At 54.7% G+C, this 55,619-nt stretch carries 56 protein-coding genes, 2 pseudogenes and 1 other annotated feature (1 of these 59 only partly in view); of the genes and pseudogenes, 38 read left to right on the top strand and 20 right to left on the bottom strand.

Features of this window, described 5'->3' with window-relative positions; translation table 11 throughout:
* Positions 1–680: 680 nt before the first annotated feature.
* The 5 genes from ACUTSW_RS05390 to htpX all read left to right on the top strand — a co-directional run bounded on the left by ACUTSW_RS05390 (position 681) and on the right by htpX (position 4,045).
* Positions 681–1,439, top strand: coding sequence for a DUF6602 domain-containing protein (locus tag ACUTSW_RS05390; RefSeq protein WP_445583871.1), 759 nt, complete (start codon positions 681–683; stop codon positions 1,437–1,439).
* Positions 1,440–1,455: 16 nt separating this feature from the next.
* Positions 1,456–2,136: a phage integrase gene (locus tag ACUTSW_RS05385; RefSeq protein ID WP_445584447.1), complete on the top strand. Its 681-nt coding sequence runs from the start codon at positions 1,456–1,458 to the stop codon at positions 2,134–2,136.
* A gap of 52 nt (positions 2,137–2,188) precedes the next feature.
* Complete coding sequence (locus ACUTSW_RS05380) at positions 2,189–2,407, top strand: tyrosine-type recombinase/integrase (protein WP_445583870.1); 219 nt, start codon at positions 2,189–2,191, stop codon at positions 2,405–2,407.
* 179 nt (positions 2,408–2,586) lie between these two features.
* Positions 2,587–2,970 carry a DUF4260 domain-containing protein gene (locus ACUTSW_RS05375; RefSeq protein WP_445583869.1) on the top strand — a complete coding sequence of 128 codons (384 nt, stop codon included), beginning with the start codon at positions 2,587–2,589 and terminating at the stop codon, positions 2,968–2,970.
* Positions 2,971–3,166: 196 nt separating this feature from the next.
* Entirely contained in the window at positions 3,167–4,045 is an 879-nt protein-coding gene (htpX, locus tag ACUTSW_RS05370) for a protease HtpX (RefSeq protein WP_004943526.1), read from the top strand.
* A gap of 48 nt (positions 4,046–4,093) precedes the next feature.
* Here the strand turns inward: htpX and ACUTSW_RS05365 are convergent, their stop codons facing one another.
* A complete protein-coding gene (locus tag ACUTSW_RS05365) occupies positions 4,094–5,488 on the bottom strand; it encodes an MFS transporter (protein WP_062871331.1) in 1,395 nt (464 codons plus the stop codon).
* Between the two features lie 230 nt (positions 5,489–5,718).
* Here ACUTSW_RS05365 and kdgR point away from each other — a divergent pair, with 230 nt between their 5' ends.
* Positions 5,719–6,510: a DNA-binding transcriptional regulator KdgR gene (gene kdgR / locus ACUTSW_RS05360; RefSeq protein WP_445583868.1), complete on the top strand. Its 792-nt coding sequence runs from the start codon at positions 5,719–5,721 to the stop codon at positions 6,508–6,510.
* 127 nt (positions 6,511–6,637) lie between these two features.
* Here kdgR and ACUTSW_RS05355 read toward each other — a convergent pair whose 3' ends face one another.
* The 4 genes from ACUTSW_RS05355 to ACUTSW_RS05340 all read right to left on the bottom strand — a co-directional run bounded on the left by ACUTSW_RS05355 (position 6,638) and on the right by ACUTSW_RS05340 (position 11,230).
* Positions 6,638–8,029, bottom strand: coding sequence for an L-cystine transporter (locus ACUTSW_RS05355; protein WP_445583867.1), 1,392 nt, complete (start codon positions 8,027–8,029; stop codon positions 6,638–6,640).
* A 181-nt stretch (positions 8,030–8,210) separates the two neighbouring features.
* Positions 8,211–8,759, bottom strand: coding sequence for a metal-dependent hydrolase (locus tag ACUTSW_RS05350; protein WP_004943534.1), 549 nt, complete (start codon positions 8,757–8,759; stop codon positions 8,211–8,213).
* A 449-nt stretch (positions 8,760–9,208) separates the two neighbouring features.
* On the bottom strand, positions 9,209–9,874 hold the full coding sequence (gene hxpB, locus ACUTSW_RS05345; RefSeq protein WP_445583866.1) for a hexitol phosphatase HxpB: 666 nt from the start codon (positions 9,872–9,874) through the stop codon (positions 9,209–9,211).
* A gap of 63 nt (positions 9,875–9,937) precedes the next feature.
* Positions 9,938–11,230 carry an HdeD family acid-resistance protein gene (locus tag ACUTSW_RS05340; protein WP_062870615.1) on the bottom strand — a complete coding sequence of 431 codons (1,293 nt, stop codon included), beginning with the start codon at positions 11,228–11,230 and terminating at the stop codon, positions 9,938–9,940.
* Positions 11,231–11,425: 195 nt separating this feature from the next.
* Here ACUTSW_RS05340 and ACUTSW_RS05335 point away from each other — a divergent pair, with 195 nt between their 5' ends.
* Complete coding sequence (locus tag ACUTSW_RS05335) at positions 11,426–11,986, top strand: YniB family protein (protein ID WP_004943543.1); 561 nt, start codon at positions 11,426–11,428, stop codon at positions 11,984–11,986.
* Between the two features lie 40 nt (positions 11,987–12,026).
* Here the strand turns inward: ACUTSW_RS05335 and ACUTSW_RS05330 are convergent, their stop codons facing one another.
* Positions 12,027–12,896, bottom strand: coding sequence for a fructosamine kinase family protein (locus ACUTSW_RS05330; protein ID WP_004943546.1), 870 nt, complete (start codon positions 12,894–12,896; stop codon positions 12,027–12,029).
* Positions 12,897–13,151: 255 nt separating this feature from the next.
* Between ACUTSW_RS05330 and ACUTSW_RS05325 the strand changes: the two genes are divergently transcribed.
* Positions 13,152–13,601, top strand: a complete 450-nt coding sequence (locus ACUTSW_RS05325) for a GNAT family N-acetyltransferase (protein ID WP_445583865.1) — start codon at positions 13,152–13,154, stop codon at positions 13,599–13,601.
* A 37-nt stretch (positions 13,602–13,638) separates the two neighbouring features.
* Here ACUTSW_RS05325 and ACUTSW_RS05320 read toward each other — a convergent pair whose 3' ends face one another.
* The 5 genes from ACUTSW_RS05320 to ghoS all read right to left on the bottom strand — a co-directional run bounded on the left by ACUTSW_RS05320 (position 13,639) and on the right by ghoS (position 17,620).
* Complete coding sequence (locus ACUTSW_RS05320; protein ID WP_445583864.1) at positions 13,639–14,499, bottom strand: metal ABC transporter permease; 861 nt, start codon at positions 14,497–14,499, stop codon at positions 13,639–13,641.
* Positions 14,499–15,359 (bottom strand): metal ABC transporter permease, encoded by an 861-nt coding sequence (locus ACUTSW_RS05315; protein ID WP_445583863.1) that lies wholly within the window; start codon positions 15,357–15,359, stop codon positions 14,499–14,501. Before ACUTSW_RS05315 ends, ACUTSW_RS05320 begins: the two co-directional genes overlap by 1 nt.
* Positions 15,359–16,249 (bottom strand): manganese/iron ABC transporter ATP-binding protein, encoded by an 891-nt coding sequence (locus ACUTSW_RS05310; RefSeq protein ID WP_013812621.1) that lies wholly within the window; start codon positions 16,247–16,249, stop codon positions 15,359–15,361. Before ACUTSW_RS05310 ends, ACUTSW_RS05315 begins: the two co-directional genes overlap by 1 nt.
* Positions 16,246–17,190 carry a metal ABC transporter substrate-binding protein gene (locus ACUTSW_RS05305; protein ID WP_445583862.1) on the bottom strand — a complete coding sequence of 315 codons (945 nt, stop codon included), beginning with the start codon at positions 17,188–17,190 and terminating at the stop codon, positions 16,246–16,248. Before ACUTSW_RS05305 ends, ACUTSW_RS05310 begins: the two co-directional genes overlap by 4 nt.
* Before the next feature lie 130 nt (positions 17,191–17,320).
* Positions 17,321–17,620 carry a type V toxin-antitoxin system endoribonuclease antitoxin GhoS gene (gene ghoS, locus ACUTSW_RS05300; protein ID WP_062870619.1) on the bottom strand — a complete coding sequence of 100 codons (300 nt, stop codon included), beginning with the start codon at positions 17,618–17,620 and terminating at the stop codon, positions 17,321–17,323.
* 109 nt (positions 17,621–17,729) lie between these two features.
* Here ghoS and ACUTSW_RS05295 point away from each other — a divergent pair, with 109 nt between their 5' ends.
* The 6 genes from ACUTSW_RS05295 to ACUTSW_RS05270 all read left to right on the top strand — a co-directional run bounded on the left by ACUTSW_RS05295 (position 17,730) and on the right by ACUTSW_RS05270 (position 25,382).
* Complete coding sequence (locus tag ACUTSW_RS05295) at positions 17,730–18,395, top strand: transglycosylase SLT domain-containing protein (protein WP_004943568.1); 666 nt, start codon at positions 17,730–17,732, stop codon at positions 18,393–18,395.
* Positions 18,396–18,704: 309 nt separating this feature from the next.
* Complete coding sequence (locus tag ACUTSW_RS05290) at positions 18,705–19,424, top strand: gluconate 2-dehydrogenase subunit 3 family protein (RefSeq protein ID WP_006324895.1); 720 nt, start codon at positions 18,705–18,707, stop codon at positions 19,422–19,424.
* Between the two features lie 2 nt (positions 19,425–19,426).
* The gene (locus tag ACUTSW_RS05285) at positions 19,427–21,208 is read left to right on the top strand and encodes a GMC family oxidoreductase (RefSeq protein WP_062791963.1); all 1,782 of its coding nucleotides are present in this window, start codon (positions 19,427–19,429) and stop codon (positions 21,206–21,208) included.
* A gap of 12 nt (positions 21,209–21,220) precedes the next feature.
* Positions 21,221–22,558, top strand: coding sequence for a c-type cytochrome (locus ACUTSW_RS05280; protein WP_063197644.1), 1,338 nt, complete (start codon positions 21,221–21,223; stop codon positions 22,556–22,558).
* A 255-nt stretch (positions 22,559–22,813) separates the two neighbouring features.
* Positions 22,814–24,097: a hypothetical protein gene (locus tag ACUTSW_RS05275; protein WP_006324897.1), complete on the top strand. Its 1,284-nt coding sequence runs from the start codon at positions 22,814–22,816 to the stop codon at positions 24,095–24,097.
* 151 nt (positions 24,098–24,248) lie between these two features.
* Positions 24,249–25,382, top strand: a complete 1,134-nt coding sequence (locus tag ACUTSW_RS05270) for an ABC transporter substrate-binding protein (protein WP_062870622.1) — start codon at positions 24,249–24,251, stop codon at positions 25,380–25,382.
* 38 nt (positions 25,383–25,420) lie between these two features.
* Here the strand turns inward: ACUTSW_RS05270 and ACUTSW_RS05265 are convergent, their stop codons facing one another.
* The 4 genes and pseudogenes from ACUTSW_RS05265 to ACUTSW_RS05250 form a co-directional block, all read right to left on the bottom strand.
* A complete protein-coding gene (locus ACUTSW_RS05265; RefSeq protein WP_062870623.1) occupies positions 25,421–26,107 on the bottom strand; it encodes a MarC family NAAT transporter in 687 nt (228 codons plus the stop codon).
* Between the two features lie 136 nt (positions 26,108–26,243).
* Complete coding sequence (locus ACUTSW_RS05260; RefSeq protein WP_062870624.1) at positions 26,244–26,465, bottom strand: hypothetical protein; 222 nt, start codon at positions 26,463–26,465, stop codon at positions 26,244–26,246.
* A gap of 285 nt (positions 26,466–26,750) precedes the next feature.
* A pseudogene (locus tag ACUTSW_RS05255) lies at positions 26,751–26,922 on the bottom strand (integrase core domain-containing protein); the annotation flags it as partial.
* Positions 26,923–26,937: 15 nt separating this feature from the next.
* Positions 26,938–27,039: pseudogene (locus tag ACUTSW_RS05250) on the bottom strand (transposase); the annotation flags it as partial.
* Between the two features lie 220 nt (positions 27,040–27,259).
* On the opposite strand from ACUTSW_RS05250, the gene ACUTSW_RS05245 reads away from it, so the two are divergent.
* From ACUTSW_RS05245 to ihfA, 9 genes are all read left to right on the top strand, one after another.
* On the top strand, positions 27,260–28,219 hold the full coding sequence (locus tag ACUTSW_RS05245) for a hypothetical protein (RefSeq protein ID WP_445583861.1): 960 nt from the start codon (positions 27,260–27,262) through the stop codon (positions 28,217–28,219).
* Between the two features lie 296 nt (positions 28,220–28,515).
* Positions 28,516–30,444 carry a threonine--tRNA ligase gene (gene thrS / locus ACUTSW_RS05240; RefSeq protein ID WP_006324903.1) on the top strand — a complete coding sequence of 643 codons (1,929 nt, stop codon included), beginning with the start codon at positions 28,516–28,518 and terminating at the stop codon, positions 30,442–30,444.
* Positions 30,445–30,447: 3 nt separating this feature from the next.
* A complete protein-coding gene (gene infC, locus ACUTSW_RS05235; RefSeq protein ID WP_013812633.1) occupies positions 30,448–30,999 on the top strand; it encodes a translation initiation factor IF-3 in 552 nt (183 codons plus the stop codon).
* A gap of 98 nt (positions 31,000–31,097) precedes the next feature.
* Entirely contained in the window at positions 31,098–31,295 is a 198-nt protein-coding gene (gene rpmI, locus ACUTSW_RS05230; protein ID WP_004943591.1) for a 50S ribosomal protein L35, read from the top strand.
* Between the two features lie 43 nt (positions 31,296–31,338).
* Positions 31,339–31,695, top strand: a complete 357-nt coding sequence (gene rplT, locus ACUTSW_RS05225; RefSeq protein ID WP_004943595.1) for a 50S ribosomal protein L20 — start codon at positions 31,339–31,341, stop codon at positions 31,693–31,695.
* 113 nt (positions 31,696–31,808) lie between these two features.
* Positions 31,809–31,931 (top strand) — a sequence feature (Phe leader region).
* Entirely contained in the window at positions 31,813–31,857 is a 45-nt protein-coding gene (gene pheM, locus ACUTSW_RS05220; RefSeq protein ID WP_120978403.1) for a pheST operon leader peptide PheM, read from the top strand. (Overlaps the previous feature by 45 nt.)
* A 203-nt stretch (positions 31,932–32,134) precedes the next feature.
* Positions 32,135–33,118 carry a phenylalanine--tRNA ligase subunit alpha gene (gene pheS, locus ACUTSW_RS05215; RefSeq protein WP_004943598.1) on the top strand — a complete coding sequence of 328 codons (984 nt, stop codon included), beginning with the start codon at positions 32,135–32,137 and terminating at the stop codon, positions 33,116–33,118.
* A 14-nt stretch (positions 33,119–33,132) separates the two neighbouring features.
* Complete coding sequence (gene pheT, locus ACUTSW_RS05210; protein ID WP_434462945.1) at positions 33,133–35,520, top strand: phenylalanine--tRNA ligase subunit beta; 2,388 nt, start codon at positions 33,133–33,135, stop codon at positions 35,518–35,520.
* Positions 35,521–35,524: 4 nt separating this feature from the next.
* On the top strand, positions 35,525–35,821 hold the full coding sequence (gene ihfA / locus ACUTSW_RS05205) for an integration host factor subunit alpha (protein WP_004943604.1): 297 nt from the start codon (positions 35,525–35,527) through the stop codon (positions 35,819–35,821).
* A 216-nt stretch (positions 35,822–36,037) separates the two neighbouring features.
* Here the strand turns inward: ihfA and ACUTSW_RS05200 are convergent, their stop codons facing one another.
* Positions 36,038–36,166: a hypothetical protein gene (locus ACUTSW_RS05200; RefSeq protein WP_013812635.1), complete on the bottom strand. Its 129-nt coding sequence runs from the start codon at positions 36,164–36,166 to the stop codon at positions 36,038–36,040.
* 232 nt (positions 36,167–36,398) lie between these two features.
* On the opposite strand from ACUTSW_RS05200, the gene ACUTSW_RS05195 reads away from it, so the two are divergent.
* The 15 genes from ACUTSW_RS05195 (at position 36,399) to ACUTSW_RS05125 (ending at position 51,894) form a co-directional block, all read left to right on the top strand.
* On the top strand, positions 36,399–36,875 hold the full coding sequence (locus ACUTSW_RS05195) for a DUF2502 domain-containing protein (protein WP_445583860.1): 477 nt from the start codon (positions 36,399–36,401) through the stop codon (positions 36,873–36,875).
* Positions 36,876–37,050: 175 nt separating this feature from the next.
* A complete protein-coding gene (btuC, locus tag ACUTSW_RS05190; RefSeq protein ID WP_004943610.1) occupies positions 37,051–38,058 on the top strand; it encodes a vitamin B12 ABC transporter permease BtuC in 1,008 nt (335 codons plus the stop codon).
* Between the two features lie 41 nt (positions 38,059–38,099).
* Positions 38,100–38,651, top strand: a complete 552-nt coding sequence (locus ACUTSW_RS05185; protein WP_445583859.1) for a glutathione peroxidase — start codon at positions 38,100–38,102, stop codon at positions 38,649–38,651.
* Positions 38,652–38,670: 19 nt separating this feature from the next.
* A complete protein-coding gene (gene btuD / locus ACUTSW_RS05180) occupies positions 38,671–39,426 on the top strand; it encodes a vitamin B12 ABC transporter ATP-binding protein BtuD (protein WP_062870626.1) in 756 nt (251 codons plus the stop codon).
* A gap of 388 nt (positions 39,427–39,814) precedes the next feature.
* Complete coding sequence (arnB, locus tag ACUTSW_RS05175; protein ID WP_062870627.1) at positions 39,815–40,969, top strand: UDP-4-amino-4-deoxy-L-arabinose aminotransferase; 1,155 nt, start codon at positions 39,815–39,817, stop codon at positions 40,967–40,969.
* Complete coding sequence (gene arnC, locus ACUTSW_RS05170) at positions 40,956–41,936, top strand: undecaprenyl-phosphate 4-deoxy-4-formamido-L-arabinose transferase (protein WP_006324910.1); 981 nt, start codon at positions 40,956–40,958, stop codon at positions 41,934–41,936. Before arnB ends, arnC begins: the two co-directional genes overlap by 14 nt.
* On the top strand, positions 41,936–43,918 hold the full coding sequence (arnA, locus tag ACUTSW_RS05165) for a bifunctional UDP-4-amino-4-deoxy-L-arabinose formyltransferase/UDP-glucuronic acid oxidase ArnA (RefSeq protein WP_445584446.1): 1,983 nt from the start codon (positions 41,936–41,938) through the stop codon (positions 43,916–43,918). Before arnC ends, arnA begins: the two co-directional genes overlap by 1 nt.
* Positions 43,915–44,820, top strand: coding sequence for a 4-deoxy-4-formamido-L-arabinose-phosphoundecaprenol deformylase (arnD, locus tag ACUTSW_RS05160; RefSeq protein WP_004943624.1), 906 nt, complete (start codon positions 43,915–43,917; stop codon positions 44,818–44,820). The genes arnA and arnD overlap by 4 nt, the downstream gene beginning before the upstream one ends.
* Positions 44,817–46,481 carry a lipid IV(A) 4-amino-4-deoxy-L-arabinosyltransferase gene (gene arnT, locus ACUTSW_RS05155; RefSeq protein ID WP_445583858.1) on the top strand — a complete coding sequence of 555 codons (1,665 nt, stop codon included), beginning with the start codon at positions 44,817–44,819 and terminating at the stop codon, positions 46,479–46,481. The genes arnD and arnT overlap by 4 nt, the downstream gene beginning before the upstream one ends.
* Positions 46,478–46,825, top strand: coding sequence for a 4-amino-4-deoxy-L-arabinose-phosphoundecaprenol flippase subunit ArnE (gene arnE / locus ACUTSW_RS05150; RefSeq protein WP_062870629.1), 348 nt, complete (start codon positions 46,478–46,480; stop codon positions 46,823–46,825). The genes arnT and arnE overlap by 4 nt, the downstream gene beginning before the upstream one ends.
* Entirely contained in the window at positions 46,822–47,214 is a 393-nt protein-coding gene (gene arnF / locus ACUTSW_RS05145; protein ID WP_004943631.1) for a 4-amino-4-deoxy-L-arabinose-phosphoundecaprenol flippase subunit ArnF, read from the top strand. The genes arnE and arnF overlap by 4 nt, the downstream gene beginning before the upstream one ends.
* 173 nt (positions 47,215–47,387) lie before the next feature.
* On the top strand, positions 47,388–47,852 hold the full coding sequence (locus ACUTSW_RS05140; RefSeq protein ID WP_004943635.1) for an NlpC/P60 family protein: 465 nt from the start codon (positions 47,388–47,390) through the stop codon (positions 47,850–47,852).
* A gap of 57 nt (positions 47,853–47,909) precedes the next feature.
* Positions 47,910–48,923, top strand: a complete 1,014-nt coding sequence (locus ACUTSW_RS05135; protein WP_445583857.1) for a lipoate--protein ligase A — start codon at positions 47,910–47,912, stop codon at positions 48,921–48,923.
* A 543-nt stretch (positions 48,924–49,466) separates the two neighbouring features.
* Positions 49,467–50,207, top strand: a complete 741-nt coding sequence (locus ACUTSW_RS05130; RefSeq protein ID WP_063197626.1) for an EAL domain-containing protein — start codon at positions 49,467–49,469, stop codon at positions 50,205–50,207.
* 244 nt (positions 50,208–50,451) lie between these two features.
* The gene (locus ACUTSW_RS05125) at positions 50,452–51,894 is read left to right on the top strand and encodes a protein adenylyltransferase SelO (RefSeq protein ID WP_445583856.1); all 1,443 of its coding nucleotides are present in this window, start codon (positions 50,452–50,454) and stop codon (positions 51,892–51,894) included.
* Positions 51,895–51,994: 100 nt separating this feature from the next.
* Here ACUTSW_RS05125 and ACUTSW_RS05120 read toward each other — a convergent pair whose 3' ends face one another.
* The 4 genes in view from ACUTSW_RS05120 to ACUTSW_RS05105 are tightly spaced (each overlapping or abutting the next) and all read right to left on the bottom strand, a layout consistent with a single transcriptional unit that may run on beyond the window.
* Positions 51,995–52,780: a heme ABC transporter ATP-binding protein gene (locus tag ACUTSW_RS05120; RefSeq protein WP_197927363.1), complete on the bottom strand. Its 786-nt coding sequence runs from the start codon at positions 52,778–52,780 to the stop codon at positions 51,995–51,997.
* Positions 52,773–53,777 carry a FecCD family ABC transporter permease gene (locus ACUTSW_RS05115; protein ID WP_445583855.1) on the bottom strand — a complete coding sequence of 335 codons (1,005 nt, stop codon included), beginning with the start codon at positions 53,775–53,777 and terminating at the stop codon, positions 52,773–52,775. Before ACUTSW_RS05115 ends, ACUTSW_RS05120 begins: the two co-directional genes overlap by 8 nt.
* Positions 53,777–54,607, bottom strand: coding sequence for a heme/hemin ABC transporter substrate-binding protein (locus ACUTSW_RS05110; RefSeq protein WP_445583854.1), 831 nt, complete (start codon positions 54,605–54,607; stop codon positions 53,777–53,779). The genes ACUTSW_RS05115 and ACUTSW_RS05110 overlap by 1 nt, the downstream gene beginning before the upstream one ends.
* Positions 54,604–55,619, bottom strand: the 3' portion of a protein-coding gene (locus tag ACUTSW_RS05105) for a hemin-degrading factor (RefSeq protein ID WP_445583853.1). 19 nt of this gene lie beyond the right edge of the window; only the last 1,016 of its 1,035 coding nucleotides appear in the window; its start codon lies off the right edge, out of view; it ends in the stop codon at positions 54,604–54,606. The genes ACUTSW_RS05110 and ACUTSW_RS05105 overlap by 4 nt, the downstream gene beginning before the upstream one ends.

Raw genomic sequence — 55,619 nt, 5'->3', positions numbered from 1 at the left:
ATGCAACGTATATACTCGACTCATAAGCGAGCTACGATTTATTTCATAAATGGTTATGATGGGGCGTATCGAACCATCATGATGTCCCCTCCAGCGCTTACCGTTTAGCGTTAAATCATCGCCATTGGCCAATTTTTCAGCTTCCAGCTCGGTAAGCGTCTGGCCAATGGATGCCGCAAAGTCAGATATTTTGTCGGCCAGCTGTGCTGATTTTTGGGTATGGTCGCGTGCCGCCGGGCGTTTGCCCCGTGTTTTTCTTGCTTCTGCTATCAGATATTCATTGAAGGCCCGCCTTTCTCGTCGCGTCATAACCTCAAAATCGCCATCAGATTGCTAACAACTGGCACAGTCTTTTGCATCTATGCCACCAGGAGAAAGGCCGGGATTACTATCCTGTCTGTCTTCTTCCTGCTGCGCACCGTGTCCAGTTATTGACAGAACTCCAAGATCAAAAGTAGTGCGAACCCGCGGCAGTACTGGCGTAGGTTCGAACTAGGGGAGATCTAATTATTGTGCAAAATTGCGTAGTTGCTCACATGCGATATAACCGATAAGAATAGTAGCTTTGCTACAATCTAGCTAGTCACTGCTCAATGGAAAAAAGGATTTACTGTGGCTAATCATGAATTGATAAAGTTAGACAGTTCAAATATAAAAATTTATCTTGGCGGAGAATTTGCATGATAAATAAAATTTTGTATCAAAGGCTCGAGGCTGTGCTAGATATGCTTAATGCAAACTATCGGTCAGTAATAAACTCCCCCTCAGCTGTAAAAGGCGTTTCTAGGAGTGATTTTATTAATAATTATTTGAAAAATTCAGTTCCTCAAGGGCTTAGAATTAGTACTTCTGGCGAGGTTGTTGATAATCAAAATAATTGTACTGGTGAGTTGGATATAATTCTTGAAAATGGACATTTCCCAAATGTTCCCATTGTTAATGTTGATTCGGCTAGACTCTTCTTTGCTGAGGGGGTTGCTGCTGTGATTGAGGTTAAATCTAATTTACAAGGCCAATGGAACGAGGCTGTATCAACAGGAATTAAGTTGAAAGAGATTACTCGTGACTTTGGGAACACTTCCGTTTCAAGTCATGGTGGTGGCCAAATGATTATATTAAACACAGTTTTTGATAATCCAAACCTCCCTGTGGTTAAAATGCCTCCAGAGGCAAGATTACTAAAAAAGATCCCATATTTCGTAGTTGGCTATACTGGTTGGGAAAAGGCTGAGACTTTGAAGGCTAAACTTTCTGAAAATTATGGGGTGATATCAGGGATCTTGCAACTTGATAAAGGTATTTTTGTTGGTGATGACAGTTTTAAACATCTTGAAGCCCATGGACCACTTAGTCTATTAGCATTTATAAATGTAATATATGAATCATTTAATTATATAAAAAGTACGAATGCAGATATTCTTTCGTATGGAAGAAATTAAGTAAGCCGGGCAATATCTGGTCGATGTCCGCCCGCAAGGGCGGCATGGCAAGCGCATACGCAAACGCTTTGGAACTAAGTCGGAGGCCCAGCAGTATGAGCGCTGGGTAGTCGCCACCCAGAATAGTAAGGATTGGAAAGAGAAACCGGCTGACCGAAGCCCCCTTACTGAGCTGATAGATCTATGGTGGAAACACTACGGCTGCACGCAGAAATCAGGCGAAAACAATAAGCAGGAATTGCTAAATATTTCGTCTGACATGGGAAGTCCGCGGGCTGACCAGGTGTCGATCACAGCGTTCTCGAATTACCGAGCTGCTCGCTTGGAATCGGGTTTAAAAGTCGGTTCGATCAACCGACGGCATATGATGCTTAGCGGTGTTTTTACCAAGTTGATTACATTGGGACATTACCATAACCCCCATCCGCTGAAAGGGTTGACGAAACTTAAAGACAATGTGAAAGAGATGGCGTACCTGGAAAAACATCAGATCGCTGATTTTCTTGGGCACTTGTCCGGTGATGGTTTGAAAGTTTCATTACTGTGCTTGGCTACTGGCGCTCGCTGGGGTGAGGCTGCAGACCTTACGCGTGAGAAGGTACTCAAATTTAAATGCACGTTTACTGATACTAAAAACGGGCGGGACAGAACCGTCCCGATTTCGGAATCGCTCTACAAGCAGATAGCAGATAACTGAAGGTAAGGGTAGGCGGTTATTCCCAGACGTTGATTACAGCCTGGTGCGAACCTTGCTTAAGACGCTTATTCCTGAGCTGCCGGACGGACAGGCAACGCACGTCATGCGACATACTTTCGCCAGTCATTTTATGATGAATGGGGGGAACATCCTGACACTGCAGAAAATACTCGGCCATGCGACGATAAACCAAACTATGGTCTATGCGCATTTTGCCCCCGACTATCTCAATGATGCGGTGTGTTTGAATCCTCTGGCAGATGGCTTATGATCCACATTTTGCCCAAAACGCCGGGATTATTTTGGATTTGTGTGGATGCGTTTTGCATTTACATTACTGATAAATAACGTAAATTTTTGTTTTGTATAGGTCATCGATCGCACCTTCGGGTGCGTTTTTTGTTAAGCGCAGCTGAAGGCGCATTTAGGCGTCAAACATCCTGTGAGGCAATGATGAGCGAACTAACGCCCCCGATGCGCGTTATTCTGCGGCTTGAGTCGCTGCTGGTTCTGTTGGTGTCCGTAGCGCTGTATCAGCACCAGGAATACAGCTGGTGGCTGTTCGCTGGCTGTTTCCTGATACCGGACATTTCGTTCCTGGGTTATGCGTTTGGCAAAAAGGTGGGGGCGATCGGTTATAACCTTGCTCATTCCTATATCGGCCCGGCGCTGTGCGCCTTACTGTTTGTCCTTTTCCCGCAGCCGTTCTGGCTGATAACGGCGCTGATTTGGTGTGCCCATATCGGTTTTGACCGCACCTTGGGCTACGGGTTGAAATATGCCCAAGGTTTCGCCTATACCCACCTTGGGCGTTTGAACGACAAACACCGCTGATTTGCCGCAGAAAAACCACCGCATTACGCAACAATCGTTTACAATTTGAAAAGCCATGCTGGAACGCCGATTTTGTAAAGTTTCGTATTTTTAGTAGGTTAATGGCGTGCAACTCTTGAAACTGTGACGAATGCCCATACGATCTAGGGTATCCGAGACAGCGTTTTGTTAACATTTATGAGGAAGTAAACATTTTATGATGCGTATAGCTCTGTTCCTGCTCACCAACCTGGCGGTGATGTTGGTTTTCGGGCTGGTGCTCAGCCTGACAGGAATCCAATCCAGTAGCGTTCAGGGCCTGATGATTATGGCCGGTCTGTTTGGTTTCGGCGGTTCGTTTGTCTCCTTGCTGATGTCCAAATGGATGGCGCTGCGCTCCGTAGGCGGGGAAGTGATTGAACAGCCGCGTAACGAAACCGAAAACTGGTTGCTGGAAACGGTGCGCCGCCAGTCGCAGCAGGCGGGCATTGCCATGCCGCAGGTCGCTATTTATCACGCACCGGACATTAACGCTTTCGCCACCGGCGCACGCCGCGATGCCTCGCTGGTTGCCGTCAGTACCGGCCTGTTGCAGAGCATGAGTCGGGATGAAGCGGAAGCGGTTATCGCGCACGAAATCAGCCACGTCGCCAACGGCGACATGGTCACCATGACGCTGATTCAGGGCATTGTGAACACCTTCGTGATCTTTATCTCACGCCTGATTGCGCAAGTGGCCGCCGGTTTCCTCGGCAACCGCGATGGTGAAGGCGAAAGCAACGGCAACCCGATGATTTACTTCGGCGTGTCGATGGTGCTGGAATTGGTGTTCGGCATTCTGGCCAGCATCATCACCATGTGGTTCTCACGCCACCGTGAGTTCTACGCCGATGCAGGTTCCGCCAAATTGGTGGGCCGCGAGAAGATGATTGCTGCGCTGCAGCGTCTGAAAACCAGCTACGAGCCGCAGGAAGCGGGCAGCATGATGGCGTTTTGCATCAACGGCAAATCCAAGTCGTTCAGCGAACTGTTCATGTCGCACCCACCGCTCGACAAGCGTATCGAAGCGCTGCGTTCAGGTCAGTACCTGAAGTAACGCTGAGAAGGTTAAAAACCCCGGCTTGCCGGGGTTTTTTTATGTCTGCTATTTGGCTTGCGGGCTGTGTTCCACCGGCTCCGCGCGCGGTTGGGTGATTCGCAGGCTGCTGACCGCTGCCGCCAGCGTGGCGAAGGTGCCGGCGAGGATCAGCGAGGCGTGCGTACCGGAGGTGGGAAACAGATTGAACATCAGCGCCACCAGAGCGGCACCGGAGGTTTGTCCCAACAGGCGGGCGGTGCCGAGCATGCCGCTGGCGCCGCCGCTGCGGTTGCGGGGCGCGGCAGAAATAATGGTGTGGTTATTGGGTGACTGGAACAGCCCGAATCCGGCGCCGCACAACACCATACGCCAGATGATATCCAGGTCCGACGGGTTATGCGGCAGCATCGCCAGCAGGAACAGCCCTAGCGCAAACACTCCCAACCCGATACAGCCCAACAGCCCGGCGTGAACGCGCTCCACCAGCCGCCCGGCGATCGGCGCCATAACGATAATCGCCAGCGGCCAGGGTGTCAGCAACAGCCCGGTAGCTACCTCATCGCGGCCTAACGTGCTTTGCAGAAAGAACGGCAGCGAAACCATCGCCAGCATTTGCGCAGCGAAGGAACAGATCGAGGTGCCCATCGACAGGGCGAAAATCGGGATGCGCAGCAGGTCGACCGGCAGCAGCGGAAACTCTTGCCGCAGTTGGCGACGGACGAAGAAGAAGCCGATCACCATCAGTACGGCGATCTCGCTGAATATCAGCGTCAGGCTCTGACCCTGGGCAAAGCCGCTGATGGCAGTGATCAGCAGCCCGAAAGTCAGGGCGTTCATCACGGCGCTGGTCGGGTCAAAACGCTGATTGCTGCTTTTCTGGCTGTTGGCGGGCAGGTACTTCATCCCCAGCGCCAGCGCCACAATGCCAATCGGCAGATTAATGGCGAACAGCCATTGCCAGGATGCCACGGACAGTATCGCCGCCGCTACCGTGGGGCCCGCCGCCGAGGAAAAAGCGACAATCAGTGAGTTGATGCCCATGCCGCGCCCGAGAAAGCGCTGCGGATAGATAATGCGGATAAGCGCGGTGTTGACGCTCATGATGGCGGCGGCGCCAAACCCCTGCAGCACGCGGGCTATGGTCAATGTCACCAGCGAATCGGACAGCGCGCAAAACAGCGAGGTAATGCTGAAGACCAACAAGCCGGCCTGATAGATACGGCGATAACCAATCAGGTCACCGAGCGAGGCCAGCGACAGCAGCGAAATGGTGATGGCCAACTGATAGGCGTTAACCACCCAGATCGAACTGGCCGGGCTGGCGTTCAGATCGCGTGCGATGGTGGGCAGCGCCACATTGGCGATCGCACCGTCAAGCACGGAAACGGTAATGCCCAGGGCGATGGCGAGGATGGCCCCATAGCGTTGTGGGACGGGGAGGCCGTCAGTACAAGAACGCATGTTGATCTCGAAGGTATTAATACGGGGGAGTATTAACATGCTAATCATATTCGTCGGTAATTGCACCTTCAGTGGCCGGCTCAATTGTAATAACCGATGAGAGCTAGAGTCTAATTCATTCATCTTCAAGCATTTTTTCTTGGTTTCATTGCAGGGTATCAAGGCTTGCGAGTATACTGAAACCCGTGTTCAAATTTCTTAAAACAGAAAAGCTGAGTAGGGCATTTACTATGGCTAACGCAGATTTAGATAAACAACCGGATTCTGTTTCATCAGTGCTGAAAGTGTTTGGTCTCTTGCAAGCACTGGGCGATGAACGCGAAATCGGCATTACTGAGCTTTCCCAACGGGTGATGATGTCCAAAAGCACCGTCTATCGTTTTCTGCAGACCATGAAGTCGCTGGGCTATGTGTCGCAGGAAGGGGAATCGGAAAAATATGCGCTTACTCTCAAGCTGTTTGAACTCGGTGCCAAGTCGCTGCAGAACGTCGATCTGGTCCGCAGCGCCGATCTTCAGATGCGCGAGTTGTCGAATCACACCCGTGAAACCATTCACCTCGGGGCGCTGGATGAAGACAGTATTGTCTACATCCATAAAATCGACTCGATGTACAACCTGCAGATGTATTCACGCATCGGCCGCCGTAATCCGCTGCACAGCACCGCCATCGGTAAAGTGCTGCTGGCCTGGCGCGAGCGGGCGGAAGTGGAAGCAATTCTGTCGCAGATTGAGTTTACCCGCAGTACTCCGAATACCCTTACCAGCGCCGCTACGCTGCTGTCAGTATTGGAACAGGTGCGAGAGCATGGAGTGGGTGAAGACATTGAAGAACAGGAAGAGGGGCTGCGTTGCATTGCGGTGCCGGTATTCGATCGCTTTGGCGTGGTGATCGCCGGGCTTAGCATTTCGTTCCCCACTATCCGTTTCTCCGAGGAGGCCAAGGCGGATTACGTTAAACGCCTGCATGCTGCCGCACGTAACATTTCCGATCAAATGGGCTACCACGATTATCCCTTTTGATCCTGCCGGTGGTTGATGCCTTAAGGTGTGCCGTTCACGGGAGCGCCTTTATCCTTTAAATGAACCGCTATCGCAGACATAAAAAAACCGGAGCATCGCAGCTCCGGTTTTTTATTGCGGACGACATTTACTGGTGAGCCAGTTCCACTTCGTCTTCGCTGTCCATGATGCTTTTATCCGTCTGCTTCATCAACTGGCTGGTGACGGTGCCGGCGGTCATTGAGCCGCTGACGTTCAGTGCGGTACGCCCCATGTCGATCAAGGGTTCGACCGAAATCAGCAAGGCAACCAGCGTGACCGGCAGGCCCAGCGCAGGCAGTACAATCAGCGCAGCGAAGGTGGCACCGCCGCCCACACCGGCAACGCCGGCAGAGCTGATGGTGACGATACCCACCAACGTGGCGATCCACACCGGATCCAGCGGGTTGATGCCAACGGTTGGGGCAACCATAACCGCCAACATCGCCGGATACAGGCCTGCACACCCGTTCTGGCCGATGGTAGCGCCGAACGAAGCGGAGAAGCTGGCGATGGATTCCGGCACGCCCAGGCGGCGAGTCTGCGCTTCCACGTTGAGCGGAATGCTGGCGGCGCTGGAGCGGCTGGTGAAGGCGAAGGTGATGACCGGCCAGACTTTGCGGAAGAATTTCGCCGGGTTAACGCCGGTGAAGGCCAACAGCAGGGCGTGTACCCCAAACATGATTGCCAGACCGAGGTAAGATGCCACCACGAAGCTGCCGAGTTTGACGATGTCGTGGATGTTAGAACCGGCTACCACTTTGGTCATTAACGCCAGTACGCCGTACGGAGTCAGTTTCATCACCAGACGCACCAGCTTCATCACCCAGGATTGCAGGGTGTCGATAGCCACCAGCACGCGCTGGCCTTTCTCTTTATCGTCTTTCAGCAACTGCAGCGAAGCCACACCCAGGAAGGCGGCGAAGATCACTACGCTGATGATTGAGGTTGGGCTGGCACCGGTCAGATCGGCGAACGGGTTTTTCGGCACGAACGACAGCACCAGTTGCGGTACGGTCAGGTCCGCCACTTTACCGATGTAGTTGCTCTGGATAGCCGCCATGCGCGCGCTTTCCTGCGTGCCCTGGACCAGGCCTTCTGCAGTCAGGCCAAACAGGTTGGTCACCAGCACACCCACCAATGCGGCGATAAGCGTGGTGAACAGCAGGGTGCCGATGGTCAGGAAACTGATCTTGCCCAGTGAAGAGGCATTGTGCAGCTTGGCTACCGCGCTCAGGATTGAGGCAAATACCAGCGGCATTACGATCATTTGCAGCAGTTGCACATAGCCGTTACCGACAATGTTGAACCAGCTGATGGATTCTTTCAGGACTGGGTTATCCGAGCCATACACCAGTTGCAGGCCCAGGCCGAACACTACGCCCATCACCAGGCCGACCAGTACTTTTTTCGCCAGGCTCCATTGCTTATGGCGGGTTTGCGCCAACAGCAAAAGGAGGGCGACAAAAACCACCATGTTAATTACCAGCGGAAAATTCATCCCCAATGTCTCCAATCATTTTTCTTATATAAAAACGGCTACGCGCCAAGGTGTAGCGAATCAAATATCGTAACAGTTTGCGCAACGGCTCACTTATATCCAAATGGAATTTTATATAACTTTGAATATGAATTTGTTTAATTAATATACTTTGTGAATGGTTATTGGCCGGTTTTTGTGATCACAGTCTGATATTTTTGATTTGCTCAAAATAGGACTGCACAGGAATGGTGCACCCTCCTTGCCAATAGATAGCGAAGGCCACCAGGCAGAGGCAAAGGGCTCTCTCCAACTGGTTGCCTTTCTGGGAATTTAGCACCGGCAGGCGAAAGCGCCAGCGGCAGGGCCAGAGCAAGGGTACGCCGGCAGGGGTGAGCATATCGGCCAACAGGTGGCTGAAATAGCCAATAATCATCGCATGCAGCACGTCGGGCGGGATAGGCCAACTGCGCGGCACATCTAACTGGAACAGCGCCATACCGCCGGCGATCGCCAGCAGGCTGTGGGTGAAACCGCGATGCCCGAAGGCTCGGGAGATGGGAATGGCAATCCAGCGCAGGCGTTGGCCCAGGACCGATTTGGGGTGATCGATATCGGGCAGCAGTGAGGTTAGCAGTGCGGCAGGGATAATGTGCCACCAGTCGCCGGTGGCCAGCTCCGGTGTCACCTCGGCCTTCTTGGCGAAAATCGCGCAAGCGACAGAGAAAATAAGATGTCCTTCCGCGGTCATGCTGTTGTTGTTCCGGCTGATAAACTGTTAATTTATCCAGTATATGGGAAAATTAACAGTTGCGGAAGCGGTTACCCTGTAACTAATTGTTTGTTTTACCCGGTTTTACAACGAGTTGTTACGTAAAAGGTTAAGCATTGACCGTTGTGGATGCCGTGGATGATCGTAAGGAATGCGTTGACTACCTCCAGCGAATGCATCTCGACTGCAGGCCTGCGGGAGAAAGCGCCGAGCGGCAGAGTTGCGCTGCGTGGCAGTGACAGCGCTTACCGGCTACCCGGCGCTTTCTTGATGCCTCAGCATAGATATTCCGGTACATTAATTCAATAAAAATGAAATAATGTTTTATTTATTTTCAGGGCTAAGGCAGGGTTTTGAAAATTAGCGGGAGGAACCAGGGGATAAAAGAGAGAGGCAGGGCGGCAGCGCGATAACGCCGCCGCGAAAGATTACGCCAGATGGCCGGGAGTAAGCTGTTCGAGGGTATCGAGTTTATGGTCCGCCAGTGCCCAGCGCGTGTCGTGGCGATACTCTTGCGCCGGGATGACGATTGAACGCATTCTCGCGGCCTTGGTGGCAATCATGCCGTTGAACGAGTCTTCCAGCGTGATGCAGCGCAACGGATCGCTGCCGAGACGTTCGGCGGCGATAAGGTAAACCTCCGGGTGCGGTTTGCTGTAAGGCAGATATTCGGCGGACACCAGTTGATCGAAATACCCCGCCAGATCGAACATCTTCAACACCTGTCGTTGCATGTGCAGCGGCGATGCGGAGGCCAGGCCAATCTTCAGATCCAGACTGCGGCACAGTTCCAACGCCTGTTGCACGCCCGGCAGCAACGGCCTTTTTTCGTGTACCAGCTCAATGGCACGTTCAATAATCCGCGCGGAGACCTCCTCCAGCGAAACGCCTTGCCACGGCATGGCCTGAAACCACATTTTCACCACCAGATCGATGCGTAGCCCGAGGGTGTCCGGCAGTTTATGGCGGTCAGACAGATCCAGCCCCAGCGCGCCAAAGATATTCAGTTCCGCCTGTAGCCACAGCGGTTCTGAGTCGATCAACAAACCGTCCATATCAAAAATAGCGGTTTCAATGCGTTGCGAATAGGCCATTAGCGATGAGCTCCTGCCGGCGTCGGTGAATGTGCCACCACTTTAGCATCGCCGGGAACCAGACTAAAATTTTTGCCTGCCGGATTGCGTCGCATTCGCTCTGGGCGCCTTGCCGAAACGCAGGATACGCCACAGATCGCGCAGTTTTGACCACCAGCGCTGGTGCTGCCGCTCGGTAACCTGCTGCAGCATGCGGGCATAGTCCAGCACCAACCCCGGCGTCCAGGTCATGGTCTCTCCGCGGCTACGCAACACCGCCAGCATCCACAGGTTGGGGTCGAGGATCAAAAACAGAAAGCGCCGCCACAGAGGTTTGTCGCCCAATACGCCCTCCAACGCACTGTCCAGCGCCAGGATCACAGTGGTGGAACAGTTGCGGCGCGTCAGGTTGTAGGTTGTGTCCTGGCGATACCCTTGCCAGAAGGCGTGCAAGGCAGCTGGGTTATAACGGCGGAACTGGATTTTCTTGTCGGGTGCGCACCAGGCTGCCACCTCTTGCTGCAAGCCGGGCAGAAAGCGACCCTCGACGTTGTTTTGTTCGCCGGAGTGCAGTAACTGACGGAAATCCTGCACTGAATGGCTGATGTCATTCAGCGGATAATGGCTGATGTACAAATCCGGGGCCAGCGCCAGAGCGGCATGCCCGGTGGAGATATGGCCGCCGCCATCCACTGCGGCGATATAGCGGTCAACAATGTAGCGCCGGCGCGCATCTTTCGCCGCCGCCACCGGAGTCCAGACATAGACCGTCAAGGGGGCAGCCTGAACCGTTAGCGCAGCAGCAGGTTGCTGTCGGTTCAGGGAGAAGCTCTCCAGCCGCTGTGCAATGCGCAGTAACGCCCAGCCCGACAGCAAAAGCATGACGCCGACGCAAAAGGGGACCGTCATGCGGTGCGGCACCGGCCAGCCGGTAAAAATAAATAGCGACAGCAAGATTTCGAAACCGCCCGCCAACGCGACCAGTTTCCAGCGGCTGTGCTGGATCAGGGTAGAAGAGGCGATACGCACTGAACCGTCCAGCAGCAACGCGCTGCCGAACACCAGCGTGGCGACAATATTGTCGTCTGCGGGGACGTCCAACACCAAAAAAGCCATCACCAGAAACCCCAGCCCCTTTAGCAATACCGGTCGGCTGGCGGTGGAGCCAATCACCAGTGCGGCGGAGATCGCCACCAGCCCCTCGAGTGCCAGTACCACCGCCAGTGCGTCCAGCGCCAACACCGAGCGGCCATCTTCTAGCACGTCAACTAACATCAGCAGACCGACGGCGATCCATGCCCAGCCAAACAGCAGCAGCGCACGCCGCTGACCGCGCAGCGCCTGTGGGCCCAATAACAAGATGATAAGGCGAACCATGACGCCCCCTTTCAGAACGGATTGAATTAACTATATAGCCATTTAACGAGAATGCGTTGTCACCGTTAAGTTGTTGAAAACGGATAATCCCGGCTACGCTTGTAGCACAGCAAGGCTAAAGAAAACGGTGGGCGAGTTTCAGTAACTACAGGTAGACTTAGCCAATTACGGTTACGTCGCTTACAAGGGGAACACATGACGTATCAACAGGCTGGGCGCATCGCCATTGTGAAACGTATTCTTGGTTGGGTAGTTTTCATCCCCGCGTTGCTGTCAACGCTGATCTCGCTGCTGCTGTTTTTCTATCAGCACAGTGAGAAGACCAAAGGCATTAATGCGGTGATGCTGGATTTTGTCCACGTCATGGTGGATATGGTGCGCTTCAATACGCCGTTCCTGAATATCTTCTGGTATAACTCGCCGGTGCCGGACGTAGCGAAAAGCCTGTTCAGCGGCGCCAATCTGATGTTTATCGTTATCTATTTTTTGATTTTTGTCGGGCTGGCGTTGCAAGCCTCAGGCGCACGCATGTCACGCCAGGTGAAGTTTATCCGTGAAGGCCTGGAGGACCAGATGATCCTCGAACAGGCCAAGGGCAGTGAAGGGCATACGCGTGTGCAACTGGAAGAACGCATTACGCTGCCACGCCACACCATTTTTCTGCAGTACTTCCCGTTGTACATTCTGCCTGTAGTGATCGCGGTCATTGCCTGGTTCGTCATCAAGTTACTCGGCCAACTGGCCGGCGCCGCTTAAGACTGGGCCAGGCCAAGGCGCTGGATTCAGCGCCTTGATACTATCGTGCTTGGGGGTGCAGCAACGCGTCTACTGCACGCTGCGCCTTGACCAGATGTTGGCCGCCGAACAGATTGCTGTGGTTAAGCAGGTAATACAGCTGATACAGCGGCTGGCGTTCAATAAAGCCATGCTCCAACGGCCAGACACTCTGATACCCGTCATAAATCTGCGGTGGTAGCTCAGGGTGCAGCGGCAGCATCGCCAGATCGCACTCGCGATCGCCCCAGTAGCTGGCAGGATCGAACAGGATCGGACCGTCGGCGGTCATGCCGCAGTTTCCCGGCCACAGGTTGCCGTGCAGCAGTGAAGGTTGCGGCTGATGGTGTTGCAGGCGTAGATACACTACGTCGATAATTTCATCAATATCACCAAAGGTCATGCCTTTCTCCGCCGCCAACTGCAACTGCCAGCCGATGCGTTGCTCGGCAAAGAATTCCGACCAGCGGCGCTGCCAGGCATTGGGTTGCGGAGTGGTGGTCAAATCGTTATCGAAGTCGAGGCCGAACTGCGGCTGTTCACTCCATTTATGCAGATGAGCCAGCTGTTGGCCGAGGCAATGAGCGCCGTGGGCATCGAAGGGTTTCAGCGGCTGGTATTCCAGCAGCAGGAAGCTGTAGTCACGATCGCTGCCGACGCCATAAACCTGCGGCACCCGCACGGTTTTACTGCGTGCCAGTAGGGCCAGCTGATCGGCTTCGGCGGTAAAGATCGGTAGCATTTCGCGGGCATCACATTTGACAAATACCTCGTTGTCACCGTAACTCACGCGCCACGCCGGGTGGATCTCTCCCCCGGGCAGTTCAGTCCTTTCGCGGATTTCTGCGCTGCCAAGATGTTCACTTAACAGACGGCTAACGGCTTGCCACATGGTACACCCCCTCTGTGTTGCCTGCGAATTCATTAGGTTAGCCTCTTTACCGTTCCGAAAACACGACCTGGCGCACAGCTGGCACCGACGGAAGGCGATTTTTTCGCCAGTCGCGTTTGCTCAAAGTATATACGCTATTGATTCATTTAAGCACGCGGCCTATTGCAACTTCGTGGCACCGGAGCGATGTTTATCAGGTTGGCGGCAACAGGATACGTATAGAATGATTTTTATAATCAATAAGATGAGGGAGTTATGGGGCAGAACCGGCAGTGGCGTCGCGACGAATACCTGATAGATACGGATAAAAGTGAATTAAATTTGGCGTTCACTCACGCATTTTTGACTACCTCGAGTTGGGCGTCAGGCATTTCGCAGGAGACTGTGCAACTTTCCATCGACAACAGCCTGTGTTTTGGCCTCTATCATCACCGGCAACAGATAGGTTTTGCGCGTCTGGTGACGGATTACGCCACCTTCGGTTATCTGTGCGATGTGTTTGTCGCGCCGGATTATCAGGGGCGTGGGCTGGCCCGCTGGCTGATGGACTGCACGCTGGAACATCCACTGCTGCAGCGGTTGCGGCGCGTTATGCTGGTGACCGGCACCGCGCCGTGGCTGTATCAAAAAGTGGGATATGAAGCGCTGAATCGTCAGGACTATGTCTGGCATATCGTTCGGCCAGATATCTACCGGCAGCGGTAAGGATAAGCGGCGGCGAGGGGACTCACCGCCGCAAGCGTTAAGGTTTCTCGTTGCGCAACGCCTCTTCGTGACGTTGTAATGGCCTGAGTTTGCTGTAAAGCAGGGCGATAATAAACGCAATCGCCTGAACGATCACAATACAGGGGCCGGTGGCACCATCGATGTGAAAGCTGATCAGGGTACCGAGCACGCAGGAGAATACCGACACCAGCGTCGCGATGATCAGCATGCGATCGAAACTGCGGCACAGCATAAAGGCAATGATGCCCGGGGCTATCAGCATCGCAATCACCAGTATCACCCCGACTGCCTGCAGAGAAGCGACAATCGTCAGCGCCAGCAGGCACAGCAGCCCATAATGCAGCAGTTTTACCGGCAGACCGATGACCTTCGCATGGCTCGGGTCAAAACAGTAGAGCATCAGATCTCTGCGCTTGAGCAATACCACCACCAGCGTAATGCCGGCAATCAGCAGCGTTTGTTTCAGCTCGGCGTCGGTAATCCCCAGCATATTGCCGAACAGGATGTGGCTCAGATGCTGATCGGTATCGACGCGGGAGAACAGCACCAGCCCGAAGGCGAACATGCCGGAGAAAACGATGCCCATCACCGTGTCCTCTTTCACCCGGCTGTTCTCTTTCAGATAGCCGGTGGCTACCGCGCAGAAAATGCCGGAGAAAAACGCGCCGATAACCACCGGGATGCCAAGTACGAACGCCACGACAATGCCGGGCAGAACAGCGTGCGAGATAGCATCGCCCATCAGCGACCAGCCTTTGAGCACCAGATAGCACGACAGCACCGCACACACCACGCCGGTCACGATAGCGGCCAGGATCGCCCGCTGCATAAACGGGTAGGCGAAGGGTTCACTGAGCAGTTGATACAGGGTTTCCATCAGTGGCCTCCGGTCTGTTCACGGGCGACGCGGTGCCGGGACGCCAGCAGGCCGTGTTTGGGGGCGAAGAAAAACGCCGCCAGGAACACCAGCGTCTGCAGGGTCACGATCACGCCGCCGGTAGCGCCGTCAAGGAAGAAGCTCAGGTAGGCACCGACACCGCTGGTCAGTGCGCCGATGACGATGGCGATGATCACTAAACGGCTAAAGCGGTCGGTCAGCAGATAGGCGGTGGCACCTGGCGTAATCACCATGGCGATCACCAAAATCGCCCCGACGGTTTGTAGCGCCGCGACGGTGCAGGCGCTGAGCAGGGTGAAGAACAGGATTTTCATCCGCAGCGGCGACAGGCCAATCGACACCGCGTGGCTTTCGTCAAAGAACACCGCCAGCAGGTCTTTCCACACCAGGCACAGAATCAGCAGCGAAACGCCGATGATAATCTCGACCTGCAGCACGTCTTCGTCGGCGATGCCGAGAATATTGCCGAAGATAATCGACTGTACGTTAATCGACGTAGGATTGAGTGAAATGATCAGCAGCCCAACGGCGAAGAAGGTCGAAAAAATAAAGCCGATGATGGCGTCTTCGCGCAGGCGGGTGACGTGGCGTACCAGCGTCATGGCCAGCGCGGCCAGCATGCCGGTGAAGAAGGCCCCGGCGGCGTACGGCAGACCAAGGGCATAGGCCCCGGCGACGCCGGGCACCACCGAGTGCGACAGCGCATCGCCCATCAGCGACCAGCCTTTCAGCATCAGGTAGGCCGACAGGAACGCGCAGGCGGCGCCGACGATGGCGCTGACCCAAATCGCTTTGACCATGTAGTTGTAATGGAAGGGTTGCAGCAAAATGTCCAGCATCAGAGTTGCTTCTCCTTTGGCTGGCTTTGCGCCGGAGGGTCGCTCTTGGTATGGCCATAGAACACCGCCGGGCGTTCGTCATCGGTCAATACCGTCACGGTGCGCGGATCGTTATCGTCGTGCAGATCCGGGCCGGACAGGTTGATATGGCGCAACACGCCGCCGAACGCCTGTTCCAGGTTGCTTTGGGTAAAGGTGGTTTCGGTTGGGCCGGCGGCCAGCACAGTGCGGTTAATCAGGATCACCCGGTCGCAGAATTCCGGCACGCTGCCCAGGTTATGGGTGGAAACCAGGATCAGGTGGCCCTCGTCACGCAACGCGCGCAGCAGATCGATAATTGCGTTCTCGGTTTTGACGTCCACGCCGGTGAAGGGTTCATCCAGCAGCAGCACGGAACCTTGTTGAGCCAGCGCCCGCGCCAGGAACACCCGTTTTTTCTGCCCGCCGGAAAGCTCGCCAATCTGGCGGGTGCGCAGCTCGCTCAGGCCAACGCGCTCCAGCGCTTTGTCGACGCGTAGTCGGTCTTCCCGGGAGGGAATGCGCAGAAAATTCATCTTGCCGTAGCGGCCCATCATCACTACGTCTTCCACCAGAACCGGGAAGTTCCAGTCGACGTCTTCGGTTTGCGGGACGTAGGCAATAATATTTTTTTTCAGCGCTTGCGCCACCGGTTTGTCGTTCAACTGCACACGGCCGGTGGTGGGCTTGACCAGCCCCATGATGCTTTTGAACAGCGTCGATTTGCCGCTGCCGTTGACGCCGACCAACGCGCAAATGGCGCCGCCGCTCAGGTTAAAACTGGCGTTGTGGATCGCGGTATGGCCGTTGTTATAGGTAACGGTAACGTCATCCACGATCAGCTCAGGGCGGACAAAAACCTCGGTGGTCATTGATCAAATCCTTTGGCGATGGTTTGTACGGTGACGTTCAGCAGGTCTATATACGTCGGTACCGGGCCGCCCTGGGTAGACAGCGAATCGACATACAGCACGCCGCCGTATTTCGCCCCGGTTTCTTTCGCCACCTGCTTGGCCGGCTTGTCGGAGATGGTGCTTTCGCTGAAGACCACCGGAATACGGTTGGCGCGAACGGCGTCGATGACCCGGCGAACCTGCTGCGGTGAACCTTGCTCGTCGGCGTTGATTGGCCACAGATAGACTTCTTTCAACTGATAGTCTTTCGCCAGATAGCTGAATGCGCCTTCGCTGGTAACCAACCAACGTTGGGCTGCAGGAATACGCGACAGGCGCTCGCGTAGCGGGGCATCCAGCGCGCTGATTTTGGCGGCATAGGCTTTGGCGTTGCGGTTATAGGTTTCTGCGTTGGCCGGGTCGTGCTGCACCAGGGCTTTACGGATATTTTCTATATAGATAAGCGCATTGCTGGCAGACATCCAGGCATGCGGGTTCGGGTTGCCGTTATACGGCCCTTCGCGGATTGGCAGCGGGGTGATGCCTTCGGTCACCACGGCGGCGGGAACCTGTTTGATGTTTTCGAAGAAGCGTTGGAACCAACGTTCGAGGTTCATGCCGTTCCACAGGATCAAATCGGCGTGTTGCGCTTTAACGATATCGCGGGGCGTGGGTTGATAATCGTGGATCTCTGCTCCCGGCTTGGTAATAGATTCAACCACCGCGGCGTCGCCGGCCACGTTTTGAGCGATGTCCTGAATGATGGTGAAGGTCGTCACCACGCGCAGTTTCTTTTCCGCTAAAGCGGGATTGCCGGCGAGGCCCGCGACGAGCAGCAGACACAGCAGGGCAAAAGGGCGGTAAAACGCCGTAGCCTGAATGAGTGGCAGGCGGGGAAAAGCGCGTTGTTTCAAAAGCATGGTGACATCTCCTGGCTCAAATGAAAATGATTATCAATATCATTTATAGCAAAGTCAAGCGTCACCTTCAGGCTGACGGCAGGTTACTAATCCATTGCAAAAATAATACCGTCAGGTGAGTTATAGCATTTTATGTATCAGTATGTAACCGCTTAACGTACTCCTCATAGCGGGCTATGTCGACCTCCGGCGTTTTCCCCAGGGCAACCTCCCCGAGCTTTTGCGCCAACTGTTGTACATCCTGTTGATCCAGTGGGGTTATAAACGCAAAACTGTTGCTGCTCAACGGATGCGGAATGCCCTGTTCGTCTGTCACCGAAGTGACAAATCCATCGCGGGTTAATTGTCCGGTAAGCTTGGCCAAATCAGCCAATCCTTCTTCCTGATAGCGGAAAGTCACCACAAAACACGTCGTCGCAGATTGACTCATAAATCACCTCTTGGTATATGAATAGCTTGAGATTAGACCAAAAAAATTATGCAGGCGTCCTTACAAGTTGTATATGCTACGCAACCCATTGAAAGGAGTGAGGGATTCTGTGAAAACAAAAATCGGTTGCCTGACGGCAATCTTGCTTTTGTCGGGGTGCGCCAAAGACCCGCAAACGACAAGTACTATTTCGGGCAGTGGCACATCGCGCGGCGGTTGGTTAAAGACTCCCCCGCAGGCTCCGGTTAACCGTACAGGGACGCCGATAGCCTATAACGATTACATTCGTCAGGCCGCCAGCAGTTATGGCGTTGATGAAACGCTGATTAAAGCGATTATTCAGGTGGAGTCCGGGTTTAACCCGAACGTGGTCAGCACCTCGAACGCCGTGGGATTAATGCAGCTGAAACCGTCAACCGCCGGGCGTGACGCCTATCGTTTGAAAGGCAGAAGCGGGCAGCCCAGCTCGCGTGAGTTGAAGGATCCGGCGGTTAATATTGATCTGGGAACGGCCTATATCAATATTCTTCAAAGCCAGCAGCTAGCCGGGATCAACAACCCACAGACCTTGCGTTACGCCACCATCGTTTCTTATGTCAATGGGGCCGGTGCCATGTTGCGCACGTTCTCATCAGACAAGCGCGTGGCGGTAAACCGCATTAATCAGATGAGCCCGGATGAGTTTTACCAGCACATCCAGAAAAAGCACCCGGCCCCGCAAGCGCCGCGCTATTTATGGAAGGTCACGACGGCCTATCAGGCGATGTCGCAGTAAGCTTTATTTCTCACTAAAACCGGTCGCTCGCAGCGGCCGGTTTTTCTTTATCGACGCGGCAACATCGCGACGTATCTCTCATTTTTCGTTATTTCCCATCCTGTTACCTCAAAAACCGCACAAATAGTTAATTTTACATTCACGGTCATTTCTTTACGTTCATTCAATAAGTTACCGGTAACATTTTGGCTTGAGTTCACAAAGTAACCTTCAAAAAATAGACAGATACGTAACAAATTATTTTTAAATCCCGCAATGTTCACAAGGTTGAGGTTAAATAGTTGTGATTATCTTTGGATGGAATGTGACATGTCGGACGATAAAACTAACAACTCACGGCGCGATTTCCTGCTGAAATCGATGACTTTAATTCCCGCAGCGGTAATTGGCGGCAGTGGCGTCAGCGCCCTGACGGCACCCATGCCAGCTGTCGCGGCTACAGACACCCCAACGGACTACCAGCCCACGTTTTTCACCCCGGAAGAATGGGCATTTATCAAGGCCGCTGCGGCGCGCCTGATCCCGGCTGACGATCGTGGCCCTGGTGCCCTGGAAGCCGGCGTGCCGGAGTTTATCGATCGCCAGATGAATACTCCGTATGCCACAGGTTCAATCTGGTACATGCAAGGGCCATTCAACCCGGATGTGCCGAAAGAGATGGGTTACCAGCTACCGCTGGTGCCGAAGCAGATTTATAACCTGGGCATCAGTGACGCCGATGCCTACTGCAAGAAAACTGCCGGCAAGCCCTTTGCCGAGCTGGACGCTGCACAGCAGGATGCGCTGCTGCAGAAGTTTGAATCAGGTGAGGCGGAATTCTCGCAGTTACCGGCCAAACTGTTCTTTTCCTACCTGCTGCAAAACACCCGCGAAGGTTTCTTCAGTGATCCAATCCATGGCGGCAACAAAGACATGGTTGGCTGGAAGCTGATTAATTTTCCGGGCGCGCGCGCCGACTTTATGGACTGGGTTGAGCGAGGGGAACGTTATCCCTTCCCACCGGTATCAATTCGTGGGGAGAGGGGGTAACAATGGCAACGGTAATGAAAAAAGTGGACGCGGTGATCGTCGGCTTCGGCTGGGTCGGCGCGATTATGGCCAAAGAACTGACCGAGGCGGGCCTGAACGTGGTGGCGCTGGAGCGCGGCCCGATGCGCGATACCTATCCGGACGGCTCCTACCCGCAGGTGATTGACGAGCTTACCTATAATATCCGCCGAAAATTGTTCCAGGATCTGTCGAAAAGCACCGTGACCATTCGGCATAACACCAGCCAAACCGCAGTGCCTTATCGCCAACTGGCGGCCTTCCTGCCGGGCACCGGCGTAGGTGGCGCGGGCTTGCACTGGTCCGGCGTGCATTTTCGCGTTGACCCGATCGAGTTGCGCATGCGCAGCCACTATGAAGAGCGCTACGGCAAGAGTTTTATCCCGAAAGACATGACCATTCAGGACTTCGGCGTGACTTACGACGAGCTGGAGCCGTTCTTCGATAAAGCCGAAAAAGTGTTTGGCACGTCCGGCACCGCCTGGACGGTAAACGGGCAGAAAGTGAGCCAAAAGGGCGGCAATCCGTTCGCGGCCGATCGTTCCAGCGATTTCCCGCTGCCGGCGCAAAAGAATACTTTTTCGGCGCAGCTGTTCGAGAAGGCGGCGCGGGATGTGGGTTATCATCCGTATAATCTGCCTTCCGCCAACACCTCGGACTCCTATACCAACCCCTACGGCGCGCAGATGGGGCCGTGCAACTTCTGCGGTTTCTGCAGTGGTTACGCCTGCTACATGTATTCCAAGGCATCGCCGAACGTCAATATTTTGCCGGCGTTGCGCATGGAGAAGCGCTTCGAGCTGCGTACCAACGCCAACGTGCTGAAAGTGAACCTGAGCGCTGACAAATCCCGCGCTACCGGCGTGAATTATGTCGATGCCCAGGGCCGCGAAATTGAACAGCCGGCTGAGCTGGTGATCCTGGGTGCCTTCCAATTCCACAACGTGCATCTGATGCTGTTGTCCGGCATTGGCAAACCTTACGATCCTGTGACCGGCGAGGGCGTGGTTGGGCGTAATTTCGCCTATCAGAACTTGACCACCATTAAGGCGTTCTTCGACAAAGACGTGTTCACCAACCCGTTCATCGGCGCCGGCGGCAACGGCGTCGGGGTGGACGATTTCAACGCCGATAACTTCGACCACGCCAAAGAAGGCTTCGTCGGCGGTTCGCCATTCTGGGTCAACCAGGCGGGCACCAAACCGATTTCCGGCTTGCCGACGCCTCCGGGCACCCCTGCCTGGGGCAGCAAGTGGAAAGCGGCAGTGGCGGATGCCTACACCCATCACGTGTCGATGGACGCCCACGGTGCGCATCAGTCGTACCGCAGCAACTATCTGGACCTGGATCCCACCTACAAGAACGTGTTTGGTCAGCCGCTGCTGCGCATGACGTTCGACTGGCAGGAAAACGACGTCAAGATGGCGCAATTCATGTACGACAAAATGGCACCGATCGCCAAAGCGATGAACCCGAAATTGATCGCCGGCAGCCCGAAAAACGCCAACAGCCATTTTGACACCACCAGTTACCAGACCACGCACATGAACGGCGGTGCGGTAATGGGCGAAGATCCGAAGACCAGCGCGGTAAACCGCTATCTGCAAAGCTGGGACGTGCACAACGTGTTTTCCATCGGCGCGTCGGCCTTCCCGCAAGGGCTGGGTTACAACCCGACCGGCACCGTGGCCGCGTTGGCTTACTGGTCTGCCCGCGCGATTCGCGAGCAGTATCTGAAAAACCCAGGCCCTCTGGTGCAGGCATAAGGACGGCGATCGATGAAAGCATTTGTTCCCGCGCTGATTCTCAGTGCATTGAGTTTTTCCGTTTGGGCGCAGGACGCCACGGTCAGCAGCGAGTTGATCAAACGCGGCGAGTACCTCGCGCGCGCCGGTGACTGCGTGGCCTGCCACACCAACGGTAAAAGCGGTAAAGAGTTTGCCGGTGGTTTGGCGATGGAAACGCCGATCGGCACCATTTACTCCACCAATATCTCGCCGGATAAAAAGACCGGTATCGGTGATTACAGCTTTGAAGACTTCGATAACGCGGTGCGCAAGGGCGTAGCCAAAAACGGCAGCACTCTGTACCCGGCGATGCCTTATCCGTCGTTCGCGCTGGTGAAAGAGGACGACATGCGCGCCATGTACGCCTATTTCATGCACGGCGTGCAGCCGGTGGAGCAGGCTAATAAGGATTCCGATATCCCCTGGCCGCTGTCAATGCGCTGGCCGTTGAGTATTTGGCGCGGCATGTTTGCGCCGACACCGGCGGATTTTGTCGCTGACGCCAAAGCCGATCCGGTGGTCGAACGCGGTCGTTATCTGGTGGAAGGGTTGGGGCACTGCGGCGCCTGCCACACGCCGCGCAGTATCACCATGCAGGAAAAATCGCTGAGCAATAACGACGGCGACAACTACCTGTCCGGCAGCAACGCGCCGATCGACGGTTGGGTAGCCTCCAGCCTGCGTGGAGACACTAAGGACGGATTGGGGACCTGGAGCGAAGCCGAACTGACCGAGTTCCTGAAAACCGGTCGCAACGACAAATCCATCGTGTTCGGCGGCATGAGCGACGTGGTTGAACACAGCCTGCAGTATCTCAGCGATGAAGACCTGACGGCGATCTCGCGCTACCTGAAAACGCTGCCGCCGAAAGATGGCAAGCAGCAGGCGGCTCCGGTCGAGGATAGCGTTGCCAAGGATCTGTGGCGTGGTAACGACAGCAAGCCAGGCGCGGCGTTGTACGTCGATAACTGCGCGGCCTGTCACCGTACCGACGGTGTGGGTTACAAACGCGCCTTCCCGGCACTGAAGGGCAACCCGGTGGTGCAAACCGACGATGCGACCTCGCTGATCCACATCGTGCTGACCGGCAATACCACGCCGGCGGTGAAAGGGGCGGTGTCCAACCTCACCATGCCGCCGTTCGGCTGGCGCCTGAACGACCAGCAGGTGGCGGATGTGGTTAACTTTATCCGTTCCAGTTGGGGCAACAGCGCCAAGCCAATCGATGCCTCGGACGTGGCCGACGTGCGTAAAGACCGCACGATGATCCGCAATGAGAAGGAGATGGGTAGCGCCGAAGTGCCGGATCATCCGGACGCCAACAAGTAAACCGCCAGGGGCCTCCAGAGGCCCCTGTTTTTTGCCTCTCGCCATCCATTCCCGCACTGAAAATCGCTCATGAAGCGCGCAGTTAGCCGCCAAGAGATAGACCCGAGCAGCGTTTTTAATTATCCTTTGCCATCCTTTTTTCAAGCACAAGAATGAAATACTGCATTAATCCCTTGATTAATGTTAAAAAATTCGCGGAGAAGGATATCCCATTGAGCGCAATCGTTGTCGCTGAAGAGTAAGGTGAGCTTTCCTATGAGTACGATTTCTCCCGATTCAGGTACGCAGGCCGCTACCCAAGCGGCCAAATGGAACAAAACCGATACGGTGTGGATGTTTGGCCTCTATGCCACCGCTGTCGGCGCAGGCACGCTGTTCCTGCCGATCAATGCCGGTTTGAACGGCCCTTTGGTGCTGTTGTTGATGGCACTGTTTGCCTTTCCTCTGACCTATTTACCGCATCGCGCACTGAGCCGCTTTGTGCTTTCCGGTTCCAGCCGCGACGGCAATATCCATGATGTGGTGGTCGAACACTTTGGCGTGCTGGCGGGTAAAATCATCATGGTGTTGTACCTGATGGCGTTTTTCCCGATCGTGCTGGTATACAGCATTTCGATTACCAACGCCCTGGACAGCTTCTTGATCCATCAGTTTCACCTGACGCCGTTGCCGCGTATCTGGTTGAGCCTGGCGGTGGTGGTGGTGTTGAATCTGGTGCTGTTGCGCGGTAAAGACGCGATTGTCGCGGCGATGGGCATGCTGGTGTTCCCGTTACTGGTGTTCCTGATGGGGATTTCGCTGTACCTGGTGCCGACCTGGCAGACGGCGAACTTCGTCAGCGGCTTGGCCAATACCCAGTTCAGTAGCCCGGATTTGTGGCATTCGTTGTGGCTGGCGGTACCGGTGATGGTGTTTTCCTTCAGCCATGCGCCGATTATTTCGTCCTTCGCCTCTACCCAGAAAAGCCTGTATGGCGACAAGGCCGAACGCCGCTGCGCACGCATCATGCGTTATAGCTACGTGCTGATCTGCGTCACCGTGCTGTTCTTTGTCTTCAGTTGCGTGCTGAGCTTGTCTCATGCGGACATGCAGCAGGCGAAGGATCAGAACATCACCGTGCTGACCACGCTGGCGAACAAATTCTCCAACCCGTTGATTGCCTATCTTGGCCCGGTGATGGCGATACTGGCGATGTCCAAGTCCTATCTCGGCACTTCGCTTGGCGTTACCGAAGGGGCGACCAGCCTGATTGACGGTTTGACGCGAGCGGTCGGTAAGCCGTTAAGTTCGCGCATCACGCATCGCCTCTCCGCCGTGCTGCTGTTCCTGCTCACCTGGGCGGCCACGGTCTGGAATCCTAGCGCGTTGCATATTATCGAAACCATCAGCGGCCCGTTGATTGCGGTAATCCTGTTTATTTTGCCGATGTATGCGGTGCGTGCGGTGCCTGCGATGCACCGCTACCGTGCGCCGAGCAACGTCTTCGTGCTGGTGATGGGCCTGATTGCGCTTTCTGCGCTGATTTACGGCCTGGTTTAACCTCTGTGGCGCGCCGAAACCGGCGCGCCACGCTTCCTTCTGATTCACATCTATTTTCAATTAAACCGTCATCTGCTTAGCGTTATCTTTGATAATAGAAGCCATTCTCATTATTATTTACCGAGAATTTTTCTACGCTAAGGAGCTTTACGTGCATCGTCGAATCACCCTGCTGGCATTGGCCTGCGCCTGCGTTTTATCTGCTCAGGCGATGGCGACCACCTATCCGTTGACCCTGACCGACACTTCCGGCGCAAGCGTGACGATTAAACAAGAGCCGAAACGCGTTGTGGTGCAGGACGGGCGCGATATTTTGACGCTGGCTTTGCTTGATCGCGCCGATCCCTTCACCCGGCTGGTGGCGTGGAACAACCTGCTGAAGAAAAGCGACGGTGAAACCTGGAAAATCCTCGAGAGCAAATGGCCTGAGGCGAAGAACATTATCGATATGGGCTTCAGCGACAAGGGCGAGATCAATCTGGAAAGCGTGATAGCGAAACACCCCGATCTGATGGTGGCGCAGTTGCGTTCCAAACCGTCGTTGAGCCAGACCGGCGTACTGGACAAGCTGAAAGCGTTGAACATTCCGGTGCTGTTTATCGACACCATGCTGAAGCCGGTGGAAAACACCCCGAAAAGTATCCAACTGTTGGGGGAGACACTGAACCGCGAGAGCGAAGCGAAGCAATACACCGATTTCTACCAGCAGCATTATCAGAGCATCCTCGATAAAACCAAAACGGTGGAGCCAAAGCCGCTGGTGTTTATCGAAGCGAAAGCCGGTTTGAACGGGCTTGAGTCTTGCTGCTTCACGCATTCGCACGTCGGCTGGGGTGGGATGGTCGAAGCCGTGGGTGCCCGCAACCTGGGTTCCGAACTGCTGCCCGGTGCCACCGGCGACGTCTCGCTTGAAAAAGTGATCAGCATGAAGCCGGATGCCTATATCGTTTCTGGCTCCCAGTGGGCCAGCAAAACCAATGCCGCGGTGCCCTTTGGCTATGGCGTTACCCAGCAGCAGGTTGACGAGGCTTTCAACCGCATGAAACAGCGTCCGGGTTTCGCCCAACTCTCGGCGGTGAAAGAGGGCCGTTTCTACGGCATTTACCACAACTTCTATAATCACCCGTACAACATCGTTGGGTTGGAGTATCTGGCGAAGTTTATCTACCCGAATCAGTTCACGGAGTTGGATCCGGCGAAAACCTACAGCGAGATCCTCAGCCGCTTTACCGAAGTGCCGGAAGGAAAGGGGATTCTGGGTGCTCAGGCACCGGTAGGGAAGTAAACATAGCGGGCGCGTTTCACCGATTCGCGCCCGTGTTATCAGGCCGCAGGCGTGTAGGTGGAGATAATCTCCAGCACGCCGTTGATAATGAACTGCACGCCCATACACACCAGCAGGAACCCCATCAGGCGCGAGATCGCCTCGATCCCGCTTTTGCCCACCAGGCGCATAATGGCACCGGAGCTTCTCAGGCAACCCCAGAGTATTACCGCCACCGACAGAAAAATCGCCACCGGCGCCACCAACAGTACCCAGTGCTCAAATCCCAGTACATTAGCTTTAATGCTTGATCCCGAACTGATGATCATGGCAATGGTGCCGGGACCGGCGGTGCTTGGCATGGCCAGTGGCACGAAGGCGATGTTGGCCGAGGTTTTCTTGCGCAACTCGTTTGACTTGGTTTCCACCTCCGGCGCATCTTCTGCACTTTGCTGCGGAAAAAGCATGCGAAAACCGATAAACGCCACAATCAGCCCGCCGGCGATGCGCAGGCCGGGAATGGAGATGCCGAAGGTGTTCATGACCAACTGACCGGCGTAGAAAGCTACCGTCATGATGAGGAACACGTAGACCGACGCCATCAGCGACTGCTGATTGCGCTCTTCACGTGTCATATTGCCCGACAGGCCAAGCAACAACGCCACGGTGGTAAGCGGGTTGGCAAGCGGCAGTAGCAGCACCAGACCCAATCCGATGGCCTGGAATAACTGCATGATACTCGACATAAAGCAGACCTCTGTTTTCAGTTAACGCCGTAAGACGGCGCAAAATAGTAGAGTAGCCTGCCGGGAGATCACGGGCAATGGCGAGAGGGGGATATCATGTGAAAATACACCATGTTGGCAGTGTAGGGGCCCCCGATCAGCCCCGCGTATCGGGTGGCGTCAATTCAGGTGCCGCGTCGGCGGAGGCGTCGTCGTCGTTCACACAGTCGTTGGCAATGTCCGGGGTATCTTCGCACTCCATCGGCGGTTCGTTGACCGCAATGGCTCGTGGGTGGCGATCGGTGCCGAGGTGAAGCAAAGTGAAACTCGCCACCAGCACCACGCAGACGCCGACGAGTAACTTAAATAACCGGTTCATGATGCGGGGGAATGTCTCAATTCAGCCGTGAGTGGCAACAGGATAGCGGTAGCGGACAAGGTTCGCCACAGCTGATTTGTGCAATGTTATTACTTGCTCATTGCGGATGAAATTTCCTGCAGGGAACGCAGCCACCTCAAGAGAGCATGTCTTGATGCTTATCAAAATCTGCTCTTTCCGATAACGTAGAAATGCAATCATCAATGCCTCGTTACTCCCCTAATGGCACCCTGGCTAACCAATGCAGAAGCTAGGGCTGCCTTTGTAAGCCTATCCGTTTTAGTTTCATACACTTTTTGAGATTTCCGGTTTTTTCGGCCATCAGCCGGTATTCTTCCGGTGTCAGGCTATTCAGGGATTCATGAGGCCGCCCGCTGTTGTATTCAGCCAGCTAGCGCGCCGTGATCTCCTGTGCTTCATTCAGCGTTCTGAACAGGTAAAAATCCAGTATTCCTGTCCAAAATCTGGCTTTAGAGATAGCGGCCTCACGGCAAACCTCTTTGACCGTACACCCGGCTTCGACAGACTTTAGAACGGCGATGATCCGGTGTTCAGTGAATCGGGCTTTACGCATAGCGTTCTCCTCAGGGGATATAATCCGTATGTCGGAAGATCGCTAAAAGTGAATAGTTCGGTTAAGCGGGACACTTATACCTTGTTTACTCCTCTATTACACAACGGGAATGAAGAGATCGTATGGGCTACAAGTGAGAAATTGAGTCGTTGGAGATTATATCAGTCCACCTGTATTCATATTTATATCAATATTCACCAGTAAGTTAAAAGGAGTAAAAATGATGATGAGGATTTTATTTATTTTGTGTCTCGGCCTCGCTACAGGTTCTGCGTCGGCTGCTGGACCGAATGTGAATATAAAGCATTATGGTTATGATTGGCTCGACTTTTATGAAAATGCTTCCCCCTCTTATAGTGCAACCGCAGCCTTAAATGCGATTTCTGACGTTGGGGTCAGTACGACAAACCTTAATGTCGTGCATTCCATTAAAAGTTTGAGTTTGCCTATTTGTGCCCAAGGGCAATGTGTGCTGAATGTGCAAGCTGGATCCGGCTCCGTTGCAGGTTCGCCGTTCGTGGATATTTGCCCAGGAGCAACAAATGACAGTAGCTGTCAGGCTGCAGGTTCATGGGCTAATATTTGGCGTATTGTGCAGGAAATCAGTAAGGCTACATATCGTCCAGGCGCTATTTATTTTATTGATGAGCCGTTCGATGTTTCCGCTTTGCAAACTGGCGATAAATATGTTCCATATCAATATGCCAGTTATCTATGCACTCTCCGACAGGCCATGAAAAATTACGGGTTAACTGTTCCGGTTTATACTGTTCTGAGTTACAGGCACACCCATATGCCAGAATATGTCAATGAAATACAAAAAGGTGCACCGACAACTGCCTGCCCTGGAGATGTGAATAGTAAGCCTGACTGGATAGGGGTCGATAATTACAATTGGTCCGTATCTGACATGTGGGAAACCTACAACCGTCTGGCACCGACCAATAATAGTCAAAAATGGGTTTTGGTTCCGCCGTCTAGTGCGTCCCTTGGCCTGAATGACGAACAGCTTCATACGCAAATTCAATTGTATTGGGATTTTATTAACCAATATCCCAAAGCGCCGGTGGTTTACATCATGAACTGGCGGTTTGACAGGAGTGTTACGGAAAATCGCGATGTGTATAAGACATCAACTGCGCTGTTATCTTTTATGGCGAACACTATTCTCGCCAATTAGGAATAAATAGCGAACGTCTTGTCCTCGCCGTCAACCGGCGAGGATAGGTTTTTCCGTACTGGTGGCGAGCAATCCTGTTTGACAAACTCTCCGGTAGATGGCGCGCTAATCATAGTGTTACACTGCCCGTTCCGTTATGGCGTCGCACCATGGCACACCGTAAATTGTGTGCTTATGAGGGTACATATTTGGCAGAGTGAAGCTGAATAGCGTTCATAACAACATGTAGTTAAACGATATTGTATTTCTTCATGTGATCTGTCGTGTGGGTCACCACTGTAGATAAGGAATCATTAATGCCTGTTATTACTCTTCCTGACGGAAGTCAGCGTCATTTCGACCGCGCCGTTTCCCCCCTGGATGTTGCCCTTGATATCGGCCCTGGTTTGGCCAAAGCCTGTATTGCCGGCCGTGTAAACGGTGAACTGGTTGATGCCGGCGATCTGATCGAATCCGATGCGCAACTGGCGATTATCACCATCAAGGACGCCGAAGGCCTGGAAATCATGCGCCACTCCTGCGCGCACCTGTTGGGCCATGCTATCAAGCAGCTGTGGCCGGACACCAAAATGGCCATCGGCCCGGTGATCGACAACGGTTTCTACTATGACGTTGATATTGACCGCACCCTGACGCAGGAAGACCTGGATCTGCTGGAAAAGCGGATGCATGAGTTGGCCGATAAAGATTATGACGTCATCAAGAAAAAGGTCAGCTGGCAAGAAGCCCGCGACACCTTTGCCGCGCGTGGTGAAAACTACAAAGTGGCGATTCTGGATGAGAACATCAGCCATGACGACCGTCCTGGCCTGTATCACCATGAAGAATATGTCGACATGTGCCGCGGTCCGCACGTGCCGAACATGCGTTTCTGCCATCACTTCAAACTGCAGAAAACCTCGGGCGCCTACTGGCGTGGCGACAGCAAGAACAAAATGCTGCAGCGTATCTACGGTACTGCCTGGGCAGACAAGAAACAGCTGAATGCCTACCTGCAGCGTCTGGAAGAAGCCGCCAAGCGTGACCACCGCAAGATCGGCAAGCAACTCGACCTGTATCATATGCAGGAAGAAGCGCCGGGTATGGTGTTCTGGCACAACGACGGCTGGACGATTTTCCGCGAGCTGGAAGCCTTTGTGCGCATGAAGCTCAAAGAGTACCAGTATCAGGAAGTGAAAGGGCCATTTATGATGGACCGTGTGCTGTGGGAAAAAACCGGCCACTGGGAAAACTATAAAGACGCCATGTTCACGACTTCGTCGGAAAACCGCGAGTACTGCATCAAGCCGATGAACTGCCCGGGACACGTGCAGATCTTCAACCAGGGCCTGAAGTCTTACCGTGATTTGCCGCTGCGCATGGGCGAGTTCGGTAGCTGCCACCGCAACGAGCCTTCGGGTTCTCTGCATGGCCTGATGCGCGTGCGTGGTTTCACTCAGGATGACGCCCATATCTTCTGTACCGAAGAGCAGGTGCGTGCCGAAGTGAACGAATGCATCAGAATGGTCTATGATGTTTACGGCACCTTTGGCTTCGAAAAGATCGCAGTTAAACTCTCCACCCGCCCTGAGAAGCGCATCGGCACTGACGATATGTGGACTCGTGCGGAAGAGGATCTGGCTGCGGCGCTGACCGAAAACGGGATTCCGTTTGAATATCAGCCGGGTGAGGGCGCCTTCTACGGACCAAAAATTGAATTTACTCTGCATGATTGTTTGGATCGTGCATGGCAATGTGGTACCGTGCAGCTCGATTTCTTCTTACCGGGCCGTTTAGGCGCGTCGTATGTTGGCGAAAACAACGATCGCGTGGTACCGGTAATGATTCACCGTGCTATTTTGGGCTCCATGGAGCGTTTCATCGGTATCCTTACCGAAGAGTACGCAGGGTTTTACCCAACCTGGATTGCTCCGGTGCAGGTGGTGGTGATGAATATCACCGATAGCCAGTCTGATTATGTCCAGCAATTGACCAAAAAACTGCAAGAGGCAGGGATTCGTGTTAAAGCGGACTTGAGAAATGAGAAGATTGGCTTTAAAATTCGCGAACATACTTTACGTCGGGTTCCTTACATGTTGGTGTGCGGTGATAAAGAGGTCGAATCAGGCAAAGTTGCCGTTCGTACCCGCCGTGGCAAAGACCTGGGAAGCCTCGACGTAAACGAAGTCGTAGACAAGCTGCTGAAAGAGATTCGCAGCCGTAGTCTTCATCAACTGGAGGAATAAAGTATTAAAGGCGGAAAACGAGTTCAACCGGCGCGTCCTAATCGCATTAACAGAGAAATTCGCGCGCAAGAAGTTCGCCTAACCGGCGTCGATGGCGAGCAGATTGGTATTGTCAGTCTGAATGAAGCTCTTGAAAAAGCTGAGGAAGCGGGCGTTGATTTAGTAGAAATCAGCCCAAATGCCGAACCGCCAGTTTGCCGAATCATGGATTACGGCAAATTCCTCTACGAGAAGAGCAAGTCGACCAAAGAACAGAAGAAGAAGCAAAAAGTCATTCAGGTCAAGGAAATCAAATTCCGTCCTGGTACCGATGATGGCGACTATCAGGTCAAACTACGCAACCTGATTCGCTTTCTGGAAGATGGCGATAAAGCCAAAATCACCCTGCGTTTCCGCGGACGTGAGATGGCGCACCAACAGATCGGTATGGAAGTGCTTAATCGCGTCCGTAAAGACCTGTGTGAAGATTCTGATTTGGCCATTGTCGAATCCTTCCCTACGAGGATCGAAGGCCGTCAGATGATCATGGTGCTCGCACCGAAAAAGAGACAGTAAAGGCTTCCAAGTAATCGAACCCGCGCAGCGCTTGCGTTGTGTGGGTTTTATTCGCCTTACTGATCGTTGTTTAACAATGCGAAGTGGATTTAATTAAAATGCCAAAGATTAAAACTGTACGTGGTGCAGCCAAACGCTTCAAAAAAACCGGCAGCGGTGGTTTTAAGCGCAAGCATGCTAACCTGCGTCATATTCTGACCAAAAAAGCAACCAAGCGTAAACGTCACCTGCGTCCGAAAGGCATGGTGTCTAAAAACGATATGGTCCTGGTTGTTGCGTGCCTTCCGTACGCATAAGCCATTTTTTTTGAATCCAGAATAAGACTTTAGGAGAGAGCATATGGCTCGCGTAAAACGTGGTGTAATTGCACGCGCACGTCACAAGAAAATTTTAAAACAAGCGAAAGGTTACTACGGTGCCCGTTCGCGCGTTTATCGTGTTGCCTTCCAGGCAGTAATCAAAGCAGGTCAGTATGCTTACCGTGACCGTCGTCAACGTAAGCGTCAGTTCCGTCAGCTGTGGATTGCACGTATCAACGCAGCAGCTCGTGTGAACGGCCTGTCTTACAGCAAATTCATTAACGGCCTGAAAAAAGCCTCTATTGAAATTGACCGTAAGATCCTGGCTGACATCGCAGTCTTCGACAAAGTGGCCTTCGGCGCACTGGTTGAGAAAGCGAAAGCAGCACTGGCGTAAGTCAGTAAAAGAGGGAGCTTGCTCCCTCTTTTATCTTTGTTTTTCAGTACGAATATTGACTTTTATTGACCGCCGCTATATCACTGGTGGGCAATCAATCGACAAGGTTAAGCAATCATGCACGTTGTTATTTTTCGTTTCTTTTTTTACTTTAGCGCCTGATCTCAGGAGGCTTTGCGCGTAAGAAAAGAAACGAAAAGTAGCGCCTAAGCCTCCCCTGTGGAGGCTTTTTTGTTTTTGGCCATACCCTTTGTCTTTCAAACTACAGCGGCGTTGGCCGCGTGTGTTCACCCCAGTCACTTAGTTATCTAAGCTCCCGGGGATTCACCCACTTGCCGCCTGGCTGTAGCTTGAAATCCTGTGGGTATGACATAGGCCAGATAACATACAATTATCAGTCATTACTTAGGGCCATACCGGCCAGAGGAAGAGGAAAGCAATGCCACATCTCGCAGAGCTGGTTGCCAATGCTAAAGCAGCCGTAGAAGATGCCCAGGATGTTGCCGCGTTGGATTTGGTACGCGTCGAATATTTAGGCAAGAAAGGCCATTTTACCTTGCAGATGCAATCGCTGCGTGACGTGCCGGCGGAAGAACGCCCGGCGGCCGGGGCGGTGATCAACCAGGCAAAACAGGCGGTGCAGGATGCGCTGAACGCGCGTAAAAACACGCTGGAATCCGCTGCGCTGAACGAGCGTCTGGCTGCAGAGACTATTGATGTTTCCCTGCCAGGCCGTCGTATGGAAAACGGCGGGCTGCATCCAGTGACCCGCACCATCGATCGTATCGAAGCCTTCTTTGGCGAACTGGGCTTTTCAGTCGAGACCGGGCCGGAAATTGAAGACGATTATCATAACTTCGACGCGCTGAACATTCCAGGGCACCACCCGGCGCGCGCCGATCACGACACCTTCTGGTTCGATGCCACGCGCCTGCTGCGCACTCAGACTTCCGGCGTGCAGATCCGTACCATGAAGAACCAGCAGCCGCCAATTCGCATTATTGCGCCGGGTCGCGTTTACCGTAACGATTACGACCAAACGCATACCCCGATGTTCCATCAGATGGAAGGCCTGATTGTCGACAAAGACATCAGCTTCACCAACCTGAAGGGCACGCTGCATGATTTCCTGAATAACTTCTTTGAAGAGGATTTGCAGGTTCGTTTCCGTCCGTCGTACTTCCCGTTTACCGAACCGTCCGCTGAAGTGGACGTCATGGGCAAAAACGGCAAGTGGCTGGAAGTTCTGGGTTGCGGCATGGTGCATCCGAACGTTCTGCGCAACGTGGGCATCGACCCGGAAATCTATTCCGGCTTTGCTTTCGGCATGGGCATGGAGCGTTTGACGATGTTGCGTTATGGCGTCACCGACCTGCGCGCGTTCTTCGAAAACGATCTGCGTTTCCTCAAACAGTTTAAGTAAGGCGGGAATATCACATGAAATTCAGTGAACTCTGGTTGCGCGAGTGGGTAAACCCGGCCATCAGCAGCGAAGCATTATCCGATCAAATCACCATGGCCGGCCTGGAAGTGGACGGCGTGGAGCCGATAGCCGGCGTCTTCAACGGCGTGGTGGTTGGCCACGTGGTTGAATGCGGTCAGCATCCAAATGCGGACAAACTGCGGGTGACCAAGGTTAACGTGGGCGGCGACCGCCTGTTGGATATCGTCTGCGGCGCGCCGAACTGCCGGACTGGCCTGAAGGTGGCCGTTGCCACCGTGGGCGCAGTGCTGCCGGGCGATTTCAAAATCAAAGCTGCCAAATTACGCGGCGAGCCTTCTGAAGGCATGCTCTGCTCGTTCTCCGAATTGGGTATTTCCGACGATCACGACGGTATTATCGAGCTGCCGGAAGATGCGCCGATTGGCACCGACATCCGTGAATACCTGAAGCTGAACGACAACACGATCGAAATCAGCGTAACGCCTAACCGTGCAGACTGTCTGGGCATCATCGGCGTAGCGCGTGATGTTGGCGTGCTGAATCAGGTGGCGCTCACCGAACCGGACATGAGCCCGGTTGCCGCCACGATCAATGATACGTTGCCGATCCGCGTTGACGCACCGCAGGCGTGCCCGCGTTACCTCGGTCGCGTAGTCAAAGGCATCAACGTCAAGGCCGCCAGCCCGTTGTGGATGCGTGAGAAACTGCGTCGTTGCGGTATCCGTTCCATTGACGCGGTGGTTGACGTTACCAACTACGTGCTGCTGGAACTGGGTCAGCCAATGCACGCCTTCGACCTGAGCCGCATTGAAGGCGGTATCGTGGTGCGTATGGCCGAAGAAGGGGAAACCCTGACTCTGCTGGACGGCAACGAAGCCAAACTGAATGCAGACACCCTGGTGATTGCCGATCACCAAAAAGCGCTGGCGATGGGCGGCATCTTTGGTGGCGAACATTCAGGGGTGAATGACGAGACCCAGGACGTGCTGCTGGAGTGCGCCTTCTTTAGCCCGCTGTCGATTACCGGCCGCGCGCGTCGTCAGGGCCTGCACACCGACGCTTCACATCGTTATGAGCGTGGCGTTGACCCTGCGCTGCAGTACAAGGCGATGGAGCGCGCTACCCGCCTGCTGATTGATATCTGCGGCGGCCAGGCGGGCCCGGTTATTGATGTTACCACCGAAAGCGAACTGCCGAAGCGCGCCACTATTACGTTGCGCCGTGAAAAGCTGGATCGTTTGATTGGTCATGCGGTACCAAGCGAGCAGGTGAGCGATATTCTGCGCCGTCTGGGTTGTCAGGTGACCGAGCAGGGCGATAACTGGCTGGCGGTGGCGCCGAGCTGGCGTTTCGATATGGAAATCGAAGAAGACCTGGTTGAAGAAGTCGCGCGCGTTTATGGCTACAACAATATTCCTGACGTGCCGGTACGTGCCGATCTGGTCATGACCAAGCACCGCGAAGCCGATCTGACGCTGAAACGCGTGAAAACTCTGCTGGTCGATCACGGTTTCCAGGAAGCGATCACCTACAGCTTCGTTGATCCTAAAGTGCAGGCCTTGCTGCACCCGGGCGAAGAGGCGTTGATCCTGCCAAGCCCAATCTCGGTAGAGATGTCGGCTATGCGTCTGTCATTGTGGACCGGCCTGCTGTCTGCGGTGGTGTATAACCAGAATCGCCAGCAAAGCCGCCTGCGCCTGTTTGAAAGCGGGTTGCGCTTTGTGCCTGATACTGCGGCAAATCTGGGCATCCGTCAGGATGTCATGCTGGCAGGGGTGATTGCGGGCCATACGCATGAAGAACACTGGGATCTGGCGCGTAAGCCGGTCGACTTCTATGATTTAAAAGGCGATCTGGAGTCGGTACTCGAGCTGACCGGTAAATTATCCGAAATTCAGTTCAAAGCCGAGGCCAATCCGGCATTGCATCCTGGGCAAAGCGCGGCGATTTATTTACAGGGCGAACGCGTAGGTTTCATCGGTGTGGTTCATCCGGAACTTGAACGTAAACTGGATCTTAACGGCCGTACAGTGGTGTTCGAACTGGAGTGGAACAAGGTCGCAAGCCGCGCCGTGCCTCAGGCGCGGGAGATTTCTCGCTTCCCGGCAAACCGCCGCGATATCGCCGTTGTGGTGGCTGAAAACGTCGCCGCAGAAGATATTTTGGCAGAGTGTAAGAAAGTTGGCGCAAATCAGGTAGTTGGCGTAAACTTGTTTGATGTGTACCGTGGCAAGGGCGTAGCGGAGGGTGATAAGAGCCTGGCTATCAGTCTGGTATTGCAGGATACCGCTCGTACACTGGAAGAAGAGGAGATAGCCGCTACCGTTGCAAGATGCGTAGAGGCTCTAAAACAGCGATTCCAAGCATCCTTGAGGGATTGAACCTATGGCGCTTACTAAAGCTGAAATGTCAGAACACCTGTTTGAAAAGCTTGGGCTTAGCAAACGGGATGCCAAAGACCTGGTAGAACTGTTTTTCGAAGAGGTGCGTCGTGCTCTCGAGAACGGTGAGCAGGTTAAACTGTCAGGTTTTGGCAATTTTGATTTGCGTGACAAGAACCAACGTCCTGGGCGTAACCCGAAGACCGGCGAGGACATTCCGATTACGGCGCGCCGCGTGGTCACTTTCCGTCCGGGACAAAAGCTGAAAAGTCGGGTAGAGAACGCCAGCCCGAAAGAGTAAGTCGCATGAAACCAAAAAGGCCGCTTTGCGGCCTTTTTCTTTTTCCGAGTTAAATTAGGTTTATTCTTAACTTATACCGCCACGAGATTTTTCAGGTGGTGATATTAATCCCTCTCGTTCAAGCTAAAATAATATTCTCGTTGCGGATTATTCTTATGGCTATTTAGTATTAATTGTTTTTTTGAATAAAAAAAAAGGGGCCGAGGCCCCTGACGGTTAATAATGATTATAGTAGTGACCCGGCCCGCCGCCACGGTGCCCGCCGCCGTGCGGGCCGAAGCAGCAAGCGCTGAGCGCTGAAGCCAGTACGGCAACGGTCAATAGCATTCCAATGCGCTTAATCATAATAATGTCTCTCCGGTGGTTGTTGGCTTAATTATAAATAGCCTGGTGGCGATACGTACGTCAGTTATTCGTTAAAGGTTGTCAGTAATTATATTAATTAAACGGCAGGGCCGGAGTGTATGGATTTCGTAAGGGAGATGAAAACGATCTGAAAATAGGCATTGGTGAGATAGGCGCTAAATAAATGCGCTGATATAACCACTCAAGCGAGAAAATAAAGTGAGAACATAAAATGAAAAAGTTCCTGTTGCTGGTTTGTTTACCGTTGCTGCTGCCGGTGGCTGCGCAGGCGGATGTCTCTATTGATATCAACGTGCCGGGCGTTTCGGTACATCTGGGCGATCAGGACCGCCGGGGCTATTATTGGGATGGTTACGACTGGCGTCCGCCGCAGTGGTGGCATGCTCATCAGGGCCGCGGTATGGGCGAGCGGAATAACCATGGCATGTACTGGGATGGAGGCCGCTGGCAACCGAAGCCACCGCGTGGTTATGAGCACCGTGGCCCGGATCGCGACGGTAATCCGTTCCGTGGCGAACGCGATAATCATGATAACGGCAACCGTCATGACAATGGCGGCCGTGACAATGGTCGTGGTAACGATCAGGGCCGCAGTAACGATCAAGGCCGTGGCAATGATAATGGTCGCGGTAACGGTCACGGCAATGGCGAACCCTATCCGCCGAACGGCAATGGCCCGCGCCCTTAATTAATTTTACAGCGGCTGCTTTTGCCATCACCTGTGGGTGACGGGCAGGTGCAGCCGCCGTTTTCCTGTCATAGTGCTTATGCAATGCTTCCCCTTCTGGCGCTAACCCCCTAATATTTGACCCAGACGTCAATTATTCGGCCGTAAATACGGCCTGCAGGGAATCGCCGCGCCAATGCTGACCAGCCAAACCTTTTCTTTATTGCTCCAAAACCAACGCACTCGCGACAAGCGCCATCTGTGGTTGTTGATGCTGGGCGTTGCGGTGGCTTTTGTTTTCAGCCTCAGTGCCGGTGACATTTGGCTCTGGCCCTCACAGTGGCTTAGCGAGCCCGCGCAGCTGTTCGTCTGGCAGTTGCGGCTGCCGCGTGCGCTGGCGGTGATGCTGGTAGGCGCCAGCCTGGCGGTGGCTGGGGCGGTTATGCAGGCGTTGTTCGAAAACCCCTTGGCCGAGCCGGGCCTGTTGGGCGTCGCGAACGGCGCCGGCGTGGCGCTGGTGCTGACGGTGTTGCTGGGCAACGGTTTGCTGCCGGTGGCGCTGATGAGCTTGAGCGCCATCGTCGGCGCGTTAATCATGACTTTTCTGCTGCTCAGTTTTGCTCGCCGCCGGCGGTTAACCAATGCGCGCTTGCTGTTGGTGGGGGTTGCGCTGGGCATCGTTTGCAGCGCGGTGATGACCTGGGCGGTGTACTTCAGTTCCAGCCTGGATCTGCGCCAACTGATGTATTGGATGATGGGCGGGTTTGGCGGTGTTGACTGGCGGCAAAAGTGGTTGGTGCTGGCCCTGTTGCCGGTGCTGCTTTGGTTGTGTTGCCAAGGCAAGGCGCTGAACTTTATGGCCCTGGGGGAGATTCAGGCGCGTCAGCTCGGGCTCTCTTTGCATCTGTGGCGCAACCTACTGGTGTTGGCGATTGGCTGGTTGGTGGGCGTCAGTGTGGCGCTGGCCGGGGTGATTGGTTTTGTCGGACTGGTGATCCCGCATATGCTGCGCCTCAGCGGTCTGACCAACCAGCGTTACCTGCTGCCCGGATGCGCGCTGGCCGGTGGCGGTGTGTTGCTGGCGGCTGATGTGGTGGCGCGTATCACCCTGTTGTCGGCAGAATTGCCCATTGGGGTGGTAACTGCCACCCTCGGAGCACCGTTATTTATCTGGTTACTGACCCGGGTAAAAAGCGTAAGGTAGTTTCTTCTGTTCACCTGCAAACAAAACAAGAGGATAAAGCTATGTCTCAACCTATCTATGACATTCCGGTAAACACTATCGAAAATCAATCCACCACCCTGGGCGAATATGAAGGCAAAGCGCTGTTGGTGGTTAACGTGGCGTCTGAATGTGGCTTGACCAAGCAATATGAAGGGCTGGAAGCGTTATACGAAACCTATCGCGCACAGGGGTTTGAGGTGTTGGGCTTCCCGTCCAATGAGTTCCTGGGGCAAGAACCCGGCAGCAATGAAGAGATCCTGGCATTTTGCCGCGGGACCTTCGGCGTACAGTTCCCGATGTTCGCCAAAATTGAAGTGAACAGCGACGACCGCCATCCGTTGTATCAGGCGCTGATTGCCGCAAAACCGCAGGCGGTCGCGCCAGAGGGCAGCGAGTTCCTGGCGCGTATGAGCAGCAAAGGCCGTGCGCCGAAGCAAACCGGCGATATCCTGTGGAACTTTGAAAAGTTCCTGATTGGGCGCGATGGCCAAGTGATCGAGCGTTTCTCGCCGGACACGACGCCGGAAGATCCGGCGCTGGTGACCGCTGTCAAACAGGCGTTGGCCGGATAACAAGGAGCGGTAATCCATCATGCTGCAGCTCAGTCAGGTTGGGGTAGAAGGGCGTTTAGCCCCGTTTTCAGCGCAGGTTGATGCTGGGTTGCAGTATCACCTCATCGGCCCGAACGGCGCCGGTAAAAGCACGCTGCTGGCTCGGTTGGCGGGCATGCTGCCCGGTTCAGGAGAACTCTTGCTGGCGGGCCAACCGTTGGCCGGCTATCAGGGAAGTGAACTGGCGCTGCGCCGCGCTTACTTAAGCCAGCAGCAGCCGCCTGTCGCGTTGATGCCCGTGTTCCAATACCTGGCGTTACACCAACCGGCGGGCGCCGCTGAAGCGGCGGTGGAGAGCACCATTCTCTATCTTTGCCAACGTTTAAAGCTGATGGATAAGTTGCCACGCATGCTGACTCAGCTTTCCGGCGGTGAATGGCAACGGGTGCGGCTGGCGGCGGTGTTGCTTCAGGTGTGGCCGACGGTTAACCCCTACAGCCAACTGTTGCTGCTGGACGAACCGACCAATAGTCTGGACGTGGCGCAGAAGGTGGCACTGGATCGCCTGCTGCGCGAGTTTTGCCAGAGCGGCCGTAGCGCTTTGGTTTGCGCCCACGATCTCAATCACACTTTGCAGCAGGCCGATCGGGTTTGGCTGTTGCACGCCGGTCGGCTGGTCGCGCAGGGCGTTACGCGAGAAGTGATGGAACCGGTATTGCTTTCACAGATTTATGACGTCGACTTTCATCTGCAGGCGGTTGGCGATCAGCGCTGGATCATGACCAAGACGGCGTAGCGCGAAAATCGACTTAAACGTAAATTAAACGGACCCGATATAAATAGACGGCTAACCATAGGCCGTTATTTCTTTTTCTCTTTTAAATTAACTCCCCCACATTGAAAACCGTCGCTGACGTGCTACGCTGATTTAGTTCAAATAAAATAAGTAAGTAATTATTTATAAATATAATCATTTGATTTTAATGAATTATTTATGCCTTGATGATAAGTCCCTTAAACCTGATAGCCAACTGATAATTAATCTTACCTTAAGGTTTAGTTAAGCTTGGGGCCGTACATTGGCAGCTAATCCACCAGGAACGATTCTCTCTGGCGTTTAATATTCGTTAAATGAAAGAGATCTACAGTGTCATTAAAGAAATTTGATGAGTTTGGGGTTAACTATGGATGAATTTTTACCTTTTTCTCGCCCGGCCATTGGCGATGAAGAGATCGCAGCGGTAGAAAAGGTATTGCGCTCCGGCTGGATCACCACCGGCCCGCAGAATCAGCAATTGGAAAACGAGTTCTGCTCCACCTTCGGATGTAAACACGCCATAGCCGTTTGTTCCGCCACTGCGGGCATGCACATCACCCTGATGGCGCTGGGCATTGGCCCGGGTGATGAGGTTATCACGCCCTCGCAAACCTGGGTTTCCACCCTCAATATGATTGAATTGCTTGGCGCGACGCCGGTGATGATTGATGTTGATCGCGATACGCTGATGGTCAGTGCCGCCGATGTCGAAGCGGCCATTACGGCTAAAACCAAAGCCATTGTCCCGGTGCATTACGCCGGTGCGCCGCTGCAGATGGACGCTTTGCGCGATGTGGCAACGCGCCACAACCTCCCCCTGATCGAAGATGCTGCCCATGCGGTGGGTACCCGTTACAACGGCGAGTGGGTCGGCGCACGCGGCACGGCAATTTTTTCCTTCCATGCGATTAAAAACCTGACCTGTGCCGAGGGTGGCCTGATTGCCACCGACGACGATGCGCTGGCCGATCGCGTACGTTGCCTGAAGTTCCACGGACTGGCGGTTGACGCCTTCGATCGCCAACAACTGGGGCGCAAGCCGCAGGCAGAGGTGGTGGAACCGGGCTACAAATACAACCTTTCGGATATTCACGCGGCCATAGCTGTCGTGCAGTTAGCTCGTCTGCCGCAGTTGAACGCCCGTCGCAAAGCGCTGGCCCAGCGTTATTTGGCCGCGCTGGAAGGTTCGCCTTTCCAGCCGCTGGGGCAGCCTGATTACCCGCATGATCACGCCTGGCATCTGTTTATGGTGCGTGTTGATGCCGAACGTTGCGGCATCGATCGCGACCAACTGATGGAGCGCCTGAAAGCGTTGGGCATCGGCACCGGCCTGCATTTCCGCGCTGCCCATACCCAGAAGTTTTACCGCGAACGTTATCCGCAGCTGTCGTTGCCGAACACTGAATGGAACTCGGCGCGTCTGTGCACCTTACCGTTATTCCCTGATATGACCGACGGCGATGTTGATCGCGTGGTCAACGCCTTATCTTCTGTTGTGGAGTCGTTACGTGTCTCGCGTTGAACCGATAAAAAAAGTTTCGGTGGTGATCCCGGTATACAACGAGCAGGAAAGTTTGCCTGCCTTGCTTGAGCGTACTACCGCCGCCTGTAAACAACTGACTCAACCTTATGAAATTATCCTGGTCGATGACGGCAGCAGCGACAACTCAGCCGATATGCTGACCGCCGCGGCAGAGCAGCCGGGCAGCTGCGTGATTGCCGTTTTGCTGAACCGTAATTACGGCCAACACTCGGCAATCATGGCCGGCTTCAATCAGGTGAGCGGCGATCTGGTGATTACGCTGGACGCCGATTTGCAAAACCCGCCGGAAGAGATCCCGCGCCTGGTACGGGTCGCAGAAGAGGGCTATGACGTGGTGGGCACCGTGCGTGCCAACCGCCAGGACTCCTGGTTCCGCAAAAGCGCCTCACGCATTATCAATATGATGATCCAACGTGCTACCGGCAAATCGATGGGCGATTACGGCTGCATGTTGCGCGCCTATCGCCGCCATATTATCGAAGCCATGCTGAACTGCCACGAACGCAGCACCTTTATCCCGATCCTGGCGAACACCTTCGCCCGACGGACCACCGAAATCGACGTGCTGCACGCTGAACGCGAGTTTGGCGATTCCAAATACAGCCTGATGAAGTTGATTAACCTGATGTACGACTTGCTCACCTGCCTGACGACGACACCGCTGCGTTTGCTCAGCGTTGTAGGCAGCGTGGTGGCGCTCTCGGGTTTTGTGCTGGCGGTAGTGCTGATCGCCCTGCGTTTGATTATGGGGCCCGAATGGTCGGGCGGTGGGGTGTTCACGCTGTTTGCGGTGCTGTTTACCTTTATTGGTGCTCAATTTGTCGGCATGGGTCTGTTGGGAGAGTACATAGGTCGTATTTATACCGACGTACGCGCTCGCCCTCGTTATTTTGTTCAGAAAGTGGTCGGTGAACAGCCGGTTCACAATACTCAGGAAGAAGAATGATGAAAGCTATTGTATTTGCTTACCATGATATTGGCTGCGCGGGTTTGAAAGCGCTGACTGACGCAGGCTATGACGTTCAGGCGGTATTTACGCATACCGACGATCCTGGTGAGAACAATTTCTTCTCCTCTGTAGCCCGTTTAGGCGCTGAATTGGAGCTGCCGGTCTATGCGCCGGAAGACGTTAACCACCCGTTGTGGATCGAGCGCATCCGTCAGATGCAACCGGACGTGATTTTCTCATTCTATTACCGCAACCTGTTAAGCGATGAGATCCTTTCGCTGGCGCCGCTTGGCGGGTTCAATCTGCACGGTTCGTTGCTGCCGCGCTTCCGCGGCCGTGCGCCGGTGAACTGGGCGCTGGTCAACGGCGAAACCGAAACCGGCGCCACGCTGCACAAAATGGTCAAGCGCCCGGATGCCGGGGATATCGTTGGTCAGCGTAAAGTGGCGATCGCCGCTGAGGATACGGCGCTGACGTTACACAAAAAAGTGCTGGAAGCGGCACAGGCGCTGCTGAAAGATGAACTGCCTAAACTGAAAAACGGCACCGCCTCATTCACTGCGCAAAATGAAGCCGACGCCAGCTATTTTGGCCGCCGCACAGCCGCAGACGGTGAAATTTTGTGGCATAAATCCGCGCAGGAAATCGACAACCTGATCCGTGCGGTCACCGAGCCTTACCCTGGCGCATTCAGCTACCTTGGCCAACGTAAGCTGATCGTCTGGCGCGCCCGCGTGCTGGATGCCCAGCATGATAAACAACCGGGTACAGTGCTTAGCACCTCGCCGCTGATCATCGCTTGCGGTGAAGGCGCGCTGGAAATCGTTGCCGGGCAAAACGAGTCCGGTCTGTACGTGCAGGGCAGCCGCCTGGCGCAGGAAATGGGTATCGTGACCGATGTGCGCCTGGCCGCCAAGCCGAATGCAGTCATGAAGCGCAGAACTCGCGTGTTGATCCTGGGCGTTAACGGTTTTATCGGCAATCACCTGACCGAACGCCTGCTGCGTGACGATCGTTACGACATTTACGGTCTGGATATCGGCTCTGATGCCATCAGCCGTTTCCTGGATAACCCGCGCTTCCACTTTGTGGAAGGGGATATCAGCATCCACTCCGAGTGGATCGAGTATCACATCAAGAAATGCGACGTGGTGTTGCCGCTGGTGGCCATTGCGACGCCTATCGAATACACCCGCAACCCACTGCGCGTATTCGAGTTGGATTTCGAAGAAAACCTGAAAATCGTCCGCGACTGTGTGAAATACAATAAGCGCATTATCTTCCCGTCCACCTCCGAGGTGTACGGCATGTGCGATGACAAAGAATTTGATGAAGACCATTCGCGTCTGATCGTCGGGCCGATCAACAAACAGCGCTGGATTTACTCGGTGTCCAAGCAGTTGCTGGACCGGGTGATCTGGGCATACGGCGCCAAGGAAGGATTGAAGTTCACGCTGTTCCGTCCGTTTAACTGGATGGGGCCGCGCCTGGACAATCTGGATGCGGCGCGTATCGGTTCATCACGCGCTATCACCCAGTTAATCCTCAATCTGGTGGAAGGTTCGCCGATCAAACTGATGGACGGCGGGGCGCAAAAACGCTGCTTTACCGACATCAACGACGGTATCGAAGCGCTGTTCCGCATTATCGAAAACCGCGACGGTTTGTGTGACGGTCAGATCGTCAATATCGGTAACCCGACCAATGAGGCCAGCATCCGTGAACTGGCGGAAATGCTGCTCGAGAGTTTCAACAATCACCCGTTGCGCGACAGCTTCCCGCCGTTTGCCGGTTTCAAGGATGTAGAAAGCAGCAGCTATTACGGCAAAGGGTATCAGGACGTCGAGCACCGTACGCCGAGCATCAAGAATGCCCGCCGCCTGCTGGGTTGGCAGCCGACCATTGCGATGCAGCAGACCGTTGCAGACACGTTGGATTACTTCCTGCGCACTACCGTTCAGGAAGGTAAAGGTGAATGAAGAAAGTCGGTCTGCGAGTTGATGTAGATACCTTCAGCGGTACCCGGGAAGGGGTGCCGCAGTTGCTGGAGCTGTTCGACAAGTACGGTATTCAGGCCAGTTTCTTCTTCAGCGTAGGACCGGACAATATGGGGCGCCATCTGTGGCGCCTTTTACGTCCGAAATTCCTGTGGAAAATGCTGCGTTCGAACGCCGCGTCACTGTACGGTTGGGATATCCTGCTGGCCGGTACCGCCTGGCCGGGGCGCAATATTTCCCGCACTCTGGGGCCGTTGATGAAACGTACCGCCGAGGCCGGGCATGAAGTGGGGCTGCACGCGTGGGATCATCAGGGTTGGCAGGCGAACGTCGGCCGCTGGTCTGAGGCGCAACTGACGCAGCAGGTTCAACGGGGCGTGGATGCGCTAACCGCCAGTACCGGCCAGCCGGTAAAATGCTCGGCGGTCGCCGGCTGGCGTGCGGATACGCGGGTACTGGAGGTGAAGCAGCGTTTCGGTTTTCACTACAACAGCGACTGCCGGGGCACCCATCCATTTCGTCCGCAGTTAAGCGATGGCCGTCTCGGCACCGTGCAAATCCCGGTTACGTTGCCCACTTTTGACGAGGTGATTGGCAGTGAAGTCAGTATGGCCGACTTCAACGATTACATTCTGCAAGCCATTGAAAACGACCAGGGCGTGCCGGTGTATACCATTCATACCGAAGTGGAAGGGATGTCGCAGGCAGCGATGTTCGAACAGTTACTGCAGCGCGCGCAACGACAGGGCATAGCATTCTGTCCGTTGAGCGAACTGCTGCCGCACGATTTGGCTTCATTGCCATTGGGCCGCATCAAGCGCGCTCCTTTCCCCGGCCGCGAAGGTTGGCTGGGTTGTCAAACCGATGTGAAGGACGATTCATGAAGGCGCTAAAAGGATCATGGGCCATCTTGCTGGCCATTTTTTTTGCTCTGGTTTACCTGATTCCCCTCAATGGTCGCCTGCTGTGGCAGCCTGATGAAACCCGTTATGCCGAAATCAGCCGCGAGATGCTGCAGCGCGGCGACTGGGTAGTGCCCAATCTGCTTGGCCTGCGTTATTTTGAAAAACCGGTAGCCGGTTACTGGTTTAACAACATCAGCCAATGGTTGTTTGGCGAGACCAACTTTGCGGTGCGTTTCGGCTCGGTATTCAGCACCGGCATGACTGCGCTGTTGGTCTTTGCGCTGGCGATGCTGATGTGGCGCAATGCGCGCCGCGCCAGCCTGGCGGTGCTGATTTTCCTGTCGATGGTACTGGTGTTCAGCATCGGTACCTACAGCGTACTGGATCCGATGATCTCACTGTGGTTGGCCGCGGCGATGGTCAGTTATTACCTGACGTTGAAAGCCACCACGGTCAAAGGCAAGCTGGGCGGTTACGCGCTGCTGGGGGTGGCCTGCGGCATGGGCTTTATGACCAAGGGGTTCCTGGCGCTGGCGGTGCCGGTGATTGCGGTGATCCCGATTGTCATTCAGCAACGGCGGATTAAAGATCTTCTTATTTACGGCCCAGTGGCGATAGTGGTGGCGGTGTTGCTCAGCTTGCCTTGGGCGCTGGCCATTGCCCAGAGAGAACCGGACTTCTGGAACTACTTCTTCTGGGTGGAGCATATTCAGCGCTTCGCCGAGGACAATGCGCAGCATAAGGCACCGTTCTGGTACTACATTCCGATTCTGTTTGCCGGGGTGTTGCCGTGGGCGGCGCTGCTGCCAGGGGCGCTGATCAAGGGCTGGCGTGAACGCATCAATCGCCCGGAGCTGTTTTTCCTGCTCAGTTGGGTAGTGATGCCACTGATCTTCTTCAGCATCGCCAAGGGTAAGCTGCCGACCTATATTCTGCCGTGCATGGCACCGCTGGCGCTGTTGATGGCGGCCTATGCCGAGGATTATGCGGCGGCACTGCGCAGCAAGGCATTCAAAGTCAATGCGCTGCTGAACGGATTGTTTGGCGCGATCGGCGTATTGGCGCTATTGATTATCGGTACTGGTCTGTTGCCCAAGGTGCATTTGTTTAGCGCCCAGGAATGGCCGAAGATAGTGATCGGCATTATCGCCTTTGCCGGGTGGTTACTGTTCGCCGTGGTGTCGGTGCGTGATAATGCACGCCGTTGGCACTGGGCTGCCGCCTGTCCGTTGCTGCTTTGCCTGCTGATTGGCTATGCGATTCCGCAACAGGTGACCGATTCCAAGTTGCCGCAAAACTTCACACGGGTGAACATGGCAGAATTAAGCCATAGCCGCTATGTGCTGACAGACAGCGTGGGGGTCGCCGCCGGCCTGGCCTGGGAACTGAAGCGCAGCGACGTGCTGATGTTCAGCGAAAAGGGCGAAGTGTCTTATGGTCTGGACTACCCGGATGCCCGCAGCCATTTCATCAGCGATGAAGATTTCCCTCAGTGGTTGGCACAGGCGCGCAAGCAGGGCGATGTCTCGCTGGTATTGCAATTGTCGAGAGGGGATCACGTGCCAAAAAACTTACCGACCGCAGACAAGATTGTTGAGATGAACCGCCTGGCGCTGGTTTGGTATCAACAGCAACCATGATGATCGGTTACCTGTTGGTGATTGTGGTCAGTCTGCTCACCTGCGGTGGGCAGCTGTGCCAGAAACAGGCCGCTCTGTGCTGGCAATTGCCGCCGGAGGTCAGACGAGGGCCGACGCTGCGCTGGTTGGCGCTGGCGGTGTTGCTGCTGGGGGCCGGCATGGCGGTGTGGCTCAACGTGTTGCAACGTTTGCCGCTCAGCCTGGCGTACCCGATGCTCAGCCTGAATTTTGTGCTGGTGACGCTGGCTGCCCGCTGGCTGTTTCAGGAACCGACCACCTTGCGCCATTGGTGTGGCGTAGCGTCCATTATGCTGGGGATACTGTTGATGAGTGTACACCCATGAGGGGCTATGCCTGGGGCGCTGCCAGCGTATTGTTGGTGACGTTGGCGCAACTGTTGATGAAGTGGGGCATGGCGCAGATCCCGCTGATGTCGTTCGCCGACGTGACATTGGCGCTGCTCATGCATTACTGGTTGCCGCTGCTGGCTGTGGGTTGCGGTATCTTTGGCTATGCGTTGTCGATGCTGTGCTGGTTCTTTGCGCTGCATCATTTGCCGCTCAATCGCGCTTATCCGCTGTTGAGCGTCAGTTATGCTCTGGTGTATCTGGCTGCGGTGATCCTGCCCTGGTTTAATGAATCCGCTACCCTGCTGAAAACGCTGGGAACGCTGTTTATCCTGTTTGGGGTGTGGCTGATTAACAGCAAGGCTGGGGTAAAAACGGCCCAATAGCGCAAAAATTGGCGTCAACGCGATTATCTCCTTCACAGTGCTTGCCTTTTTCCCCATGCGGGAGATAAATTAGCGCCAAATAGCTCTCTCCTAACGTGGTGCCGACTTTGCCTCGCTGGCGGTGTGGTTGACCGGGCGGCATGATGCGGCAACGGGTTCAATGAAGGGATATTATGCGGATGCGTGTTTGGTTTTTATTAGCCAGTTTAATTCTTGCCGGTTGCAGCAGCCATGCGCCGCCGCCAAGCGGCCGGTTGGCCGACTCGATCGTGGTGGTGGCTCAATTGAACGAGCAACTGCGGCAATGGTACGGCACGCCATATCGTTACGGCGGGATGGATCGCGGCGGCGTCGACTGCTCAGGATTTGTCTATCGCACCTTCCGTGACCGTTTCGATATGCAATTGCCGCGCTCTACCGAAGAGCAAACCGAGCTCGGCACCAAAGTCTCGCGTGATGAATTGATGCCGGGCGATCTGGTGTTTTTCAAAACCGGCGCGGGTGAAAATGGTTTACACGTGGGTATCTACGATACCAACGATCAATTTATCCATGCCTCAACCAGCCGCGGCGTCATTCGTTCCTCGCTGGACAATGTCTATTGGAAGCGAGCCTATTGGCAGGCGCGGCGCATTTAACCTTAACCCTTTGATTCGGTGTATCATGGCGGCATCACGTCCTTAACGGTGACCGCCATGAATAGCCTACGTTTACTGATTTCCGACTCCTACGATCCCTGGTTCAATCTGGCCGTGGAAGAGTGCATCTTCCGCGAGATGACCACGCAGAAAATCCTGTTCTTATGGCGCAACGCCGAAACCGTGGTCATTGGCCAGTCGCAGAACCCGTGGAAAGAGTGCAACACCCGACGGATGGAGCAAGATGGGATCCGGCTGGCACGGCGCAGCAGCGGGGGCGGAGCGGTATTTCACGACCTGGGCAATACCTGTTTTACCTTTATGGCAGGTAAACCCGGCTACGATAAAAACGTGTCCACCGGCATTATTCTGGCGGCACTGGCTCAACTGGGGATCTCTGCCACGGCATCAGGGCGCAATGATCTGGTGATCGACACCGCAGAGGGCGTGCGTAAAATATCCGGCTCGGCCTACCGTGAAACTCAGGATCGCGGGTTTCACCATGGCACGTTATTACTGAACGCCGATCTAAACCGTCTGGCGGACTACCTCAACCCGGACCCCAAAAAATTGCAGGCCAAGGGCATCACCTCAGTTCGTTCTCGCGTCGCCAACCTGGCGGATTTCCGGCCCGATATCAACCACCAACAGATATGCGATGCCGTGACTCAGGCATTCTTTGACCATTATGGCGATACCGCCAGGGCGGAAATCATCTCTCCGGATGTTTATCCGGATCTGCCTGATTTTGCCGCGCAGTTCGCCAGGCAAAGCAGCTGGGAATGGAATTTCGGCAAAGCGCCTGCATTTAGCCATTTGCTGAATGAGCGCTTTGCCTGGGGCGGGGTGGATATCTTCTTTGATGTGGAAAAGGGAGCCATTGACAGGGCGCAGATTTTTACCGATAGCCTTAACCCTGCGCCGTTGCAACAGTTGGCGCAAAGGCTGGTGGGATGTGCCTACCGCAGTGAGGCTGTGGTAAGTTGTTGCGATAGTTTGATCGCGCAGTTTCCCGATCATGCCGCCGAGTTGGCTGAACTGCGGCAATGGTTGGCCGAGACGATTAAATAACATTCAGGCTGCGACTATCCTGGGATGAGGCAACTCATCCTTTTTTACGCCGTGTGGCCCCTACTTTGTTGTTGTATCTCATCGTCAAAAAAGTCGTAAATGCAGGCTCAGCATAAATTCGCTAAAAATCAAGGTGGGCATTTTTTGGTTGTTTCAATGCTGAGAATAGCGCAGTGAATTGATGTGTTATTAAATTTAATCAGTTGTTAGGGAATTGGGGCGTAATTGCGTTGAGTGCCAAGGACAGGTTTCCAGGCTGATAGGAATTTCTTTAATTAAAACAATGGAGATAAGTCAAATTTTAAGCATTACGCTATCACCTAAGTTAAATGCCTCTCAATTTCATTCGTTCCGTTCTGATCTTGTCATAAGTTAAATTGTTTTTTATTCATTTTTTTGCGAACTACGCATAGCTTTAATCTATCAATTAAATGATAACTTATTGGTAATTACATTGATATTTCCGATTAATCCCAGGGGGATTGATCGATAAAATATATTGATATACGATGAGCTGCTCGCCATTCTGCCTGTGGCATTAAAATGAAAATTCAATTCGAAGCTGACTTTATTAGTAGCTATGTTTTTCAACCTGTTTACTCAATGGACGGCAGGCTGATGGCGGTGGAAATTTTATGCCGTTTCAATAGCCTGGACGGTGATTTAGCTATGCCGGCTGACATTGGGATTACGTTATTGACCCCTGATCAAAGGATTGAGTTATTTAATGAGCAATTGAGACTGGCGGAGCAATATGCCAGTTGGTTTATCGAGCACGACGTGCTGTTGACCCTCAATATCGAAGAAACCCTTGTCGATGCGATCCTCACTGACGAGCTGCTGTGTCAACGCCTACGGCAGTGGTCGTTTATTGCATTTGAGATCAGTGAGGCTTTTCCGAATCTTTCGGCGGGAAAGAACAATACCAAGGTCAGCCGGCTAAGCGAAATGTTCACTCTGTGGCTGGATAATTTTGGTTCGGGGCAGGCGACATTGACCGCATTGTATGACGGCCTGTTCGACTATGTGAAAATCGACAAACATTTTTACTGGCAGCTGTTTACCCACGAGGGATATGACGTAGTCATAGACTCGCTATTAAAGAATATCAACCTGCTGTGCAAGGGGGTGATTGTCTGCGGCATAGAGAAGAAGGAGTATTTTAATAAGCTCAGGCATGCCGGTGTTTTGGGTTTGCAGGGTTTTTTATGGCCCAGCGTTGGTGTGGATAATCTGGCCGCTTTGCGGGGTACGCCTGAAGAGTTCAATAGCAATAATCGATAGCGCCGCCCACCTCAGAGTAATAATGGATCGGATGATTTTTGCTGTGATTCCGCCCCTGTTATTTATCATGAATTTCTCGCTGAAAAAGCCTTTCATTCATCGGCAGAATAAGGCGCTTAAACCCTACTGACGCAAACGCCTATCCTCCGCCTCTGCCTGGGTTCTCGACAGAGGTGTTCTCCCTGCATTTCCTCTGTGTTAATCCGCACGCCCAGGCTCTACACTAAGTGGATACGGAGGGCCTATGCCGCAGTTTGAAAATGCTTATCACCACCAGTTACCCGGTTTTTATAGCGAATTGAAACCCACGCCGCTGAAGGGCGCTCGCCTGCTGTATCACAGTGAGCCGCTGGCGCGAGAGCTGGGGTTGGACGAAAGCTGGTTTACCCAGGACAAGACCCCGATATGGTCGGGTGAAAGGCTGCTGCCTGGTATGCAGCCGTTGGCGCAGGTGTACAGCGGCCACCAGTTTGGCGTGTGGGCTGGGCAATTGGGCGACGGCCGCGGCATTTTGCTCGGCGAGCAAAAGCTGGCGGATGGCCGCAGCATGGACTGGCACCTGAAAGGCGCGGGGCTAACGCCTTATTCGCGGATGGGCGACGGGCGTGCCGTATTGCGTTCGGCGATCCGTGAATTTCTGGCCTCTGAGGCGTTGTATCATCTGGGGATCCCGACCACGCGCGCGTTGACTCTGGTGACCAGCGAACAGCCCGTTTTCCGTGAACAGCCAGAGCGTGGGGCGATGTTGCTGCGCGTGGCGGAAAGCCATGTGCGCTTCGGCCATTTTGAGCATTTTTACTACCGCAAACAGCCGGAGCAGGTGCAACAGCTGGCCGATTTTGTGATCGCCCGCCATTGGCCGCAGTTGAAGGATCACGATGACGGCTATTTACCCTGGTTTATTGACGTTGTTGAACGCACTGCGCGCTTAATCGCGCATTGGCAGACCGTCGGGTTCGCTCACGGCGTGATGAACACCGATAATATGTCTATCCTTGGCATCACCATCGATTATGGTCCTTACGCTTTCCTCGATGATTATAAACCTGACTTTATCTGTAACCACTCGGATCATCAGGGGCGTTATGCCTTTGATAATCAGCCTGCGGTTGCGCTGTGGAACCTCCACCGGCTGGCGCAGGCGCTGTCCGGGTTGATGACCACCGAGCAGTTGCAGCAGGCGCTGGCGGCCTATGAACCGGCGTTGATGCGAGCCTATGGGGAACAGATGCGTGCCAAACTCGGTTTTTTCACCCAGTCGACTCAGGATAACGATCTGCTGACCGGGCTGTTGAGCCTGATGGCACAAGAGGGGCGTGACTATACCCGAACTTTCCGCTTGCTGAGCCAGACGGAACAGCAACAGGCGCAGTCGCCGTTGCGGGATGAGTTTATCGATCGCGGCGCATTCGACGCGTGGTATCAGCAATATCGGCAGCGTTTGCAGCAAGAGCAGGTGAGCGACAGTGAACGGCAGCAGGCGATGAAGGCGGCAAATCCCAAATTAATCCTGCGCAATTATTTGGCGCAGCAGGCGATAGAGAGTGCCGAGCAGGATGATGTCAGCAAGCTGGCGCGCCTGCATCAGGCGTTGCTGACGCCGTTCGCCGATGCGGCTGAATACGACGATCTTGCCGCTTTGCCGCCAGATTGGGGCAAGCATCTGGAGATTTCCTGCTCGAGCTGAAATACCTGCCGCGTTTCACATTGCAGCGGGCTAACGTGGGCGCGGCATGCTGCGCGCCAACACGCCGCCTGGCTGAAGTGTGAACAGGCATGGCGACCGTTCACTGACGCAGATAAACCTGTGGTAGCGCCACTTCCGGGTGGTGCACCACGCCTAAATCGGCCTGATACCAGCGGGTCAGAATATCCGCCTGCAATACCTCCTGCGGTGTGCCCACGGCAACCAAACGCCCCTGATGCAGCAATAAAATACGGTCGGCATACAGCGCCGCCAGGTTCAGATCGTGCAGTACGCAGCACACCGCAATGGGCTGTTGCCGTGTCAGTGAACGCAACAACCTCAGCGTATGCTGCTGGTGGTAGAGATCCAGCGCCGAGGTAGGTTCATCCAGGAACAACCAGGAAGGCGAGGGCTGCGGCTGCCAAAGCTGCGCCAGCACGCGGGCTAACTGTACCCGTTGCTGTTCACCGCCGGAAAGGCGGCGATAATCCCGCTGGGCCAGTTCAAGACAATCGGTTTGCGCCATCACCTGCTGTACCGCTTGCTGCACATGACGTTTGCCGTGCGGTGACCTGCCCATGCTGACCACTTCCTCGACGGTAAACGGAAAGGCCAGATCGCTGTGCTGACGCATCACCGCACGTACCTTGGCTAACTGTTGCGGCTGCCATTGATCCAACGGCAACTCAAGAAGTTTGCACTCCCCGCAGCTCGGCGACAGGTAGCCGGTTAACAGACGCAGCAGCGTCGATTTCCCCGCGCCGTTCGGCCCGATAATCGCCACCATTTCACCGCTGGCGATACTCAGCGATACGTCGTTGACTAACCGACGCGAACCCAGGCTGTAACGTAGCTGATGTGCCGTCAGGCTTGATTCGTTATCCATCCGTACGCTCCCGCGGGCTGATGACCAGCCATAAGAAATAAGGCCCGCCAATCAGGCTGGTCATCAGCCCAACCGGCATCTCCGCCGGTGCCACCAGCGTCCGTGCCAGCGTGTCGCTGACCAGCAGCAGGCAGGCACCGCCCAGCGCGGAGCAGGGCAGCAGCCAGCGGTGGTCGCCGCCGAGTCGCATGCGCACCAAATGCGGCACCACTAGGCCGATAAAGCCAATGACGCCGCTCATCGCCACCGCCGCGCCAATCAACAACGCGCTGAGCAGAAGCAGTTGCAGTTTGGCACGCTGGACATTCACACCGAGATAGTGCGCCTCTTCATCGCCCAGCTGCAGCAGGTTCAGGCAGCGTGCCTGTAACAGCGTCAGCAGGGCCGTCGGCAGGATCAGCGAGGCCGATACGATCAGCGTTGGCCATTGTGACTGGCTCAGGCTACCCATCATCCACAATGAAAACTGACGCAGCTGTTGATCGTTGCTGAGATAAGACAGCACGCCGATGGCCGCCATGCACAGGGCGTTGATGGCGATCCCCGCCAACAACAGGCGTGACAGGCTGCCGTGCCCGCTGCGGCTGATACCGTAGATCAGCAGTGACACCAGCAGGCTGCCGAGGAAAGCCGCCATCATGTGGCCATACAAGGCAATCACCGGCGGCAGGGCCAGCGGCATAACGATAATCAGCGCGACAAACAGTGCACCGCCGCTACTGATGCCCAACAGGCTGGGGTCGGCCAGCGGATTGCGGAACAGCCCCTGCATGACGGCGCCGGACACCGCCAGTGCGCAGCCGATGACCACCGCCAGCAGCACACGCGGCAAGCGGATGTTTAGCCAGATATGCCAAGAGGTATCGCTGAACGGCTCTTGCCACAGGGTGCGAAACGACAGCGTCAGCGCGCCCATATTGGCGGCACCCAGCGCCAATAGCGCAAGCAGCACCAACAGGCCGACAATGGTCACGCGCGGAGAAATGCGACCGGGCATTACTTTTGCTCCGCCGCATTACGCAGTTTGGCCAGCGCCGCCGGCGTTTCCAGCCCAAAGCCCAGCAGCGCCATGTCGTCGACCACCAACACGCGGTGGTTTTTGCCGGCAGGCGTGAGGGCAATGCCGGGCAGTTTCCACAGCTGATCCAGGCCACCGAGGGTCTTGACGCCATCGGTGGTGACCAGCAGCAGATCGGGCGCGCTGGCGATCACGCCTTCCTGCGACAGCGGGCGGTAGCGGTTGAATCCTTGCATCGCATTCTTCAACCCTGCGGCGGTGATGACCGCATCGGCGGCGGTATGTTGCCCGGCGGCCATCGGTGTAATGCCGCCGTGGCTCATGACGAACAACACCCTGATCGGCAACGAAGACGTGTTCACCTGCGCGAGCTGTTGTTGGTAACGGGCGCTCAGTTGTTTGCCCTGGTCGGTGCGTTGCAGCGCCTGGGCGATGACCGCGATTTTTTCCGGCACCGCCTGCAAAGTGGTGTCGCCGGGAATTCGCACCACCTTCACGCCGTTTTCCTCCAACTGCTTGAGCACCAGCGCAGGTTCAGCCAGTTCGGTGGCCAGCACCAGCGTGGGTTTCAGAGCCAGAATGCCTTCGGCATTGAGTTGACGCATATAACCGACATCCGGCAAGGGTTTCACGGCCGCCGGCTGCAGGCTGGTGCTGTCTCGTGCCACGAGCTCATCGCCCGCGCCAAGGGCGAAGGCAATTTCGGTGACGTCGCCGCCAATCGAGACAATACGTTCCGCCGCCGCAGCGGTGAACGGCAACGCCAGCGCAAGGCACAACGTCAGACGACGGGACAATGAAGATTTCATGCGGCAATGTCCTTGGGTTCAAGGGCGGCAACCTGCTCGCGCCACTGGGTTTGTTCCGGCTGGCCCTCGGTACGTTGGCCGTAAAGTTGGGCGATTTGCGTGCCGTCGGCGGCGAACAGTTCCAGGCTGGTGACGAAGCCGTCTTTGGTGGGTTTGCGGGTGATCCAGCTTTCTGCAATTGCGCCTTCGATCAGGTGCAGAGTGAAGCGGCGGTTAAACACGTTAATCCAACCTTCCTGCGGCATCAGCCGCTCGATCTGGCCGGTGAAGATCTGCACGCAACCTCGGTTGCCGACAAAAATCATGATCTCGTTCTGCAAGCCGTGCGCGGCATTGAGCAACTGCGCCAAGGCGTTGTTATCCACCCGGTACGCCAGATCGTTGCCGACGGCGCGGAAGGCCTGCTGACGCGTCAGCTTATGGCGGCCCAGCAGTTGGAAGAACTGGTGAACGTCGGTCATCTCACGCCATTCCCGGTCGATTTTTTCGGCGTCCGGTGCGGCGTTGCTGACCGTAGGGGCTGCCGCCTTCAATGCCAGTGCCGGGTTTTCTGTGCTCAGATGGCGCTCGACCAGCGCCATCCAGGCCACCAGATCGGTTTCCTCGGTGGTGTACACCTTATGCAAGGCATCGCCCTGATGATCGAAGAACTGAATGCTGTGGCGTACGCCGCGTTTGTTGGTTTCGCTCATGGCAAATACGCTGGCCCACTGGTTGAGGAACAGGCGTAAATCCAGCTCGCGTGGGTTAAGAATTAACCCCGCGTGGCCGTTCAGGTGTTGGTTAAGGTAGCGGCCCATTTGCTCATGCACCGCATAGCTGTTGCGAGTAATGGACTTGGTCACACCAACCTGTGCCAGCTCGGTCAGCAGGGCACGTGCGTCGGCTTGCAGGCGGTGGGTGTCTTCACCCACGCGGGCATGGGTCAGTTCCGCTTCGCTGACACCCAGCAGTTCCGCCAGATCGCGTGCATATTTGCCAGGATTATCAATTTTTGCCTGCTGGTAACTGG

This window comes from Serratia sp. TSA_198.1, assembly GCF_052686505.1.
The sequence above is the reverse complement of the archived record's forward strand: the minus strand, read 5'-3'. Positions and strand labels throughout refer to the sequence as shown.

What these genes read in the sequence shown, in the direction of transcription:
- ACUTSW_RS05390 (WP_445583871.1), top strand. Translation starts at nt 681, where the DNA reads ATGATAAATAAAATTTTGTATCAAAGGCTCGAGGCTGTGCTAGATATG.
- ACUTSW_RS05375 (WP_445583869.1), top strand. Translation starts at nt 2,587, where the DNA reads ATGATGAGCGAACTAACGCCCCCGATGCGCGTTATTCTGCGGCTTGAG.
- htpX (WP_004943526.1), top strand. Translation starts at nt 3,167, where the DNA reads ATGATGCGTATAGCTCTGTTCCTGCTCACCAACCTGGCGGTGATGTTG.
- ACUTSW_RS05365 (WP_062871331.1), bottom strand. Translation starts at nt 5,488, where the DNA reads ATGCGTTCTTGTACTGACGGCCTCCCCGTCCCACAACGCTATGGGGCC.
- kdgR (WP_445583868.1), top strand. Translation starts at nt 5,719, where the DNA reads ATGGCTAACGCAGATTTAGATAAACAACCGGATTCTGTTTCATCAGTG.
- ACUTSW_RS05355 (WP_445583867.1), bottom strand. Translation starts at nt 8,029, where the DNA reads ATGAATTTTCCGCTGGTAATTAACATGGTGGTTTTTGTCGCCCTCCTT.
- ACUTSW_RS05350 (WP_004943534.1), bottom strand. Translation starts at nt 8,759, where the DNA reads ATGACCGCGGAAGGACATCTTATTTTCTCTGTCGCTTGCGCGATTTTC.
- hxpB (WP_445583866.1), bottom strand. Translation starts at nt 9,874, where the DNA reads ATGGCCTATTCGCAACGCATTGAAACCGCTATTTTTGATATGGACGGT.
- ACUTSW_RS05340 (WP_062870615.1), bottom strand. Translation starts at nt 11,230, where the DNA reads ATGGTTCGCCTTATCATCTTGTTATTGGGCCCACAGGCGCTGCGCGGT.
- ACUTSW_RS05335 (WP_004943543.1), top strand. Translation starts at nt 11,426, where the DNA reads ATGACGTATCAACAGGCTGGGCGCATCGCCATTGTGAAACGTATTCTT.
- ACUTSW_RS05330 (WP_004943546.1), bottom strand. Translation starts at nt 12,896, where the DNA reads ATGTGGCAAGCCGTTAGCCGTCTGTTAAGTGAACATCTTGGCAGCGCA.
- ACUTSW_RS05325 (WP_445583865.1), top strand. Translation starts at nt 13,152, where the DNA reads ATGGGGCAGAACCGGCAGTGGCGTCGCGACGAATACCTGATAGATACG.
- ACUTSW_RS05320 (WP_445583864.1), bottom strand. Translation starts at nt 14,499, where the DNA reads ATGGAAACCCTGTATCAACTGCTCAGTGAACCCTTCGCCTACCCGTTT.
- ACUTSW_RS05315 (WP_445583863.1), bottom strand. Translation starts at nt 15,359, where the DNA reads ATGCTGGACATTTTGCTGCAACCCTTCCATTACAACTACATGGTCAAA.
- ACUTSW_RS05310 (WP_013812621.1), bottom strand. Translation starts at nt 16,249, where the DNA reads ATGACCACCGAGGTTTTTGTCCGCCCTGAGCTGATCGTGGATGACGTT.
- ACUTSW_RS05305 (WP_445583862.1), bottom strand. Translation starts at nt 17,190, where the DNA reads ATGCTTTTGAAACAACGCGCTTTTCCCCGCCTGCCACTCATTCAGGCT.
- ghoS (WP_062870619.1), bottom strand. Translation starts at nt 17,620, where the DNA reads ATGAGTCAATCTGCGACGACGTGTTTTGTGGTGACTTTCCGCTATCAG.
- ACUTSW_RS05290 (WP_006324895.1), top strand. Translation starts at nt 18,705, where the DNA reads ATGTCGGACGATAAAACTAACAACTCACGGCGCGATTTCCTGCTGAAA.
- ACUTSW_RS05285 (WP_062791963.1), top strand. Translation starts at nt 19,427, where the DNA reads ATGGCAACGGTAATGAAAAAAGTGGACGCGGTGATCGTCGGCTTCGGC.
- ACUTSW_RS05280 (WP_063197644.1), top strand. Translation starts at nt 21,221, where the DNA reads ATGAAAGCATTTGTTCCCGCGCTGATTCTCAGTGCATTGAGTTTTTCC.
- ACUTSW_RS05275 (WP_006324897.1), top strand. Translation starts at nt 22,814, where the DNA reads ATGAGTACGATTTCTCCCGATTCAGGTACGCAGGCCGCTACCCAAGCG.
- ACUTSW_RS05265 (WP_062870623.1), bottom strand. Translation starts at nt 26,107, where the DNA reads ATGTCGAGTATCATGCAGTTATTCCAGGCCATCGGATTGGGTCTGGTG.
- ACUTSW_RS05260 (WP_062870624.1), bottom strand. Translation starts at nt 26,465, where the DNA reads ATGAACCGGTTATTTAAGTTACTCGTCGGCGTCTGCGTGGTGCTGGTG.
- ACUTSW_RS05245 (WP_445583861.1), top strand. Translation starts at nt 27,260, where the DNA reads ATGATGATGAGGATTTTATTTATTTTGTGTCTCGGCCTCGCTACAGGT.
- thrS (WP_006324903.1), top strand. Translation starts at nt 28,516, where the DNA reads ATGCCTGTTATTACTCTTCCTGACGGAAGTCAGCGTCATTTCGACCGC.
- rpmI (WP_004943591.1), top strand. Translation starts at nt 31,098, where the DNA reads ATGCCAAAGATTAAAACTGTACGTGGTGCAGCCAAACGCTTCAAAAAA.
- rplT (WP_004943595.1), top strand. Translation starts at nt 31,339, where the DNA reads ATGGCTCGCGTAAAACGTGGTGTAATTGCACGCGCACGTCACAAGAAA.
- pheS (WP_004943598.1), top strand. Translation starts at nt 32,135, where the DNA reads ATGCCACATCTCGCAGAGCTGGTTGCCAATGCTAAAGCAGCCGTAGAA.
- pheT (WP_434462945.1), top strand. Translation starts at nt 33,133, where the DNA reads ATGAAATTCAGTGAACTCTGGTTGCGCGAGTGGGTAAACCCGGCCATC.
- ihfA (WP_004943604.1), top strand. Translation starts at nt 35,525, where the DNA reads ATGGCGCTTACTAAAGCTGAAATGTCAGAACACCTGTTTGAAAAGCTT.
- ACUTSW_RS05200 (WP_013812635.1), bottom strand. Translation starts at nt 36,166, where the DNA reads ATGATTAAGCGCATTGGAATGCTATTGACCGTTGCCGTACTGGCTTCA.
- ACUTSW_RS05195 (WP_445583860.1), top strand. Translation starts at nt 36,399, where the DNA reads ATGAAAAAGTTCCTGTTGCTGGTTTGTTTACCGTTGCTGCTGCCGGTG.
- btuC (WP_004943610.1), top strand. Translation starts at nt 37,051, where the DNA reads ATGCTGACCAGCCAAACCTTTTCTTTATTGCTCCAAAACCAACGCACT.
- ACUTSW_RS05185 (WP_445583859.1), top strand. Translation starts at nt 38,100, where the DNA reads ATGTCTCAACCTATCTATGACATTCCGGTAAACACTATCGAAAATCAA.
- btuD (WP_062870626.1), top strand. Translation starts at nt 38,671, where the DNA reads ATGCTGCAGCTCAGTCAGGTTGGGGTAGAAGGGCGTTTAGCCCCGTTT.
- arnB (WP_062870627.1), top strand. Translation starts at nt 39,815, where the DNA reads ATGGATGAATTTTTACCTTTTTCTCGCCCGGCCATTGGCGATGAAGAG.
- arnA (WP_445584446.1), top strand. Translation starts at nt 41,936, where the DNA reads ATGAAAGCTATTGTATTTGCTTACCATGATATTGGCTGCGCGGGTTTG.
- arnD (WP_004943624.1), top strand. Translation starts at nt 43,915, where the DNA reads ATGAAGAAAGTCGGTCTGCGAGTTGATGTAGATACCTTCAGCGGTACC.
- arnT (WP_445583858.1), top strand. Translation starts at nt 44,817, where the DNA reads ATGAAGGCGCTAAAAGGATCATGGGCCATCTTGCTGGCCATTTTTTTT.
- arnE (WP_062870629.1), top strand. Translation starts at nt 46,478, where the DNA reads ATGATGATCGGTTACCTGTTGGTGATTGTGGTCAGTCTGCTCACCTGC.
- arnF (WP_004943631.1), top strand. Translation starts at nt 46,822, where the DNA reads ATGAGGGGCTATGCCTGGGGCGCTGCCAGCGTATTGTTGGTGACGTTG.
- ACUTSW_RS05140 (WP_004943635.1), top strand. Translation starts at nt 47,388, where the DNA reads ATGCGGATGCGTGTTTGGTTTTTATTAGCCAGTTTAATTCTTGCCGGT.
- ACUTSW_RS05135 (WP_445583857.1), top strand. Translation starts at nt 47,910, where the DNA reads ATGAATAGCCTACGTTTACTGATTTCCGACTCCTACGATCCCTGGTTC.
- ACUTSW_RS05130 (WP_063197626.1), top strand. Translation starts at nt 49,467, where the DNA reads ATGAAAATTCAATTCGAAGCTGACTTTATTAGTAGCTATGTTTTTCAA.
- ACUTSW_RS05125 (WP_445583856.1), top strand. Translation starts at nt 50,452, where the DNA reads ATGCCGCAGTTTGAAAATGCTTATCACCACCAGTTACCCGGTTTTTAT.
- ACUTSW_RS05120 (WP_197927363.1), bottom strand. Translation starts at nt 52,780, where the DNA reads ATGGATAACGAATCAAGCCTGACGGCACATCAGCTACGTTACAGCCTG.
- ACUTSW_RS05115 (WP_445583855.1), bottom strand. Translation starts at nt 53,777, where the DNA reads ATGCCCGGTCGCATTTCTCCGCGCGTGACCATTGTCGGCCTGTTGGTG.
- ACUTSW_RS05110 (WP_445583854.1), bottom strand. Translation starts at nt 54,607, where the DNA reads ATGAAATCTTCATTGTCCCGTCGTCTGACGTTGTGCCTTGCGCTGGCG.